We start from the raw sequence: 56,537 nt of genomic DNA on the forward strand, positions 1-56,537 counted from the left end.
GGAACGCCCACAAGCGTGGGTTTTTTCATGAATAAGATAGGCCCGGCTCGGTAGCTCAGTCGGTAGAGCAGAGGACTGAAAATCCTCGTGTCGGCGGTTCGATTCCGTCCCGAGCCACCATGCTTTATAAGCAATACGGAGGCTTAGCGAAGTGGCCAAACGCAGCAGACTGTAAATCTGTTCTCTGACGAGTTCGGTGGTTCGAATCCATCAGCCTCCACCAGTTTAAGATTATGAGCCATTAGCTCAGTTGGTAGAGCACCTGACTTTTAATCAGGGTGTCGTAGGTTCGAGTCCTACATGGCTCACGTTATATGCGGTTGTGGTGGAATGGCAGACACGCTATCTTGAGGGGGTAGTGGGCGTACGCTCGTGGAGGTTCGAGTCCTCTCAACCGCACCAAAATCAAATATGCGGTCGTGGCGGAATTGGCAGACGCGCTAGATTCAGGTTCTAGTGGTGTAACAGCCGTGGAGGTTCGAGTCCTCTCGACCGCATCTTTACGCGGAAGTGGCTCAGGGGTAGAGCATCGCCTTGCCAAGGCGAGGGTCGCGGGTTCGAATCCCGTCTTCCGCTCCATTTATTAAAAAGTTCATGTGCCCTTAGCTCAGCCGGATAGAGCGTTTGACTACGAATCAAAAGGTCGGGAGTTCGAATCTCTCAGGGCACGTACTTGTCGCTTAATGAAGCAAGCTAAAAAAACAAGAGCTGTTTTTGAAGAAAGTAGAAATACTTACTTCAAAACGGCTCTTTTTGTCGTTATGTTTAGCAAAAGATTCGGAGGGACAAGGCTTATAGAATCTTCTGCTTTTTTTCGTTTATGCATTACAAAAACTAAATATACAATACCTATTTTATTTGGTAAAATATAGGTCAATGTGGTTTGTAAATCATACCCATCTTTCTTATGAATTTCTATGCACCACGCACAAAATGGAAGCAAAGGAGGTTTGGAGTAAGGATCATATTCATTTCACCGTTTTTAGCAAACCGATGAATGGTCATCGACAGATAGGCCCCGGCCGCAACAATAAAAACAACAGGGGATAAGGAGAATCCGGATGGCCGTCTTATGATATGGCTAGAGCTTTAGCCAAAAGATCTCAAAAATACGTTCTATTACACGGAGTGGGGTGCTTCTTTCAATGAGTAAAATCCAGTTGTTTTGTCTGCCTTATGCCGGTGGATCGGCTACGATTTATTCCAAATGGAAAAGATTATTGAATACGGATATTGAATTGTATCCTGTGGAATTAGCAGGCAGAGGCCGGAGATTTAGCGAGTCTCCTTATGCTAATGTAGAGCAAGCGGTCGACGATATTTATCGTGAGATCGGCGGGAGGCTCCATGCCCCGTTTGCCTTGTTCGGGCATAGTATGGGAAGCTTACTGACGTATGAGCTGTGCTGCAAAATTAAGCAGTTAAAAGGCGTGGAGCCGGTGCACATCTTTGCCTCCGGGCGCCGGGCGCCGCAGTGTCCGCATGATAGGAAGGTGATGCACCTTCTCCCTGAAGCCGAATTTATGACGGAAGTTCACCAACTGGGAGGAACTCCGCGGGAACTATTCGAAAACCGGGAACTGGCGGAAATTTTTATGCCGCTTTTAAGAGCGGACTATAAGCTGGTCGAAACCTATGTCTATCAAGAAAAAAATGTGAAGTTCGATTGCAGTCTTACCGTATTGAATGGAAAAGAAGACGACATGGTTCCTGAGCATCTGAACGCTTGGAGTGACCATACCAACGGTTCCTTCGAGATTGTGGAGTATGATGGCGGACACTTCTTCATTCACGATCAGACGGAGCCAATCGTTAAGCTGATTAATGAAACATTAAGTATGGTAGCTTTATCATCGGGCAGATAGTACAGGCCCACAGAGGCGGGGATCGTCATCCATTCTGACGGCCCCTTTTCTGCCTCAGACGAAGAAAAACTATCGGTAAGCTCTCCGTATTCTATCCCCTAGCCACGCCTCTAGAGTTGAAAGAAAGGCTGTGAGAGGCAAATTTAGTATAACCCTCTGATGCGTGCATCTTCCTATAAGTTTTCACTCCTTACTTTTCCCAATGCTTACTTAAACATGCGTACTCCACATAAGACGTCGTCAGATACTTTTCTTATAATAGAAAGCTGTTAAAAGATAGGACTAGATAAAACGAAACGAAATATGATAGAATGGGTAGGCATATTGTTTAGATTTTATGAATAAACCTAAGAGGACCAAGTAGTCGCATACAGGTTGCGGCTTTTTTTATGCCCTACGAACTAGTTTGGAGCATTGAAAGCGCCATAAAAAATCTTTGATGAGGGTGACCTTAACATTTTCAGAAGGAGTAGCGATCTATGAATTCTACCCGAGTGGACAAATCTTCATCCCCGAATCAGTTGAAAAGAGGGCTGGCGGCCCGGCACATGACGATGATTTCGCTCGGCGGCTCCATCGGTACAGGCCTGTTTCTGGCCAGCGGCGGAGCCATTCATTCGGCCGGTCCGGGCGGAGCGTTCCTTGCGTATTTGATTATCGGCATCATGGTTTATTTTTTGGTAACGAGCTTAGGCGAAATGGCTACTTATATGCCAGTATCGGGGACGTTCAGCACGTACGCGACCCGCTTCGTGGACCCGTCGTTCGGGTTCGCGCTCGGCTGGAACTATTGGTACAACTGGGCGATTACGATAGCCGCCGAGCTGTCGGCAGCGACACTGATCATTAAATTTTGGCTTCCGGATAGTCCTTCTTTCCTTTGGAGCGCGTTGTTTCTTGCCTTGATGGTGGGGCTGAATCTGCTTTCGGTAAAAAGCTATGGGGAATCGGAGTACTGGTTTGCCTTAATAAAGGTCGTCACGATCATTGTGTTCATCGGTATCGGCATTCTGATGATCATCGGCATCTGGTCCAGCGAAGCCGTCGGCTTACGCAATCTTACAATAGGCGACGCACCTTTCCATGGAGGGTTCTTGGCTGCGCTCGGCGTATTTATGGCCGCAGGATTCTCCTTTCAGGGAACGGAGCTGGTAGGAGTAGCTGCCGGGGAGAGTGAAGATCCGCGCCGCAACGTACCTAAGGCGATCCGTTCGGTTTTCTGGCGCATTCTGCTGTTCTATTTGATTGCTATCGCTGTGATCGGTTTGCTTATTCCGTATACGAACGAAAATTTGGCCAGCGATAACGTAGCGATGAGCCCGTTCACGATGGTATTTGAAAAAGCCGGCCTCAGCATCGCCGCATCGGTGATGAATGCCGTCATTCTTACATCGGTACTATCAGCAGGGAACTCCGGCATGTACGCGTCGACCCGGATGCTGTGGGTGCTGGCGAAAGAAGGCAAAGCGCCGCGTTTTCTGGCCAAGCTGAGCAAGAGAGGCGTTCCGGTATATGCGCTGCTGGCCACGAGCGCTTTGGGCATGTTCGCTTTCTTGTCCTCCTCGTTCGGCGACGGTGTCGTCTACACTTGGCTGCTGAATGCATCCGGCATGTCGGGCTTTATCGCTTGGCTCGGCATAGCGATAAGTCACTACCGCTTCCGTAAAGCCTATGTCGCTCAAGGCCACGACATTAACGATCTGCCGTACCGGGCCAAATGGTTTCCGTTCGGGCCGATCCTGGCTGGGGTACTGTGCGCTATCGTTATCGTCGGTCAGTGTCTCGGCGGGATTAAGGACGGTACGGTCGATTGGGCCTATCTGTTTGCTTCTTATATCGGCATTCCGCTCTTTTTGGCGATTTGGCTGACGTATAAGTGGAAGCATAAAACGAAAATGCTGAAGCTGGAAGAATGTGTGTTCGACGAGATTGTTGAGGAAAAGTCGAAATAGGAAATAATGAAACAGCCGCCCCGGCAAGGGACGGCTGTTTTTGTACGTTAATTAGTAGTGAGTGCCTTGGAATCGCCGCTTACATAAACGCCTTCTTCCGTAGAAGGGGAGACCGCGATCGTCTGATTGTCGAATTGCTTCTCGCTCTTCGCAATGACGACGGTGGCGACGCTGTTGCCGATCAGGTTCGTGATGGCGCGTGCTTCGGACATGAAGCGGTCAACGCCAAGCAGAAGTGCCATGCCTTCCAGCGGGATCACGTTGCCGGGGATCGCCGCAAGCGTGGCAGCCAAGGTGACGAAGCCGGAGCCGGTAACGCCTGCCGCCCCTTTGGAGGTCAGCATCAGCACGCCCAGCAGCGTTGCAATTTGCAGCCATGTCAGCTCAATGCCATAGGCTTGCGCGATAAATAAGGCTGCCATCGATAAGTAAATCGACGTGCCGTCCAGGTTGAACGAGTAGCCGGTTGGGACGACCAGACCGACGACCGACTTGGAGCAGCCGTATTTTTCAAGACGTTCCATTAAGCGCGGCAGCGCCGATTCGGAGGAGGACGTGCCGAGTACCAGCAAAATTTCTTCTTTGATGAACTTCAGCAGATTGAAGATGCTGAAGCCGTAGAACCGGGCTACTGCGCCGAGAATAACGATGACGAACAAAATCATGGTGATGTAAACGGAGCCCATCATTTTGCCAAGGGAGAACAGGGAAGCAATCCCGAATTTCCCGATCGTATAAGCCATGGCGCCGCCGGCGGCAATAGGGGAGAAGCGCATGATCATGGCGACCAATTTAAAGAAGATGTCGTTCAATTTCTCGAAAAATTGCGTGACGGGTCTGGATTTCTCGCCCAGAGAGGCCATAGCGAGACCAAACATGACGGAAAACAAGAGCACCGGCAGCATGTCGCCTTTGGCAAGCGCGCCCACGACACTATCCGGAATGACGCTGAGCAGAAAATCCATGAAGCTGTGCGGAGCTTCCGCGGCTTGCTTCGCATATTTTGCCACGTCGGCCGCATTGGCCCCGACCTTGCTGACATCCATGCCGGAACCGGGGCGGACGAGATACATGACGGCAATCCCGATCGCCATCGCAAAGGTCGTGATGATTTCGAAGTACAGCAGCGCTTTGCCGCCGATTCGGCCGATTTTTTTCATATCTCCCATATTCGCGAAACCGATTACAATTGTAAAAAAGACGATGGGGGCGATGACCATTTTGATCAGCTTGACGAACATATCGCCGAGCACTTTGAGCTGCACCCCAAATGCCGGGAAAAATTGTCCGATCAAGATCCCGAGGACAATGGCAATCAAGACCTGAACCGTAAGGTTTTTAAAGTTGATTTTCATGGACACTACCTCATTTCTATATTGCGTTCGCTTTTCGTGTTTTTATGTTATCGCTTTCATAATGGCTTGTGAATCATTTGGACATATTGGTTGTTTTGGTCTTTTTGGTCTTGGAGAGCGCACAAAAAAGCGGACCGCGTTGTATGTTAACGCGATCCGCCGGGCGGTGAGGATAATCTGTATTTATTGACGGGGCGGCCGACCCCGTATTGGAGATCGAGACGGACTTGACCGCTCTTCTCCAAATAATCGAGATAGCGTCTGGCCGTCACCCTGGCGATGCCGACACCTTCGGCGACCTCCTCTGCTGAAAGCGCCTCCGATTGCAGGAGTAGAAATTGCACAATCTGCTTGAGAGTTACAGCCTGAAGCCCTTTGGGCAATTCCGCCGGCTCTTCCTTTTGGCCTTCTGGTGAAGACGCATCATGCGTTCTTCCGAAAAGCAGCCGGTCCAGCTCGGATTGGGAAGCGGGACGGCTGCTGTCGAGCGCTGCCTTCATCTGCCGGTAATGCTCAAGCGCCTGCTTCACCCGTTCAAATTTAAACGGTTTCATAATGTAATCGACGGCCCCGTTCTGAAGCATCCGCTCGATGGTTCGCATATCGTTGGCCGCGCTGATAATCATAACATCGACGGGGGTTTGATTTCGGCGCAGCTCCAGAAGCGTCTCTATGCCGTCCAGCACCGGCATGAAAATATCGAGGATGACCAGATCGGGCCGTAGCTCCTTCGCCATGCGCAAGCCTTCATCCCCGGTGGAGGCGATGCCGACGACACGAAAGCCTTCCACTCGCTCGACGAATTGACTGTTGACTTCCTGCACCATCGGATCGTCTTCGATCAACAGGACGCGGATAGTGTCCCGCTTGAATTCGTTCATACCGTCTGCCATATTGCTTATCATCTCCCTCGTTTTCACTGTTAATGAAAGAGTATCGGACTGCAAAAAAACTACTGCATCGGGAACGTAATGATGAACGTCGTTCCTTCTCCCGGAGCCGATTCGATCTGAATCGAGCCGCCGCCTTTCCGCACGATACCGTGGATCAGATGAAGGCCGATTCCACGTCCGCCGTCGCCTTTGGTCGTAAAGCCGTGCTCGAATATGCGGGTTTTGACGGATTCCTCCATGCCGCAGCCATTGTCCTCGACGAGGACGGATAGCACCTCGTCATCTTGTTCGAGGCTGATGAAGATTCGTTTGTTATCCTTGGTTTGATGATGCAATGCGTCAAAAGCGTTTTCCAGGAGGTTACCGAGCAGAATCACGAAATCGTGATGATCGAGCCGTTCGGGAAACCGTTCCAGCCGGCTTTGCCTGTCGATCGTCACCTCGATGCCAAGCTCCCGGCCGCGGCTGATCTTGCCGAGCAGCAGACCGGTCAAGCTTTCGTTATGAATGCGGCTGTCGAGGAACCGGGTCAGCTCTTCTTTCTGCTCGGTCATTTCGAACAAGTAATCAAGCGCTTTCTCGTTGCTGCCGAGCTGAATCAAGCCGCCGATCGTATGCAGCTTGTTCATGTATTCGTGGTTTTGCACGCGCAGCGCATCGACGAAGGTCCGGACGCCGGTCAGCTCTTCGGCCATCCGCGTCACTTCCGTCCGGTCTTGAAAAATGGCGACGGCGCCGACGGTTTGTCCGCCAACCGTAACTGGCACCCTGTTGCTCATGATCGGCGTTTCTTGAATGACCAGCTCTTGATTGAAGATCGGATGATTGAGCTCCAATATTTCCGGCAGCCGCGTATCGGGGAGCACCTCCCAAATCGACTTGCCGACGACGTCACCCGATACTTTGAGCATCTGTTTCGCCTTCTCGTTGAAAATCGTGATGCGTTCGAACTTATCGATGGCAATGACGCCTTCATGCATCGCGTTGAATGTTGCTGTACGTTCGAGCAGCAGTGCAGCGATTTCGTGCGGTTCCAGCTCGAACATCTGCCGCTTGATATGCTGGGCGAGCTTCCACGACCCCCACAGCCCGAAGAGCAGGGAGATGAGCAGCACGACGTAGGCTTGTTTCGACAGGTCCAGCAGCACCTGCCCTATGGTCGGCTGGATGCGGCCGACGAGCGCGACGCCGATCTGCGCATGCTCGGCGTTCATAATCGGCACGAAGGCGCGCAGCGCCGTGCCGAGCTCGCCCTCCGCCTTAGACACGTAAGTGTGCTCGGCAAAGGCGGGGCCTTCGTCGGCACCGGACGAAACGGTGCCGATTTTGCTTTCCACCGGATGCGACAGCCGCAGCCGGTGCATATCCATCACCACGACGTAGGTCACGTCGTTGATGATGCGAATGCGCTCGGCGGCAAGCTGGATGCCGTCGCGCATTCCGGGGTCCGCAATGCCGGAGACGATCTCCGGCATCTGCGCCACGGTGCGGGCGGTCACAAGCAGCCGCCGCCCGAGCTCTTCTTCTTTCAGCCGGACGATACTTCCAAGGAGAATCGTCCCTCCGATACAGAGCGAGAACAGGACGATGCCGAACGACAAAATCGCGATTTTCCAATTGATTTTCAAGCGCTGCGGCATCATCCATCCCGCCCCCTTTCTACGATATATTATCATACAACAGGATGCAGCGGATGGAAAACAGAACAGCCCTGTCTTCCGCAACCGGGATGGAGCGGGGACGGGCTGTCGATAGGCGAATACGTATGGAATCGGGAGAATTAACCGCCCGGCATCTTCTTTTTCTCTTCCTTCCCTTTGCCTTGCTGCTGCTCCGGGGTTTTATTTTTCTTCTCGGACGATTCTTTCTTCGTCCCGGCTTTGCCTTCCTGCTTGGACTGCTGCTTTTCCTTTTTGCCGCCAGCCCACGGGTTGCCCCCCATTCGAACTTTTTCTTGAAATTCGAGCTCCCGCTTCAGCATTTTTTGCCGGTCCTTTTGCAGCTTTTTAAGCTGCTTTTTTTCTTCCTTGCGGATCTTTTCCTGCTGCTCGTGCTCGCTTTTTTTTATATCCTGATACATCTTCAACTGCTGTTGAAGCATCGTATCGCTCGGCTTATTTTGCTGCTGTTTTTTACCCTGTTGCTGCTCTTGTTTTTTTCCGCCGCCGCAGCCCGTCAATACGATCGGCATCAGCAGAAGGCACCAAAGCAGACCCCGTACGAATCTTGCCGGCATCTCGTCTGAAACCTCCTTCGTTTGCGGGAAATCGTCCGCTTTTTTCTTTAGTTTATCCGTTTCTTCAAAATTCATGTTCGGCTTGTACAGTCCGGTCTTCGTTGAGTTAGGCGGCGACATATGTTATTGTACATCATGATCATGACACTCCGGAGGTGGAAGGGCGTGAGGCCTTTGCTCGGAACGCTGCTTGTTGTATTAATCGGGCTTGCCGCTGCCGTGGCGATCGGATTTTATCCGGGCTTTTCCACGACATCCGACGTGGTGGATGACGAACAAGAAGGCTTTGACCAGGCACTGGTCATTAAATTCAGCCATGTCGTGGCCGAAAATACGCCCAAAGGTTTGGCGGCTCAAAGGTTTGCCAGACTGGTGTCCGAAAAAACAAACCGACGCGTGAAGGTTGAAGTGTTTCCGAACGCGGTTTTATATAACGAGACTGACGAAATGGATGCGCTTATGCGCGGCAACGTGCAGATGATCGCCCCTTCGTTTGCCAATCTATCCGAGCATGTTCCGGCGTGGCTGACGTTTGACCTCCCGTATGCTTTCTTGAGCGATGAAGCGGTACAGGAGGCGTTTGACGGGGAGCTCGGGAAGCTGCTGTTCGATAAGCTGGCAAGCAAAAATCTGGTCGGCTTGTCTTTTTGGGGCAACGGCTTCAAGCAAATGACATCCAATCGGGGGCCATTGATTCATCCTTCGGATTTCAAAGAACAGCACTTTCGCATTTTGCCCAGCAAAGTGATCGAAGCGCAATTTCGACAGTTTGAGGCGAAAACGACCCCGATTCCGTTTAACGAAGTCTATCGCGGTCTGGAGTCGGGCGTCGTGGACGGCGAAGAGAATACCATCTCCAACATTCGCACGAAAAAGTTTTATCAGGTGCAAAAATATATGACCATCAGCAACCACGGATATCTAGGGTATACGGTGCTGATGAACAAATCGTTCTGGGACAAGCTGCCGGGGGATGTGAAGCAGCCCTTGATAGAAGCGCTGCAAGAAACGGCGCACTGGGCCAATGACAATGCGATCGAGATGAACCGGCGCCAGCTTGAAGAGCTGCGCCATCAGGGAGCGCTTCAAATTCATGTTCAAACGCCGGAGGAACGCCGCGAGTGGATGCAGCGATGGGAGCCGATTTACCAGGAATTCGAGTCTATGATCGGAAAAGATGTCATGAGCCTTATTCGCCGGTTGCGGGAAAAGTACGGTGGTTAACGAAGTGATGACGGCGGCATGCTGGAATTCGACATTTTTTTTGCAGGATAATCCCTCTTTTTTGCCGGATATACAAAAACATCCATAATCACAACTAAAAGGTGTAATATATGGATTGTTCACACGAACGCAAAATCATATAAGGAGTGATTGTCATGAAAAAGATTGCTTCTCTGGCCTTACTTTCGGCATTATCCCTAACGTCTATCGCTGGTGCTGCAAGTGCAGAACAATTGACGCCTAATGCAATTAATCCGACTGTAGCGGCTTCCGAACCGATAGGTCATCATGAACTGGCCGCCGCAGGACTTGTCATCAAGTTTGGTTCGGTATCTGGTGTACATCATTACACCGTATCGATTTTAAATACAGATGACAACTCGAAACAAACGTTTGACACAACAAGCAACTCGTATACATTTACTGGTGCAACAATAGACACGGAATACAAGTTATGGGTTGGCGCGTATGACAAAAGCGGCAAATTGCTTAAACAAACCGACTCTAATTCGAACTATGTAACCTATAAATTCGCAGGCCAAAGCGTATCGCTTGCTTGGAAATAGCAACAGCAAAGTAGACTCCTTGAATGTAATGTTCAAGGAATCTACTTTTTTTTTCGAGTCATCTTACGCCGTACCTTCCAGCACATATACCTTCACATTTTTCTTCACGCCGAAGTCGCGGGCCTGCTTCACGTTGTCCATGAACAAGTCGATTCGCGTACCGCGGATGGCCGATCCGATATCTTCGGCCTTGCGGACGCCAATACCGTCGATGAACACGGTCGAGCCCATCGGGATAACCGAAGGGTCGACGGCAATCGTACGTCCTTCCTCGGCTTTGCTGCCGCTGTAAGTGATGCCGTAGTCCGGATGGGACGGCTTCTTGCCGGTCGATTCGACTCCCGCGGTATAAGCCGTTAGCGTCGAAGTCAGCACCTGCCGGATGATGCTCGCTTGTCCCTTAGGCAGCTCAAGGCCGGCTTGTTCCGGCGGAATCTGCAGCTGCTGTCCTGCCTGGAGCGATCCGGGATCGTCTATTCCGTTGACGGCCAGCAGGGTCTGCACGGGGATTCCGAACGATCTGGAGATCCGATAAAGCGTATCGCCCGAGCGCACTTGATAGGAGACAGGGGAAGGCATAGTCTTCAAGACAGGGCTTTCCGTCTGCGCTTCAGCCTCTTTGTCTCTCTGCAGGATCGCGTCCCATTCCTGGGATGTCATGGTCGTTTCGGCCAGATCCGCCGATGTATGGTAGGCATAGGCTGACCGCTCGGCCGCCGTTTTTAGGGTGACGATGAGAATAAGGCAAATCGTAAGCCGAAAAATACTAGGATTCAACATTCCTTACTACTCCTCCTTTGTAAAAAACTAGAGTGATAGTACTAGATTTGCCCACTATCCCCGGATTTAAACCGGCAGGTAAAAATTCGTTTCTCCAAATCTATTGATTGAACGGCAATCTTCCAGTATAGTACGAACTATATGTCAGATATTGTGACGCATTGCAGGAATACGCGACCGGCAGAAGGTCCGCACAAGGGGGCATCGGGATGAGCAGACTTGCAGGAAAACGAATTGCGCTTACAGGACCGAGGAAAGCGGCGGAGCTCAGCGTCATTGTGGAAAAGCTGGACGGGGTGCCGATCTTGCGGCCGGCCCAAGGAACCGTTGCCGTTGAGCAGGAGCAAGTGGAGGCGGAAATTGCTCGTCTGATCGAGACGGGGATCGATTGGGTCATTCTTACGACAGGGATCGGCACGGAGCTCTTGGTGCAAGCGGCCGAAAGCATGGGCCAAAAGGAAGCGTTCGTTGAAGCGTTGGGCCAAGCCCGAATCGCGGCCAGAGGATATAAAACGATCAATTATTTGAAAACGTTGGGGCTAACCCCTACCGTTCGGGACGAGGACGGAACGACGGCCAGCCTGATCGCGGCGATGGCGCCTTACGAGCTTCAAGAGCAAAGGGTAGCTCTGCAACTGTACGGCGACAACGCTCCCCGGCTTGTCCAATGGCTCGCCGAGCGGCAGGCGTCGTACCGTGAAATTTTGCCGTATCGTCACGTTCCGCCCGCCTTGGAGGTGGTGGATACGCTGCTGAATGAAATTGTGAGCGGCGCTATCGATGCCGTGACATTCACCAGCACCCCGCAGGTTCGGTTTTTGATGACCTATGCCCGGGAGCAGGGGATGGCAGACCGGGTTAAGGAAGCTTTTGCGAGCGGCGTCGTCGCCGTGGCGGTAGGCAAAGTGACGGCTGAAGCGCTTCGCGAAGAGGGCATTGCCCGGGTCGTCGCACCCGAGCAGGAGCGGATGGGCAGCATGATCGTCAGCCTGGCGCAGTATTATGAGGAGGAATCTGGGGCGTAAAGCGTCGGATTATTCCGAAATTTGGTCCGAGATTTCAGGTATGGTATACTTTCCGTGTTAGGAAGGTATGCCCTATTTTTTACATATGGAGGCATTATGGAAGCGACTCCGGTAGTACAATTGCAGCAGGTAACCAAGCGAATCGGCTCCAAAACGATTGTGGACGGGCTGTCTTTCGCAGTAAAGCCCGGCGAAGTGTTCGGTTTTCTCGGACCGAACGGCGCGGGCAAGACGACAACGATCCGGATGATGGTCGGATTAATGGCCATCACGGACGGCGAAGTGCTGATTCAGGGACATAGTGTGAAAACAAGGTTTGAGCAAGCGATGCTTCATGTCGGCGCGATTGTGGAGAACCCCGAGTTTTACGGATTTATGACCGGGTATCAGAACCTGGTTCATTTTGCCCGGATGATGCCGAATGTCCCAAAGGAACGTATTGACGAAGTGGTTCGGCTGGTGAAGCTGGAGAACCGCATTATGGATAAGGTAAAAACGTATTCGCTCGGCATGCGGCAGCGTCTCGGCGTAGCCCAGGCGATTCTGCACCGACCGTCGGTGCTTGTGCTGGACGAGCCGACCAACGGTCTGGACCCAGAGGGGATCCGCGAGCTGCGCGATTATTTGCGCCGGTTGGCTGCGGAGGAAGGGCTGGCTGTCATCGTTTCGAGCCACTTGCTGTCGGAGATGGAATTGATGTGCGACCGGGTAGCCATCATTCAGAACGGACGGCTGCTCGATGTCCGGTCGTTCAAGGAGGCGCCTTCGGAGACGGAGGCGGTCGAGGTCCGGTTTGAAGTCGACCGCCCCGAGGCGGCTCTGGAGCTGCTTGGAGAAGCGGAACGCGCGCAAGCGGAAGGCTCGGAGCTCGTCGTATGGCTGCCGAACCGGCGCGAAGCGACCGCCGAGCTTAACGCCCGCTTCGTTGCGGCGGGAATCCGGGTTTACGGCATCCGGACGCTGACCAAAACGCTCGAGGAGCAGTTCCTCGAAGTGACGGGAGGGAACCGGATTGTCTAGCGTATTTCGCCTCATACAGAACGAACAGATGAAAATTTATACCCGTCTGCGGACGTGGATCATGCTCGCTTTTGTCGTCTTGGCGGTCGTTTCGATGGGCGCGATGATGAAGTATGTCCTCGAATCGGAGATGAACCACGTCCTTCAATTCATGAGCAACTCGGCGATTCTCGCCCCGCTCGTCACGATTTTTTCCGTCATTGTGGCGGGTGACAGCGTAGCTTCCGAATTTACGTGGGGCACGGTGAAGCTGCTGCTGATCCGTCCGGCCTCCCGCGGCAAAATTTTATTGGCCAAGTACGTATCCGTGCTGCTGTTCATTGTCGAGCTGCTGCTGCTTATGCTGATCATCTCCTACTTTACGGGGCTCGTGCTATTCGGCGTCAGCGGCTCGGTTGCACCCGACTGGACGATGCCGGCCATCCTTCAAGGGTATGGCATCAAAGCCGTAGAGATCGTGATGACGGCGACGCTGGCTTTTATGATTTCCACCGTGTTCCGGAGCAGCTCGCTGGCGATCGGACTTTCCATCTTCCTGATGTTTGTGTCCGGAACGCTCGTAACCATTTTGGTGCAGCTCAGATATGCCTGGGTCAAATATTTGTTGTTCGCAAATACGGATTTGACTCCGTATTTGCACGGGGGCAAGCCAGTAGTCCCCGGGATGACGCTAGGCTTCTCTCTGGCCGTGCTGGCCGCCTACTGGATAGTGTTCTATGCCGTTTCATGGCTGCTATTTACGAAAAGAGACGTCGCAGGCAGCTAGCAGGCGATCAAGAGGCGTCATTCAACCGACAAAATATTGCAAACGCGACAGCCGTCTTTGTTCTTGCGAATCAAGCGTGCGGTCGCGTTTTTGGCTTGTCTGTAAAGCGGAGGAGGGAGAAGCATGGTCGGATCGGTATGGCTCGTATTTGCGCTGACCTTGATCATTCACGGCGTGGAAACGCTATCTTATGCGGTAAGGCTGGCCGGCATCCGAACAGGAAAGCTGGCGGTCGCCTTGTCGCTCACGGGCATCATCGTTCTGATCTCCAGAACATCGAACATGCTTCAAGGCACGTTATTCGGCAATTTGATCGATAGAGCGAAGAATGACCCAGACATTGCGCTCGGGCTCCAATTTCATCTGATCTTGATCGGGGCATCCGTCGGAACGCTGGTGGCGCTTCTCGTTTTTCCGACGATGGTGTTCGTGGCCGCGCGGCTGATCGCCCGGCTTGAGGTTGTCGGGTCGCTGCCGGTCCTGATCCGGGAGTCCGTGACGATCGACAAGCTGAAATCGGTCAAGCGCGTATTTCGTCTGCCCCGTCTGGAGATGCTCAGCCGGCTGCGGGTCGGCGGGATTCCGAAGCGGCTTTTGCTCATGAACACCTTGGTCACGGGCATCTACACGGTCGGCGTATTATCCGCGCTGTATGCTTCTTATCTCGTTCCCGAGCATGGAACAAGCGCCGCACAATCGTCGGGTCTGATCAACGGGATTGCCACGATCCTGCTGACCATCTTCATCGATCCGCGAGTGGCGCTGCTGTCCGATAAAGCGATGTCCGGCAAGGTCAAGCAGGCGGAGCTTCATAAAATGTTCGGCATCCTTATGCTGTCGCGGCTGGCCGGCACCTTGCTCGCCCAGCTTTTGCTCCTGCCGGGAGCGAAGGTGATTGCATTCATTTGCGGGTTGTTATTTTAAAACCGCAGAGACTTCTATTCTTTGATAGTCCTAGGAGTCAAGTCCTGCCGGTAAGAAGTGTTAAGCTTTCATTAATCTGGTCATTTGAGGCGTATCGGAAGAGGAAAACCGCGATTCATGTCGAATTAAAAGCTGTCAGTTTAAATTAGTTAAAGGGGACTTTCATTAGACTATGATTGAATTCCAGAATGTGTCCAAGGTATATCCGAACGGAACCGTAGGTCTCAAAAATATTAATTTGACCATGGACAAAGGCGAATTTATTGTAATCGTCGGTCTCTCGGGAGCGGGAAAATCGACGCTGCTGCGCTCGATCAACAGACTGCATGAAATTACCGACGGCCAAATTCTCATCAACGGGCGCTCGATTACGGCGGCAAAGGGAGCCCAGCTGCGGAATCTGCGCCGCGATATCGGCATGATTTTTCAAAATTTCAACTTAGTCAAACGTTCCTCCGTTCTTCGCAACGTTCTCTCCGGCCGTGTAGGCTATCATTCGACGATGCGGACGCTGCTCGGGCTGTTTCCGAAACAAGACGTAGAGCTTGCGCTCCAAGCGCTTGAACGCGTAAATATTCGGGAGAAGGCGTATGCCCGTGCGGACGAATTGTCCGGCGGACAGCAGCAGCGCGTCTCGATCGCCAGAGCGCTTGCCCAGGAAGCGAAAATCATTTTGGCGGACGAGCCGGTCGCCTCGCTGGACCCGTTGACGACGCGCCAAGTCATGGACGACTTGAAACGGATTAATCAGGAGCTCGGCATCACGACCGTCGTTAACCTTCACTTTATCGACTTGGCGCGGGAATACGCGACCCGCATTATCGGCCTGCGCGCAGGGGAGGTCGTGTTCGACGGTCCCGTATCGGAAGCGACGGACGAGGCCTTCTCGGGTATTTACGGGCGCGCGATCAAGAAGGACGAGCTTCTGGGGGTGGAGGCGGAATGACCGGGCCCGAACGCCGCGACATCCTGAAAAAGCCGTCGAATACGAAGTCGTATATGACGACGTTAGTCCTGATCTTTCTGTTATGGTGGAGCGCCCATAATACAGACTCCAGTATTACCAAGCTGATCGAAGGTTTTCCGGAGATGGGCAAGCTGCTTGTTGAGATGGTTCCTCCCGACTGGAGCTATATCGATGTTGTCTGGAAGCCGATGATGGAAACGATACAAATGGCGGTGATCGGCACGACGCTCGGCGGGCTGGTCGCGATTCCGATCGCTTTGCTTGCGGCCGGCAACGTAACCCGCAGCCCGTGGATTTATCATCCGGCGCGCATTATTCTCAACCTGATCCGGACCATTCCCGAGCTGCTTTTTGCCGGATTGTTCGTTGCGATCTTCGGCATCGGGGCGATGCCCGGGGTGCTGGCGCTCGCCTTTTTCTCCTTCGGCTTGATCGCCAAGCTGACCTACGAATCGATCGAGGCGATCGATCCGGGCCCGCTGGAAGCGATGACGGCCGTCGGGGCCAACAAGCTGCAATGGATTCATTTTGGCGTCGTGCCGCAGGTGGCGGCTCAATATATCGCTTATTTTTTGTACACGTTCGAAGTCAATGTCCGGGCTGCCGCCGTGCTAGGCTTGGTCGGTGCGGGCGGGATCGGGTTAACGCTCGACCGGACGCTGCAGCAGTTCCGTTATGACCGTTCGGCCCTTATCATTATTTTGACGCTGGCGATCGTGCTGCTGATCGATTTTGTGAGCACGAAGATAAGGGAGAGGCTGTTATGAATCAGACGACGACTAAAAAACCGTTCCGCATCCGTTTCTGGCTCGTGGCCATCATTATATTGGCCATTTATCTCTGGTCTTTTCTCGGCATTAAATTCGAAGGCTTGACGGAAAACGCCGGCCGGGATTTCGCCGCCATTCTCCGCGGCTTGTTCAATCCCGATTGGGGCTTTGTCTACATGCCCGAAGGCGAGGATCTGATCCGGGGACTGCTCGATACGCTTGCCATTTCCATTATCGGTACGTTTATCTCGGCGTTTCTGTGCGTGCCGTTTGCCTTCTGGGCGGCAAATAATATGAGCCGTTTCCGTTGGGTATCCGGCAGCGGCAAATTCATGCTGAGCTTTATCCGGACATTCCCGGAAATCATCATGGCGATCATCTTCATTAAAGCGGTGGGCCCGGGCGCCTATGCCGGGGTGCTGGCGCTCGGCCTGCACTCGATCGGGATGCTCGGCAAGCTGTATTCGGAAGCGATCGAAAATCTCGATCTCGGGCCGACCGAGGCGCTGACCGCCTGCGGCGCCAACCGCTTGCAGGTACTGTGGTTCGCCGTCATTCCGCAGGTACTGCCGCACTTCTTCTCGTTTGCGCTGTACCGCTTCGAGATTAACATCCGTTCCGCTTCCATCCTCGGCCTAATCGGTGCGGGCGGGATCGGGGCGCCGCTCATTCTGGCGCTGGAAGCTCGTGCATGGAACCGCGTCGGCGTTATTTTGCTCGGGATCATCGTCATGGTCACCATTATCGATATTATTTCTTCCGCCATTCGTAAACGTCTGGTGTAGGTGTAGCCCACAAAGCCCGCTTTTCGGATCATTGTGCCGAAAGCGGGCTTCTTTGTGCGGAAAGTCCTGCTTCGCTTCTTATTGGCGTTTAAATCCGGATATCAGCTCGACAAACGCTGCGGCTTGTCCGGATAGCGGCTCGCCTTCGCGCCAATAGACGGCAATCGGGTTCTTCACCTCCGGATGCTTCACCTGTACCCGCACGACCTCGCGTCGCTCTACGAACTCTCGCACCTCGGCGGCCGAGGCGAAGAGCACGCCGTAGCCCGCGGCGACCGCCCGAACGGCTTCGTTCATCCCGCCCAGCTCGACGCCGATCTCGGGCGGGTCGAGGCTCGACATCCGGCATAGCGCGAGCAGCATTTCGCGAGTCGAGCTGCCTTCCTCCCGCATGATGAACGTTTCTTTCAATAGATCGGCGAGCCCGACCTCTTTGGCTGCACACGGATGATCTGGAGGGACGACGAACCACATCGGGTCCTCGAACAGCACGGTGCGCTTCAGCGGGGAGGACGCAGTGGCGCCGCCTCCGATGACCGCGATATCGGCTTCGTACCGTTCCAGCTGTTCAAGCGACTGCTGGGCGTTCCCGGTATATTGAGTCAGCCGCACCCCGGCAAAACTCCGCTTGTAGGCGGCGATCCAGCCGGGCAGCAAAAAGTTGGCAGGCAGATACGTCGCGGCGATCCGCAGTGTGCCGGACCGGCCTGCCCGGTAATCGTCGACGAGCGTTTCCAGTTCCTGTTCCAGAGCGAATAACCGCTCGGCATGGGCGGCAAGGAACGTTCCCGCTTCCGTTAGCCAAATACCCCTTCCTTTCGGAGCCAGCAAGACGAGGCCAAGCTCCTTCTCCAAATTTCGGATCTGCATTGTAACCGCGGGCTGGCTGATGCGCAGCGTCTCGGAAGCACGGGTAACACTTCGGCTTCGAGCGACGACATGAAATATTTTTAACGCGTGGAGGTTCATGGGGAGGGGGCTCCATTCATAAATTTATTTTATGTTTATCAGAAATAAATATATTATACTTATATGTTTTTCCGTTTTATTCTAAAGTCGAACGAAGCAAATCGCAATAGCGAAAAGGAGCGAGCGGGATGAAATTGAGCTGTACGGAGTGCGGACATGAACGGAGCATCACCGATCCGGTATGGCGCTGCGCATGCGGCGGGCTGCTTCAGCTCGAGCAGCGGCTTGGGGAGCTGGACGGCGAGAAGCTGCGGTGCGTCTTCGACGAGCGCCTGGCGCAGCGCAATACGCCTTATGCGAGCGGGGTGTGGCGCTATAAGGAGCTGATTCATCCGGAGCTTCCGGTGGAGCGGATCGTAACCAAATACGAAGGCAACACGGGGCTGTACGGCTCCGAGCCGGTCCGCCTGTTTACCGGAGTCCGGGATTTGCGGCTCAAGGCGCAGAGCGAGAATCCGAGCGGCTCCTTCAAGGATAACGGGATGACGGTCGCCGTGTCGCAAGGCGCGTGGCTCGGGTATGAGCGGTTTGCCTGCTCGTCGACGGGAAATACGTCTTCGTCGCTTGCAATGTATGTGGCGATATCCGGCAAAGCCTCGTACGTCTTTGTCCCGGAGGAAGGCGTCGCAGACGGGAAAGTGCTGCAAACGGCGGCTTATGGAGCGCGGATGATCCGGTTTCAAGGCACCTATGACGACGGGATACGCTTCTTGGAACGGCACGCGGCCGAGCTGGAGCTGTACGTATGCAATTCGATGAATCCGTTTCGGATCGAGGGGCAAAAAAGCATCGTCTATGAAATCGCGCAAGCGCTAAATTGGACGCTGCCGGATTGGATTGTGCTGCCCGGCGGGGCGCTTAGCCATGTGTCCGCGCTAGGCAAAGGGCTGCAGGACATGCTGGCAGTAGGACTCATTTCGCGTATGCCTCGGGTGGCGGTCGTGCAGGCGGAAGGCGCGAGTCCGTTCCACCGGATGATCGCACACGGTCTGAAAGAGCTGATACCGGAGCCCCGGCCGAAAACGCTGGCCAGCGCGCTTAATATCGGCAACCCGCCAAGCTGGAAAAAAGCTGCCGCCGTGCTGCAAGCGACCCGCGGCGTAACGGTTTCCGTGACGGATGAGGAGATCGTAGAGGCGAAAGCGGTGATCGACCGGGCGGGCATCGGCTGCGAGCCGGCATCTGCGGCGTCGGCGGCAGGGCTTCGCAAACTGGTTGCGCAGGGCATCGTGGATAAGGACGAGACGGCGGTGTGCCTTTTGACCGGACATTTGTTAAAGGACGCCGACGCTTTGCAGCGGTATGTGACAGGGGATACTGCCGATGCAGGAATCCCCGTATCTTCAGCGTTGGAGTTGGATCAAGTCAAGGAGCGCCTGTAAAGCAAAAAGGAGCGCCGCTGCGGAATGCAGGGGGCTCCTTTTGTTAAAGGCTTATATTACTTCTGACCGATGCTTTTGGAATATTCGCGAACGACGTCGAATTTCTTGTCGTCGGATTTCACGTAGCCGCGGTGGGAGTATACATCGAAAATGATGCTTCCGCCTTCCGGATCTTTGCCGATATCGATGAACGCTTGAGCGATTTTGTCTCTCCATTCTTGATCCATATCTTTGCGAACGGCGATCGTATCGTTCGGAATCGGAGCTGTAAAAGCGACCACTTTCGTTTTCTCGAAAATGTCCGGAATGTCTTTCTTCACCGTATTACGCGCGTCTTGGAACACAGCCGCTGCATCCACTTGTCCGTTCATCACGGCCAGAATGCCTTTGTCGTGACCTTTTACTTCGATGCCCGTTACGTCTTTCTCCGGATCGACGCCGGCTTTTTTCATTTCGTTGGCCGGCCATACGAAGCCTGCGGAGGACGTTACGCCCTGCCAAGCGATTTTTTTGCCTTTCAGGTCTTTCAATTCTTTGATCGGGGAATCCGCTTTAACGATAATCATAGCTTTGTAGAAGTCGACCAGATCTTTCGTATCGGCGCCCGTTTTTTCGTCTACGCCGTAACGTTGAGCTTGCAGCAGCAGGTCTGCGGCTTTTTTCTCGTCATGCGCCAGGACATAAGCGTTCGGAGGCAGGAAGCCGATATCGACTTGCTTGGAAGCCATCGCTTCGATAACGGTGTTATAGTTGGTCGAGACGGATACTTTGACCGGAATGCCGAGCTTGTCGCCAAGCAGCTTCTCCAGCGGCTTCGCCTTCGCTTCCAGCGTCTCCGCGCTTTGGGAAGGAACGAATTGCACTTTCAATTCTTTAGGCGTATAGCCTTTCGCCGCAGACGCTTCTTGCTTTTTGTCGGAAGGAGCAGGGGCTGCCGGTGTTTTGTTCTCTGTTTTGGTGCCGCAACCTGCTGCAATCCCGGCGGAAAGCACCAGGGATAAACTGACTGCTGCAAACTTTTTAAACATTGAATTGACCTCCTGTTAACTTGTTGGATCAAAATCCATTTCTTACTATACCACAGAATAGTACGACCCATAGTAAATTTTTTGTGAAAGAGCCCTAAAAATGTCGAAAATTATTTTTGAATCCCGATGCATGGTTCTCGGGCGCTAAATTTGATATAGTGGATTCAATTCATGGAAAAACGGAGTTGAATGCAAGGTGGTTCAAAAGCTGACATTAACGATCCTGGAAACAAGCGACCTTCACGGATCGCTGCTTCCGATTCAGTATGCCAACAACAGCGCAACGGAAACGGGATTGGCCAAAATCGCATCGATCATTCGCAAGGAGCGCCAAAAGGGCGGGCCGCTGCTGCTCATCGATAACGGGGATTTGATTCAAGGGACGCCGCTGGCGTATCATCACGCCAAACTGAACGTCGGGGAGCCGAATCCAATGATTCAGTGCTTGAATGAGCTCGGGTACGACGCGGCCGTCATCGGGAATCACGAATTCAACTATGGGATGGAGTTACTGCGCAAAGCGGTCGGGGAATCGAGCTTTCCTTGGCTCAGCGCCAATATCGTCGATGAGGCGACTGGCGAACCGTTTTTCGGCAAGCCCTATCTGGTGAAGACGCTCGAGCAGGGGCTCAAAATCGGCGTGCTGGGGCTGACGACGCCTTACATCCCGCATTGGGAGAAGCCCGAGCATATCGCGGGCCTGCGGTTTGAGGATGCCGTAGAGACGGCCAAGCGGTGGGTGAAGCATTTGCGCGAGCAAGAGGGAGCGGACGTCGTGATCGTCTCTTATCACGGAGGGTTCGAGAGGCATTTGGAATCCGGCGAGCCGACGGAGCCGTTGACGGGAGAAAATCAAGGCTATGCGCTCTGCCGCGAGGTGGAAGGCATCGACGTGCTGCTCACGGGTCACCAGCACCGTTCGATTAGTGGAACGAACATCAACGGGGTGACGGTCGTGCAGCCTGGCAGCGCAGGCGCCTGGCTCGGCAAAGTCACGCTGACGCTGGGCTTGGAAGCGGGAAGCTGGCGCGTTCTGGAAGCCGCGTCCGAGCTGGTGTCCCCGCAGGGTGAAGCGCCCGATTCTGCGGTGCTGGGGATCGTGGAGCCGCATGAACGCCTTGCACAGGTATGGCTCGATCAGCCGATCGGGCGTCTGCTTGGCGACATGCGCGTCACCGATCCGATGCAGGTCCGGTTGAAGGAGCATCCGCTCATCGAGTTTATCAATCGGGTGCAGATGGAATTGTCGGGGGCCCCGATCTCGAACACTGCGCTGTTCGACAACATCTCGCCGGGATTTCCGGAGCATATTACGATGCGGGACATTGTCTCCAATTATATTTATCCGAACACGCTGCAGGTCATCCGGGTGTCGGGGCAGGATATCCGCGCCGCCCTGGAGCGCTCGGCCTCGTATTTTGCCCAATATGACGGAAACGGCCCGGTGCAAGTGAGTGCGGAATTCAGCGATCCGAAGCCGCAGCATTACAATTACGATATGTGGGAAGGCATCGAATACCGGATCAACATTTCTCGTCCGGTAGGACAGCGGATCGTCGACCTGCGGTATAACGGCAAGCCGGTCGACCCGGATGCGGAATACGACGTCGTCATGAACAATTACCGGGCGGCGGGCGGCGGAAACTACCCGATGTTCCAAGGGAAACCGGTTGTGAAGGACATTCCGACCGATATGGCGGAGCTGCTGGCCGGCTATATTATGGAGCGGGGAACGATTGAAGCGTCGCTGAACCGGAATTGGGAAGTGGTTTGGGACTAAAATCATTAGCTATATGGATAAAAAGAAGACTGCGGTTCTGTGAACTATGCGTTCACAGGCCGCAGTCTTTTTATATGATGTCCGGAGGTTGTCTGATGTCAGTTCGCGGCGCTTTGAGGCTGTGAAGCATTGGCAACCGACGGTTTCCGCCGAAGGTTGAACACCAGATTCAGCACGATCGCGGTAAAGCTGCCTGCGACAATGCCGTTGCCGGTCAAAATTTGCACGGCTTGCGGCAGTTGGTTGAACAGCGTCGGAACGACCGTCACGCCAAGGCCCATGCCGACGGAGCAAGCGATGATCAGAAGGTTCTCATGGTTGTTCAGATCGACCTGTGAGCCGAGCATGCGGATTCCGGAAGAGACGACCATACCGAACATGGCTACGGTCGCGCCGCCGAGCACGGGAGTCGGGATCAGCGTAGTCAGCGCCGCAACTTTCGGGATCAGGCCAAGGACGATCAAGATGCCGCCCGCGGTCATGATCACGTCGCGCGTCCGGACGCCGCTCATTTGGATAAGCCCGACGTTCTGCGAGTAGGTTGTATACGGAAAGGCGTTGAACAAGCCGCCGAGAATGATCGCGAGACCTTCCGCGCGGTAGCCGCGGGTCAAATCCTCGGAGCGGATGTCGCGGTCGCATATTTTGCCGAGAGCCAGAAAGACCCCGGTCGACTCCACCAAGCTGACCGCAGCGACCAGAATCATCGTCAGCACAGAGGTGATTTCAAACGTCGGCATGCCGAAGTAAAGCGGGTGCACCATATGAAACCAGGAAGCTTCATGGAACGGAGCGAAGCTGACTTTACCGAGCAGCGCCGCGACAAGCGTCCCGACAATCAACCCTAGCAGAATCGAGATCGCCCGCCAAAAGCCGGTGAAAAAGCGGTTCATGGCGATAATCAACGTGAGCACACCGAACGAAAGCAGCAGGTTGACCGGTGCGCCGAAATTCGGGTTGCCGACCCCGCCGCCCATATCGTTCAGCGCTACGGGAATGAGCGTGAGCCCGATGATCGTGACGACCGAACCGGTCACGACCGGAGGGAAGAAACGGATCAGCTTGCCGAACAGCCCGGCAAAGATGACGACGAACAAGCCCGCGGCCAAGATGGCGCCGTAGACGGTCGAGATGCCGTGCTGGCTGCCGATGGCGATCATCGGGCCGACGGCCGTAAACGTACAGCCGAGCACGACCGGCAGGCCGATGCCGAAGAACCGGTTGCTCCAAACTTGAAGCAGGGTCGCGACACCGCAGGTTAACAGGTCGATCGAGACCAGGTAGGCGAGCTGCTCCGGCGACAGCTTTAGCGCGCTGCCGACAATCAGCGGCACGATAACGGCGCCGGCGTACATGGCGAGCACGTGCTGCAGGCCGAGCGAAAACCGTCTCATCGGCGGCTGGTTGGTTGATTTTGCATTCATAGACACAGGAAGGATCCCTCCGGGAATGGATTATTGGGCGTGGTTTTATACCGGATTCGTCTGCGGCTCAGGCTTGTCCGCGAACGTAACCCGTCCGTCCGCCAACGAAGCGACGGGCGCGAGCGACTCTACGCGATAGCCTGCGTCCAGAAGCTTCCGGCCCCCGGGCTGGAAAGCCTTCTCGATCACGATGCCGATCCCTGCTACCGTAGCGCCCGCTTTCTCGGCAATCCGGGCCAACCCGAACGCCGCTTCGCCGTTGGCGAGGAAATCGTCGATCAGCAGCACCCGGTCGCCGGGCGACAAAAACTTTTTGGAGACGGATACTTCGCTTTCTTCCTGCTTGGTGAAGGAATATACCTTCTCCGTAAGCAGATCGTCCCGAAGCGTCAGCGATTTGCGCTTGCGCGCGAAAATGAGCGGCACGCCGAGCTGCAGCGCCGTCATGACGGCGGGAGCGATCCCGGACGATTCGATGGTCAGCACCTTCGTAATGCGTTCGCCGGCGAAACGGGCGGCAAATTCTTTGCCGATCTCCATCATAAGGACAGGATCGACCTGATGGTTCAGAAACGAGTCGACCTTAAGTACCTGATCTCCGAGCACGATTCCTTCCTGCAGCACTTTGTTTTTAAGCAGTTCCATTACTTTTTCCTCCCGAACGTTAACAAGATCCTAAGCCCGATAAACACAAAAAGCCCGATTCGTCCGTTTCTGCATAAGAGAAACGGGCAATCGAGCGATACGCAAAAGCAAGAAAAGGCGCAAAACGGTCGGCCGGGCTGCAAGCAGCGGCGGTCTTCCTTTCTGCGTCCGTATGTGTACCGCCCGTAGTCCTGCCGTTGCGGAGGCAGGGTAGAGACTCGCAGGCCGATTCATCCTGCAATTATACGAGCTTTTTTATATTCGTTTCCGGTGCTTTACTGTATGCCATTATATACGATGCGGGCGGTTTGCGCCAGTTCAAAATACGGGAAACGGCGTTTTCCCGGCATAAGCTTCCGTGAGGCGCAGCAGCAGACAGGATAAGGATAAAATCGTTATAAAAGTTTTCCACCTTGCGGCACCGCAGCCGATTATGAGTTAATAGGAGATGTAGCCGGCCAGCTGACGCTTAAGGAAAGGAGTGATCAGAAACAATGATTACGGTATCCGAGGTGGTCTTCGCGTAAGCGGAGACGCCAGTCAAGGGGGGCCTTCGGGCCCCTTATATATTCGCGGATGGACAATACAAGAATCGATGGGTTATAATGTAAGAGTAATTCCGTGTCTTCAAAAAATTTCAGGTGAAAGGAGTGTCGTGCAATGGTAGACACAATGAACAAAGGAAAAGGGTTTGCTAACAAGTGAATAAGCATTTTTCTCCTTCACCGTCACCTGAACCGTCATTGAATGATACATGACATATAGAGGCATTCAGGCACGATATGGCGATCGTGTTTTTTTGTTGATAAGGAACTTATAAGTTAACGCAACTTATAGCTTCGCATCAACCTTGATAAACGCGCTTATCCTTAATGATGACAAGGACGGCGTAGACGTTTATCCTGAATTTCATGCCCCTAATGCTTGCGACGTCAGTTTTGCTCCGGCAAAACTCAGAGGAGGTGTAAAGATGAAAATGCTTATAACTTTCGAGGCTTTGGCCAACATGGCACGAAAGGAGGCTTTCATCGGTGGGGTACAAGAATGGGAAGGATATTTTGCCGCCTAGCCTGCTCAAGCAGCTGCAGGACTATATTCAAGGCGAAATCATTTATATACCGAAAAAAGAACAGACCCGCGCAGGCTGGGGTGAGAACAACGGCACCCGGCAGTCGATTATGCGTCGGAATTTCGAGATTTTCAGGCTGTATGAGAACGGACATACAGTCACCGAGCTGATCCGTCAGTTTCATCTGTCGGAGGACAGCATTCGTAAAATCATCGTGAAAACCCGCGGGCTAAATTCGCGGCAGCAGGAAACGGCGTCCACCAGGCACTAGCCGGAAGGATAGCGAACATAATCGCAAACGGAACAAGCCAGAAGTGGACGCTTTTGGCTTTTTTCTATTGTCTTGATTCTCCGCGCGACAGCGGCGTGAGCTTGTTGAGAAACCCGTTTAGCGTATAAAATTCTCAGCATACGCCGGTGGGGTATATCCCTCCAGCCGCTCTTGAAACCCGTGAACTTGATTAAAATTAGCGGTATTTTCACGGGTTTTAAAGGCGGACGTAAACTCTTACGGGATATACCCCACCTCTATTTGTCTAAGATTTTCTACTCTAGGGTTTCTCAACACTCTGACGCCGCTTCCTGCAGCGGCGTGTTTGTCTTCGGTCCCTTATTGTTCCGGCTGTCCGGAAGCTTTGCGCAGCTCGTTGGCCAACCGGTTAAACTCTTTACGCGCCTGATCCGAATCGGTGCAAAAATAAGCCGCCGACAAAAAGCGGATGATCTTGTTCGCATCTTCGGGACTAAGCATGGCGCATTCCCCCCTTCCCCCCGCAGACTTTGTCTTATGGACAATTTATGCCGGTCCGCTTTTTTCGGACACGGCATGCATTCAAAGATAGGGCAAATCACCCGATTCCCCAAGCTTGGCTTATGGTATGATAGAAGAAAATGGAATTTCCACCAGCCGGCAACCGTCATCAGGGAAACCATTCGCCGGTTGGCTTGAAGGAGGGAACCGATCTGATCCGGGTTTTCGTCTATGGAACGCTGTTGGTCGGCGAATCGAACCATCACGTGGTCGCGCCTTATGTGCTCTCGGTCCGACCCGGACGGGTGCACGGCGCATTGTTCGATGCGGGGGCTTATCCCGGACTCGTCCTGTCGGGCTGCGGCGGCGAGACGGGCATCGAAGGCGAATGGCTGGTCGTGACGCAGGTAGGTCTGAATCGGATGGATGAACTGGAGGAGTACTACGGACCCGGCGCGCGGAACGATTATGAACGCGTCTGGGTGCGCGACAGCCGGCGGGAAGAGTGCGAGGGGTGGATCTACGTGTGGAAGGAGCCGCGGGGATATCCGCGCATTGCAGGAGGATCCTGGCGCGAATATGCCCACAGGAAGCAAGAGCTTGGCAGCATGCCTTGAAGCTTGCCTCAATCAGGCGCGTCTGGCGTACGGTCTCCAATCCTCCCGTTCCGACTTCTTGACGATTTCCGTCATTCGCAGAACGACATGATGCGACTGTTCCTCGCCGATTGCACTGATCAACTGCTCATACGAAATATTGTCCTGAACCAGGCTTCGGGTGACCGAGCTGTCTTTGTACCACGCCTCGGTAATGGCAAACGAGCCTTCTTTTTTCAGCCAAACCTCATGATAGTAATGCTCTTGTTCGCTTTTGGGCTGGAGTGTCAAATAAAACGCTTGCATCGGCATGCGCGGGTCAGACAAGCGCTGGCTAACCAAGGACCCGGACGAAACGGGTTGGCCGAACGAAACGTACATGGATACTTTTTTGATCAGATGGTCCACGGGATTCATTTTGTCCTTCCTTTCAGCTAGGAAAAAGTGCTCGGAAAAAGTAAAGTTTTCATCAAAATTTTGTAGTATGTTTATCGTATCATAGTCCTTTTGGTTTATGAAATGGTGCTTTAGAACTATATACGATTGAAAAGTTCCCTGTAACCCTACGACAATCATCCGTGCTATAATGATTCCATAGAGCATGCACCATGAAGGAGCGTTCGACGGCTTATGACACCTTATAAAATTTTATTGGCCGATGACGAAGCGGCCTTGCGGTTCTTGTTAACGGAAACGTTGGCCGAGGAAGGATACGAGCTTACCGAAGCGGAGGACGGGGCGCAGGCGCTCGCCTATTTGCAGGAGCAGCCATTCGACTTAATTATTCTGGACTATATGATGCCCGAACGCACCGGAGTGGAAGTTTGCGAATGGCTGCGCGGCCATGCGAATCCGAATGCGGATACGCCGGTCATTCTTTTGACGGCCAAAGCGCTGGACAAAGACCGGGAACGTGCCAAGGCGGCGGGCGTTACGCAATATATCGTCAAACCGTTCAGTCCGCTGCAACTGCTGGATACCGTGGAAGAGCTGATCCGGCGCGATGCGCGTTAACCGATAAATTAATACCGGAGACGGGAAGTGAAGGCTTTGCATCAAACACCCTCTGACGACCGGATGAAACGAGAGGCCCGGCTGCTGAAGGAAGGCCGGAAAAAATATATTCGCGAGCTGAACAAGCAGCTGCAGCAGCTGCGGCATTGGACCGGGGATGCGGAGCCGGAGGATGCGTCCGAGACAGCCCTCCGGTTTTACCGTATCGTACACACGCTGAAAGGCAGCGCGCCGATGTTCGGTTTTATGCGCATCGGGGCGCTCGCCGAGAAATTGGTCGAGCACTGGGAATGGTCGCAGAACGAGGAAGCTGTGACGGAACCGTCGGTTCGGGCGCGGTTTCGGCGGTGTTCGCAGGCTTCCCTTGCGCTGGTGCTCGAATTGGAATTGGAGATCGATACAACTGCACGAGAGCTGGAGCTGGACGAGCAGCAGGAGCAACTGCAGCGCACCTTCACGCCTCCGCAGGGCGAACGGCTGCTTGTGATCGACGATGACGAAGTGCTGCGGGCTTATCTGGTCCGGCGTCTGAAGCTGGACGGCTACGAGGTGGATGAGGCTGCGGACGTCATATCGGCGCAGCGGCTGATCCGGGAGCGTTCGTACGACTTGATTTCGCTCGATCTCATGATGCATCCTGACAGCGGCTACGAGCTGTTCGAATTTTTGAAAGAAGACCCGAATTTGAAGCTCGTGCCCTTGATCGTGCTGTCCGGGCGCAGCGACGTGTATGACAAGGTCCGCTGCTTCTACTTGGGCGCGGATGACTATGTGGTCAAGCCGTTTCAATACGAAGAGCTGGCCGCCCGCATCTACAGCCTGCTCAAGCGGACCAAAACGTTCGAACAAATGGCATTCCGCGACCCGTTGACAGGAGTATACAACCGGCGGTATTTCGACCATCAAATTCAAGTGGAGCTGCAGCGCGTCGCACGGTACCCCGGGACGATCTCGATGGTATTCATCGATATCGACCGGTTCAAATCGATCAACGATACGTATGGGCATCCGGTCGGGGATTTGGTGCTGCAAGGCCTCGCCTATTTGCTGCAGACGAATCTGCGCGCCACGGATCTGATCGCCCGCTTCGGAGGCGAGGAATTCGTGGTAGTGCTGCCCGGTACGTCCGCCGCCGACGCCAAAAAGACGATCGAAGGCATCCTGAGGCTGACGCATCAAGGACCCGTCGCGCAAAACGAGGGCCAGTCGTTTCACATTACGTTCTCGGCCGGCGTGTCCGAGTGGCAGCCTGACCTTACGCTGAGCGAGTGGATCCGACGGGCGGACGATGCGATGTACGAGGCTAAACAAAGCGGCCGTAACCGGGTGATGCTGTATACCGGCGACGCTGCCGGCACGGAGACGGACGAGGCGGCACGCAAGACGGTGCTGATTGCCGACGACGACAATATTTTGCGCTCGATTCTCATGGCGAAGTTCAAGCACCTCCCGATCGATTTCAAGGAGGCGGCCGACGGGGAAGAGGCTTATTTGGAGCTGCTCGGCAGCACGATCGATCTGTGTATTCTCGACGGCGTGATGCCGCGTCTCGACGGGTACGGTGTGCTTGAGCGGATGAGGGAGCGCGGCACGCGGCCGACCCATACGAAAATGCTCGTTCTTTCGGGGCGCAGCCGGGAGGAGGATACGAGCCGGGGGATGCAGCTTGGAGCGAACGCTTATATGCATAAACCGTTTTCCATGGTTGAGTTGGAGCTCAAGGTGAAGGAACTGCTGGATTTAAGCTGAGGCCGTGACGACGACTTGTCACGGTTTTTTCATTTTTACCTATAAAAAATAGGACTTCCGACCGATATAATATGTGATAAAGAGTATAGCTTCGACCTTAGTGAATAGGATGTGAGCTTTTTGTTATCCACGAAGCCCGATGTGTTGGCGATTAAAAACCGGATGACCTTGCCGGTGACGTTCGGAACGTACTTGTTGGCCGTGTTTGCATGCGCTTTATTTCGATGGGTGCATGTCTTTAAATCGGAGCACGACCTGCTGGCTTACGAGGTGCTGCTTAATGTGTTTTTGGGGGCTCCGCTGATTCTGTTAGTCGTCGCTGCGCTGTTATTTTGGAAGGGGCATCATCGTTACGTTCCGCTGTTCAATGCGCTGTCCATGACATTCACGAGTATGGCGATGATCGTCGGATCGGGCGGGATGGTGGAATTTTATTTCTCGATCTTCATGGTTATCGCCTTGATGGCCTTCTATGAAGATACGAAGCTGATTTGGCTTATGACGGCTTTGTTCGCCCTGCAGTACATCGCCGCCTACTGGCTGTATTCGGAGCTTGTGTTCGGCAAGGACGGGTACGGATTCGAAATGCTGGCGATTCATGCCGTGTTCCTTCTGCTGACAGCAGGAACAACCGTATGGCAAATCACGAAGAAAAAGGAAACCGTGGCGATGCTCGAAGCGGACAAGCATGAGAAGCAGAAGCTGCTCGGCAACATTCTAAACAAACTGACGGACAGCTCGGAGCAGCTCGTCGATTATGTGGGACGGCTCAATGAGAACACCGAGCAAACGCTGCTGGCGAACCGCCGGATCATGACCTCCATGGAAAACATGGCGTCGGGAACGGAAGAGCAGGCGCAGACCAGCAAAGACAGCGCGCGTGCGATGGAAGAGATGTCGATCGGCATACAGCGCGTAGCCGAATCGTCGGCAACCGTCTCGGAGGCGTCGATGAGCATGGTGGAGGAAGCGGAGAAAGGCAACGATACGATCGGTCATGCGGTATCGCAGCTTGGCGCTTTGAAAAGCTCCTCGACGGAAGTGTCTGCGGCTCTACAGCGCCTAGAGAAGCAGTCCGTCGAAATCGGAGAGATCGCTACGCTTATTTCCGGGGTAGCTTCTCAAACAAACCTGCTTGCGCTGAATGCAGCGATTGAAGCGGCCCGGGCAGGAGAGCACGGAGCGGGCTTTGCCGTGGTAGCGCGCGAGGTCCGGAAGCTCGCGGAGCAAGCCGAAGCGTCGGCGGGTGAAATCACGCAGCTGATCGAAGAGATTCAGCAGGCGACGGTATCGGCCGTATCGGTGATGCGCGCAAGCGCCGGTCAGGTGGAAACGAGCCATACGGCGGTGAACGAGGCCGGGGATGTATTCCGGCTCATTGTCGACGAAGCGAAAAAAGTATGCGATCAAATCCAGGATATTTCGGCCGCTGCCCAGCAAATGTCGGCAGGGTCGGAGCAGGTGACGGCGGCCTTGAACGAGGTGGCGCGCATTTCCGACGACAGTGCGGCGGGAGCGAATCATGTGCTCTCCTCGTCGCAGGAGCAACTGTCGGCGATGGAGTCGATCACCGCTTCAACGGAAGGGCTAACGCAGCTCGCGAAGGAGCTGGAGACGATCTGCCACGAGCTGCAGACGGAACGGAAAAAGCATATGTCTTCTTTATAAAGCAAACGATTACACGAAAAAGCATCCCGCTTCGCAGCCGTGAAGGCAAAGGAAGCGGGATGCTTTTGTTAATCGTTAAGCGCGTTGGGAATCCGGCTTACAGGTCGTCCCAGTTCAGGTTGGACGATTTGCTGTAGTTGGTCACCTTTTGCTCGAAAAAGTCCGTCTTCATGCTGTTCATGTTGCTGAACGTCTCGACCCATTTCATCGGATGCTCGACAACTTCGGGGTACAAAATTTCCAGGCCCAGCTTGCGCAGGCGTTCGTTGGACAAATATTTGATGTACTGGTCGATGATATCGTTGCTCAGGCCGTGAATGTTGTTGTTCGTGATGTATTGGCCCCATTCGATCTCGTGCTGGACGGCCGTCTTCATCATTTGGCGCAGGTCTTCAATCAGCTCGTCGGTGAACAGCTCCGGATTTTCCTTGCGGATTTCGCGGAAGATGTTCTGGAACAGCGCCAGATGCGTCAGCTCGTCGCGCTGAATGTACTTGATCTCCGAGACGGTGCCGAGCATCTTGCCTTGGCGTCCAAGTGCATAGAAGAAGCTGAAGCCGCTGTAAAAATAAATGCCTTCGAGAATGTAGTTGGCCATGATGGTGCGCATCAGGTTTTCCGTGGAAGGCGTTTCGATGAACCTTTCGTACAGGTCGGTGATGAACCGGTTGCGGCGCAGCAGATGCTTGTCCTCGCGCCATTGGTTATAGATGTCGTCGCGCACTTCCGCCGAGCAGACGCTATCGAGGATGTACGAATAGCTCTGGCTGTGCACGGCTTCCTGAAACGTCTGCACCGTCAGGCAGAGATTAACTTCCGGAGCGGTGATGTACTCGTTGATGTTCGGCAGGTTGGCCGTTTGCAGCGAATCGAGAAAGATCAGGAAGCTGATGATTTTGTCGTAGCTTTGGCGTTCCACGGGCGACAGGAATTTGTAGTCCTTCGCGTCCTGCGCGAGCGGGATTTCTTCGGGAATCCAGAAGTTGTTCATCATCGTGCGGTACATCTTGGTTGCCCAGTCGTATTTGACGTTGTTCAGCTCGATCAGGTTCGTCGTGTTGCCGCCGATCATGCGGCGCTTGCCCCAATCCCGGTCGCCGTGCTCGTTAAACAGCTTTTTCTTTTGAAGCTCCATAAGTGATTTCTACCCCCTAAAATGAAAATGACCCTCCTAAATCCTCCCTAGTAGGGAGGACCCCATGGGGCGCCGGCCCCCTGGACCCCGGAAAGGGTCGGTTGAGTGAAGTTGTGCATATGAGAGACGGTTGACAGTGGATCGCTTTCGTACATAAGACTCTTTGCAAATGCAAAGAGTCTTATGTACACGCTTTACGTTTAGAGCGTTGGAGTTCATTGGGCGGCGCGCTTCGCTGCCGCCCGCGAACTCCGGGTTTTTTCGTTGGGGAGGGGCGCTCAAGCGCGCCCGGCCCTAACGGATTAGGATACAGAAAATCTTCATCTACGCGCTGCAGCTTACGCAATCCTCGACTTCGAGGCTTTTGTTGCGGCAGTAGTAGACGGTTTTCAGGCCATGCTTCCAAGCGGCCATGTACATTTCAAGAAACTCGCGGGCGGACAGCTCCGGCGTGATGTACAGGTTGAACGATTGCGATTGGTCGATATGGCGCTGACGGGCGCCCGCAGCGCGGATGCTCCAGTGCTGGTCGATCCGGTGCGCTTCCTTGTAGAACCACATCGTTTCCGGGTTCAGGTTCGGCGCGGTTTGCGGGATGACGGCGTTCTTCTTCTCTTCGACGAAAAACTTGTTGAAGATCGGATCGATCCCGGCCGTCGAGCCGGCGATGAGCGAGGTGGATGCCGTCGGCGCGATGGCGAACATCCAGCCGTTGCGGACGCCGTGTTTCGCGACCTGCTCCTTCAATTCGAGCCATTCCGGGCTGTTGTAGCCGCGGGCTTCGAAGTATTCGCCGGTCTGCCATTCGCTGCCCTCGAATACGGGGTAGGCGCCTTTTTCTTTGGCGATTTCCATCGACGCTTTGATGGCGTAATAGTTCATCCACTCGTATACTTCGTCGGCTTTCTGCACGTGCTCGTCGGATTCCCATTGAATTTTGAGCTGAGCCAGCATTTGATGGTACCCGCTGGAGCCGAGGCCGACGGCGCGGTACTTTTTATTCGTAATTTCCGCTTGCGGAATCGGATAGTAGTTCAGGTCGATGACGTTGTCCATCATCCGCATCTGTGTCGTGACGACGCGCTCGATGTCTTCTTTCGTATAGACGCGGCCGAGGTTGGTCGACGACAAGTTGCAGACGACGAAATCGCCGCTTTTCACCTTGGTCGTAATGATGCCGTCCTCGTGCTCCGTCTGGATCATCTCGGTGGCACTCATATTTTGGCAAATTTCGGTACACAGGTTCGAGCAGTAAATCATGCCTTTGTGCTTGTTCGGGTTGGCGCGGTTCACCGTATCGCGGAAGAACACGAACGGCGTGCCGGTTTCGAACGAGCTGGTCAGGATGCGCTTCATAATATCGATGGCCGGAATTTCGTCCTTCGAAATTTTGTCGTCGTTCACGCAATCCCAGTAGCGGCTTTCGAATTCCTCGCCCCACGAATCTTCGATGGAGTAGCCTTTGATCTTGCGCACTTCGTGCGGATCGAACAAGTACCACGTGCCGCGTTCCTCGACCGTTTTCATGAACAGATCGGGGATGCAGACGCCCGGGAAAATGTCGTGGGCTTTCATCCGGTCGTCGCCGTTGTTCGTCTTGAGGTTCAGGAAGTCCAAAATATCCTTATGCCACACGTCAAGGTAGACGGCGACGGCTCCGGAACGGACGCCCAATTGGTCGACGGCGATGGCCGTATTGTTGTAGTTTTTGATCCAAGGCACGACGCCGCCGGCGACACCTTTGAATCCGCGGATGTTGGAGCCGCGGCTGCGCACTTTGCCGACATAGATGCCCATGCCGCCGCCGTGCTTGGATACCTGCGCGAAGCTTTGGTCTACGTTGTAGATACCCCACAGATTGTCCGGGACCGTATCGATAAAACAGCTGGAGAGCTGATGCAGCGGCTTACGGGCGTTCGCCAGCGTCGGCGTCGCTACCGTCATCTCCAGATTGCTGAGCACGTCGTAGAACTGCTTCGCCCAACGCAGCTTATCCGTTTCCTTCATGGCCAGGTGCATCGCAACGCCCATGAACAGCTCCTGCGGCAGCTCCAGCACTTCTTTGTCCAGTCCCTTGATCAAATAGCGGTCGGCGAGCGTTTTGAGGCCGATGTAGTTCAGCAGGTAATCGCGCTCCGGCTTGATGTAAGTGCCGAGCTCCTGGATTTCTTCCCGGCTGTAATGCTCCAGAATGTATTTGCCGTACAAGCCCATATCGGTCAAATAGGTGATCAGCGAATACAGATCGCCGTAGCCGAAATGGCCGTACTTACGGTTTAAACGGGCTTCCTTATAAAGATCGTAGGAAAGCAGCTTGGCGGCGACGTACTGCCAGTTCGGCTGCTCGACGCTTGTTTTTTCCACGGCAACCTGAATGAGCAGGCGCTGGATTTCCTTGGTTGTAATCCCGTTGCGGAATAAGGGGAGCAGAGCGGTTTCCAGCTCCAGCGGATCGCATTCCGGATAAGTTTCGCACGCGAAGTCGATGACTTTTTTCATTTTTGCGAACACGAGTTCTTCCTTCGTGCCGTCCCGTTTTACGATGATCATGCATTCAGCTCCTTTGGAATGTTCAAAGAAAAAAGCATGCCGCCGCCTTGCAGGCAGACGCATGCCGCTAACGCTTCATACGAAGCGTCAAATGTTTGGTAACGGGCAGGGTTCCCGCTTCTGAAGCGTCTTCCTGTCGTTCTGCCGGTTCGCTGCCGATCAGGCCTGACGAACCGTGCGGGTGCGGCTTCATTATCATAGCGATACCCTAACGAGTTTCCACAATATGTCGTAGTTGTTGATTCTTACACCTACAATATGTAGTTGTTTTCGCGAAGCAATATCATGAATTTACCGCATCGCCGCTTCTCTGTCAATCTATTATTTCGGCCGAGAATCGCCAATTAATTAGGACAAAATCGCGAAAAAACGCCGAATTTGGTTTGTTATTGCGTTTTATGCTACATTTACTATGGGCTATGGGAAACCTGCCTTTTTTTGCGATAAAAATTGAGGTCATGGGATGATGACACCGGGTCTCCGGTGAACGATAGGAGGAGAATCAAATGGAATGGAGAGGGAATTGGGGAGAGACGTACAGGAGGCTTGTCTTATGGCTGCTGATCGTCGGGTTCGGCTTTATGTACCTGTTCGGGTCTGCGGCCCCGGCCGGAGCGCACGCCTCCCTCGTGCAGACGGTTCCGGCAAACGGTGCGGAGTTGGAGCAGCCGCCGGAGCAGGTGGTCTTGACGTTTAACGAGCGTCTGGAGGAAGGGCTGTACTATTTAAGGGTCTACGACGGCAGCAAGCGCAAGGTGACGGACAAAGCGGCCGTGATGAACGATACCCGCACGACCTTGACCCTAGACCTGCCGGGACTCACCAAAGGCATCTATGTGGTGACTTATCACGTCATCTCGGCGGACGGGCATCCCGTGGACGGCACTTATTTGTTTGCGGTCGGCCAAAGTCTGGACCAGCCGTCGGGCGTCAGCGGCAGCGCGCCTGCGATTGAGCATCTGCACCGCCACGACGGTCCGATGAGTACGTTTGGAGTGAAGGATGTACTGCAGTTCGGCTCGCGCATTTTGTTTTATTTGGCTTTGCTTGGTTTCACGGGCTGGCTGCTCTGGCTGCGCTGGTTTGCTCCCGGAGAAAAAACAGATCCGTCCCGCGTCCGGCTAAGGCAGTGGGCGGAACGGCTGCAGCAGCTCTATTTGATCGCATATATTTTGTTCATGTGGGCGCATATGGGCGATCTGATCGGCGACGGGGGAGCGGAAGGTCTGATCCGTTTGTTCACCCAAACGACGGTCGGCTACGCCTGGCTCGGAGGGCTGCTGCTGGCGCTGCTGTCCTTTGTCGTGCTGTACCGCAGCGTCTTTCTCGACTATATCTGGCTTGCGCTCGTCTGGTTCGCCAAAAGCCTGCTCGGGCATGCGGCCGCTTTCGAACCGAAAAGCGAAACGCTCGTGCTGGACTGGCTTCATCTGGCCGCCTCTTCGGTATGGGTCGGAGGTCTGCTGATGCTGCTCGTCTTGTGGCGTACGGATAAGGAACTGGGCAAACGGTTCCTTCCGCGCTTCTCTACGGCGGCGCTGGTTAGCATCTTGCTGCTGACCGTCTCCGGCGTGCTGACCGTGTTCATTTTTCTCCCGGACGTACGGTATATCGTGGAGACCGGGTGGGGCAAGCTGCTTCTGGCGAAGACCGGGCTTGTACTGTTGGTCGTCGTGACCGCGGCGCTGATCCGCTTCTTGTTCCGCAAAAGCAGCGAACGGAGTGCAGGCCGCCTGCTTGGAGTCGATGCCGTGCTGATGACGCTTGTTGTTGGCGTCGTCGGCGTATTTACTTATTTAACCCCGCTTCCGGCCAATGAACCGATGAACTGGCATGTGATGGGCGAGAAGATCCATATGACCGCGCAGGTCAGTCCGAACGTGCCGGGCGTCAACGATTTTGCCGTAAAAGTGTGGCTTCCCGAAAAGCTCGGCAAACCGAAGCAGGTGATCATGAAGCTGCAGGCGACGGACAATCCGGAAATTGCGCCGCTCGTGGTGCCTGTCGAATATACGGAGGATGTGAGCTTCGAGGAGTCGTTCGGGTTAAAAAGATATACGTATAAAACGCGCGGAGCTTATTTGCCTTATCCCGGCCATTGGAAGCTGGAAGTACGGGTTCTTGACAGCAATGACGACGAAACGGTATATGAACATACGTTCCGTGTGTATTGATCGTAATTTCGCCAAAGATTATGTTGGGTTTTATCGTTTTATGTCGATGAATATGGGTCTTTATGACTAAGTCCTCTTGTTCTTTTGGTTCTGGGGAATTAGAATAAAAGAAAACCCTTCATAAGAGGAAGCAGAGGATCGACATGGCAAAAAAACGGAGTCCTGTAGGTTCGGGTCTGCTGCGGGAATGGCGGCATAAACTGTACCGGCACGCTGCGCTTCTGCATCTGGGGTGCGTCATGGCCGGTGCGGAAATCGTACTGCTTTCGCTCAAACAGTTGCTTGGCGTACCTAATGACCCGTTGGACTTCATGACATCGGGCTTGACCGTGCTGTTGGTCCCACCGATCCTTAATGCGGCCGTTCGGAAAAACAGCACCAAGCCGATTCGGGCGCTGGCCCCGGCCGTCGTGATTATGGCGTTCGCAGAGATAGTGGAATTGGCGGTGCGCTATGCGTCATGGCAAACTGTCGACTTGATGAGAACAACGGCCGATCTGGCGGGTCTCGGTCTGCTCACGACACCGATCCTTTACTTCATGCTGACGGATATGCGCAACCGGGAGTTTACGGTACGCCAGCTTACGTACCTCGCCTATCACGATATGCTGACCGGGCTGCCGAACCGCCAGAAGTTCCAGCAAACCGTCGGTATGTCGATCCGGAAGGCCAAGCTGTCGGGGCGCAAGCTGTCCGTCATGTTCATCGATCTGGACCGGTTTAAGAACGTCAACGATACGTTTGGCCATGCGTTCGGCGATCTCCTGTTGACGGAAGCCGCGGAACGGCTCAAAAGCGGACTGCAGGCAGGCGATTGCGTGTCGCGGCAGGGCGGAGACGAATTCACTGTACTGATCAAGGATACGTCACAGCCGCAAGATGCCGAGAAGGTGGCGCAGAAAATCATTCATCTGCTCAGCCAGCCGTTTGCTATAGACGGCCACGAGCTTCGTGTGGGCTGTAGTATCGGAATCGCAATGTATCCACAGGACGGGGAAGATCCCATTACGCTCATGAAAAATGCCGATACGGCCATGTACCGGGCCAAGGAGCTCGGGAAAAACGGCTACCAGTTCTACAAGGCCGAGATGAACGATACGGTCATCCAGAAGCTGGTGATGGAAGAGTGGCTGAACAAAGCGCTGGAGCAGGAGGAGTTCGTCCTGTATTACCAGCCGCAGGTCGATATTTTCACGGCCCGCATGAACGGAATGGAAGCGCTGATCCGTTGGAATCATCCGAGGCTCGGTTTTATCTCGCCGGGTGAATTTATTCCGCTGGCCGAAGAGACGGGATTGATTATTCCGATCGGTCAATGGGTGCTGCGCACGGCCTGTAAGCAGAACAAGGCATGGCAGCTCGCCGGGTTTCCGCCGCTGAAGATGGCGGTGAACATCTCTCCGATTCAGTTTCACCAGCACGATTTTGTCCAGGTCGTTCTCGATGCGCTGCAGGAAAGCGGGCTGGAGCCGCGGTATTTGGAGCTGGAAATTACCGAAGGCATTGCGATGTACCACGTGGATCAAGTCATTCAAAAGCTGCAAACCTTGCGCGAGCTCGGCGTACATATCTCGATGGACGATTTCGGCACCGGTTATTCGTCCCTCAATTATCTCAAGAAGTTTCCAATCGACAAGCTCAAAATTGCGCAGCAGTTCGTCCGCGACATTACGATCGATCCCGACGACGCTGCCATCGTCCAGGCGATTATGGCCATGGCGCTCAGCTTGAAGCTGAACGTGATTGCCGAAGGGGTCGAGACGGAGGAGCAGCTCTCCTTCCTGCTCGATATCAAATGCAGGGAAATTCAAGGCTATATTTACAGCAAGCCTGTTCCGGCAAACGAATTTACCGATCTGATGCTGCGGCCTCCCGCTTGACGGAAACAAAGAAGCGTTCCAGCCTCGTCCAATGCGAGGGCCGGAACGCTTCTTTGTTGTTTGGCTGCAAGAGGGGTCTTGGCTTCCTTCCTGGAGGCATGGTAGCGACCGGCTCGGATGCTTAGGCGTTTGTTTCTTTCCAAGCCTGCGGGTGACCGTCACCGACATACTTCGCGGCAGCGGCGTTGGCGATGACCTGCTGGCGGCTTTTGCAGCCCGGGATCACCGCGCTGACCGCAGGATGCTTCAGGCACCAAGCCAGCGCCCAAGTTGCCATGTCCATGCCTTCCGGTACCTCGTGCTCGCGGATGCGCTTCACTTCCTCCAGCTTCAGCCGCGTTTGCTCCGGGTCATGCCGATGGCGGACGTCGTTCTCCGCGAACGAGGCGCCGGGATTGTATTTGCCGCTCAGATAGCCGCTGGCCAGCGGCACGCGCGCCAGCACGCCGAGTCCTTGGCGCTCGCAGGACGGGAAGACCCGCTCCTCCGGCTTGCGGTCGAGCCGGTTGTAAACGACTTGAATCACCTTCGAATTCACGCGTTCGGAGGCGTCCGTTTGATGGAGGTTATCGTTGCTGCCGATGGACGTGCCGAGATGCCGTATTTTTCCCGCCTGTACTTGTTTATCCAGCAAGGTCCACAGCTCGTCCTGATCGAAGGCTTCGTCTGTGCCCGAATGAAACTGATAAAGATCTATGTAGTCCGTCCGGAGCGCTTTGAGCGAGGCATCGAGCTGTGCCAGCACTGCTTGCGGCGACCATTCCTGACTCCGGTCCAGATGGGCATGAAATTGATGCCCGAACTTGGTGGCAATGACCCAATCATCACGCCGTCCCCGGGAAATGTAGCTGCCGATGAGCGATTCGGACGTATGGTCCCCGTAGCATTCCGCAGTGTCGATCAGGTTGATGCCGCACGCCTTGGCTTCGTCCAAAATTGCATCCGCTTCCTCCTGGGTAAACGGCTTGCCCCATTCTCCGCCGAACTGCCACGTGCCGACGCCGATGACGGATACCTTCATGTTTGTTTTGCCCAGCTTCCGGTATTTCATCGATAATCCCTCCTCGAGCAAATGATTTTGTGCGCTCCCTCCTGATTTTACCTAATTCGCTAGCTTGCTTCAAATGTACGGCGAAGGGCGGGCCGATTTCTAATTTTAAGGTTATTTTAATACTCTTTTCCTTCGTATCCGGTATAGTTAAGAGAAACGACGTTGAGAAGGCGAGGGAGAAGCTCTTGAACCGAATGATGCGATGGGCGAAGGAATGGGTAGCGCCGCTTGGCTTGGCTGTGATCATCAGCTTTTCGTTCAACACATACGTGGCGCAGGGGATGAAGGTGCCGACCGGTTCGATGCTGCCGACCATTCAGCTCGACGATAAAGTGTTTGTGGAAAAGATGGTCGCGCTGACCGATTTTAAGTTCGGCGATATCGTCGTCTTTTATCCGCCGCTCAAGGGAGAAGAAGACAAGCGCTACATCAAACGGCTGATCGGACTGCCGGGCGATACGATTGAAGTGAAGGACGGCGCGTTGTACCGCAATGGCGAGAAGGTTGACGAGCCTTATGTGAAGGAGCCGATGAAATACCAGTTCGGCCCGGTTCAAGTGCCGGAAGGGAAATATTTGTTCCTTGGCGATAACCGCAACGACAGTCTGGATTCGCATCTGTGGCCGACGCCGTTTGTGGACAAAAGCAAGCTCGTCGGCAAGGCGCTGTTCCGTTATTATCCGTTCGATCAGATCGGGGAGATTAAGTAGCGGGCCACCTCTGGACAAAACGATAGGGAACGCTTATAATAAATAAGCGCAACCCCTTTTCGCGCGGGTGTAGTTCAATGGTAGAACTCCAGCTTCCCAAGCTGGTGGCGTGGGTTCGATTCCCATCACCCGCTTACATTGGTTATAGGATAGACCGCAGCCTTTATCGAGGCCGGTCTATTTTTTTTGCTTAATTTCCAGAAAACAATTGCTTCCTCAAGCCGACGCATTTATAATAAACTCTACACATTTAACATACATATGAGTATAAAAAGTATATTTATTATGCGGGGGATTGCGCTTGAACCGATCATTATACGCTTTATTGGTCAGCCAAACGGCAACCAATCTCGCATTTGCGCTTTATACGATGGTTGTGGTCATGCATCTTTATGCGCAGACCAGTTCGACGGCGTTGTCCGCTGCCGTGACGCTAATCAGCGCAATTTCGCGAATTGTCAGCGGCGTTGTTTTACCGTCGTTTTCTGACCGTTTTCGGCTTCCCGTGCTGCTGATCTTTTCGCAAACGACGCAGCTGGTCGTTCTCCTGTGTCTTGCGCTGATGCTGACTCAGGACGTTTCGGCTTCGAGCTTGATTGTCATGATGGTGCTGCTCGCGATCATTTCTTTTTTTAACGGCTGGTTCTCGCCTGTGAAAAGCTCGTTGCTTCGGGCCGTCGTACCCGAGGAGGAGCGGGTGAGAGCGATCGGCTTGCTATCGACAGTGGATCAAACGTTCCAATTTGCCGGGTGGACTCTGGGTGGCGTACTGCTGACGGTTTTGGGCCAAGGGGCTGCGCTTGGGATTACTTTTGCTCTGCTCGTCATATCGATCGGATGCATGTTCCTGTTGAAGCGGCACGGCAAGCAGCATAAACCGGCAGGGCTTCGAACGGGACAAGGATTCGTGGCCGGACTGACGGCAGGCTGGAAAATTCTTTACAGGCATGAAGGACTGCGCGTGCTCGTCATGATGGATCTGATCGAATCTTGGGTTGGCACGATCTGGATCGGAGCCGTCACGTTAACTTTTGTCAAAGAGGCTTTGCACGAAGGTGAAGCCTGGTGGGGATATATTAACGGCGGCTACTATTTAGGTACTATCGTCGGGGGCTTGATCGTCCTTCGGCTTTCCCGCCGGATGCAAGGAAAGCTGACCGTGAGTATGCTGCTGGGAGCGTCTCTGTTCGGTGTACTGACGCTGCTGTACGGGTTCGTATCGAACAGCATGCTGGCGCTGCTGCTCGTCCTGTTGATGGGGCCGGCTTATCAAATCCGCGATCTGGCGCAAGAGTCGATGATTCAAAATAGCTCGGACGAGCATACCTTGCTTAAAGTGGCGGCAGCCCGGTCTACCTTGGTCCAGCTCATCTCGATGTTATCCATTGCCGTGATCGGAATCGTAACAGACGTTGTAGGCGTTCGTCTGGTTTACATCGTCTCCGGCTGCGTGCTGCTCGTGTCATCCGCGTACGGTTTCGTGCAGCTGCAGCTTCAGAAAAAAGGGGCTTTGCTGGAGCGCGAACACCTGTAGCACCCCGTCTCAATCGTTGGCCTGCTCCTCGTATTGCGGGAACAGCAGCTTGAGCATCCCCAGAATACGCTGCCGGTCTTGATCGGTGAGCAGGTGGCCGTTGTAGTGAAGGCCGCTCACATATTGGAGTGACTTGCCGATATCGTACAGATGCTCGAGCGTCTGGGTATCGGTTTTTTCGGTGCCCGCTCCTGTCGTTCGGAATTGCTCCGCCATGTTTTCCAATTGGCCGATGAGCTTGTAAATCTCAACCTTCGGCGGATCTTGCTGAAGCAAAGCTTGCAGCGTGTCCGGCGTAATCTTAAAATCGTCGCCGAAAAACGGGCGATATTCCTGTTCCAATCGTTTGATGGCCGCCCGGGGAATGACGGGAAGGGCTTGAACGATCCCGTCGAGGTCGATACCGAGAATATGGAGCAGGTCTTGGAACGCCTGCCGGTACTTGTGGGTATCGGCAAGCTTCCGATAGCCAGCCGCCGCCATCAGATCGGCATACTCGACGCCCAGCGGTTCGACCAACTTCTCCAGCAGTTCGGGCGAGGGCATGTTTTTTTTCTTGCCCGTTTCGATCTGAGACAAATAAGGGTTGGAGTAACCGATCCGATCGCCCAATTGGGTAAGTGTCAGTCCTTTGGCTTCTCTTAGGCTTTTTAAATAGGCTCCGAACTGCTGAACGTTCATCCGCGCACATCCTTTCTTGTTCTTCTATTATACACATTTACTTGTTATTAGTAAATATCATCGGAAATATTGTTGCTAATAGCAAGAATATGTGATAATGTTACTAACACAAAACAAGAAAAGATGAACAGCAGCCCGCGGTTGCTTGTCCACTGCAAGAATAACCATTCGGGTGAATCGAAAGGTGGTCGCTATGATCGATACGCTCACGCTTGCGCAAAAAAAAGCCGTCCGCGCAGCCATGGAAGAACGGCTGGCTCTATATCGGAGCTACAAATACAGCAGCTTCGAACGCCGCGAAGCCCGGGTTACGGCCAGCTATGACCCGCGGTACCATGGGGCGACGAATGCGGTAAGCGATCCTACCGCGCAGATCGCGGTGTACAACGTAAATGAGCAAATGCACCGCAGTTACGTATGCGATTCCGTGGAAATCGCACTGAGCCTGCTGCCGGACAAGCAGCGGTCGATCATCGAAACGCGGTATATGCGGCAAAATACGCCGACGGATACGCAGGTATGCGACAGGCTGAGCATGTCCAAGGATGCGTACGACCGAAACCGGCTTGCGGCGATGTACGAAATGGCTTTATTTTTGGAAGTGGATTGCGGGTTCGAGCTGACATAGCAGAATAAGCAGGCAGCAATTAGACCGTTCTCTCTCGTGGGAGGCGGTCTATTTTTCTATGCGGATCTGTTGGGGAGTACACTGAAAAAACCGGTGTTTCCTACGCTAAGGAGCACCGGCTCTGAGTTTTACTTACGCTGGTCAGATGGTAAAATACGTATCTTCGCCTTTCCAGATACTGTGTTGCCGCTTCGGAAGACTCTTTAAATGCGCCACTTCCTGCGGCACGCCGCTGGCTGCCGCCGCTTCGTAGATCGTCATGCCGCCCAGAATGAGCTCGTCGGGCATCAGCAGCTCCACGGCGAACTGGTTGGCTTCGCTCTCGATCCGGTCGATCGAAACGAGCGTGTTCCTGCGAAGGAAGGGCGTATTCACCTTGGGGTGAAGGAGCACGTGCCCGAGCTCGTGCGCGCACGTAAAGCGCTGGCCGGATTTATCCAGGCCTTGGTTGATATGGATGAAGCGGATTCGTTTGTACGTGCTGAAGTAGCCGAGAACGTTGCCGAGCGGCTCAAAGAGAACATGGATGTTTTTCTGAGATGCGATTTTGAAAGGGTTGTTCGTTCCGTACTTTTTAATCAGTTGCAAGGCTGCTTGTTTCGAATTTCGCATCTGCTTATCTACCCCCGTATCGATTTTATTTTCGATATTTGTTCGGGGTAAACTTCTGTTTCGCTAACTGCTTGGCAAGCCGCATGGAATTCTCTAGCGATATTCGCAGCAATTCTTTACTCTCCTCATCCAAGGTTTCGCCATGAAAGGCAAGTGCTTCATCAGACTCGAGATCGCTGAGCATTCTTTCGAGATCCCGGGCGATGTCCTTCTCTTCTTTGGGTGTCAACGGAGACGCGTCCCGCTTCTCCTCCATGATCGATACGTTCGGCGAAGGCTCGTCGGACAAGCCCAGAAGATAATCCGTCGTCACTTGAAAATGGGCGGCGAGCTTGCCGGCCATATCGGCGCTCAGCCGTTTTTTTCCCCTTTCGATCTCGTAATAATATTGAGGCGTAATGTTCAACAGTTCGGCGACAACGGTCCCCGCCATATTCCTTGCTTTTCGAATGTCCCGCACCCGATTCCCCATAAGACATTTCACCTTTTCTGAACTGGCTTTTTAATAGAAGAACATTTGTTTCCATTATATCAGCTTTTAGCTTAATTATCAAGCTTTGGAAAACTGAAAATGAAGAAATTGGGAGAAAAATTAAGCAAATAGTTTGTTTTTTAGATGTTTTTATGCGATAATTAATCTATATGATTAAATAGAATGGTTGTCATTTTGAAGCTAATAGCTTATTCTTAGTTTCGTAAAGCGAACGCTATGTTAACGAATGGAGGCGCCTCGAATATGACGAATTACGTCCAAAACCTTGAATCTGCAAACGCGGTTCAACCGGCTAACCTTGCAAGGGAACGGCGGCAAGCTGCCGCAAAAACGGCGAAGAGCAGCAAGGCGGAACAGGTTTACAGTGGGCAAGCAGGTCCTTGGGAACCGCGTCAACCGGTGACTTTGGAGATGATGCGGACGAAGTTTGCCGGGCTCGTTCAAGCCGGACGTCAATGTGAAATTCGGGCGCTCCTCCGGAACTACGGCGCCGAACGGCTGCCGGACGTTCCGACGGAATATTTTGACGAGCTGCTCCACGCGGCGGAAAAGCTCGGGTGAATGCTGTTGCAAGTTTAAGCTGTAAGTTCGATCGGACATACTTCCAGAGAATGACGAGAGGGGAACAAACCGGAATGATGATGCTTAATCTCGAACAAAACTACGAAAAAGTGGCTATAGATCAGCTTCGCGGATATAAACGGCTTGTCGGACGAATCAAGATGCTTGAGAAGTACCCTGTCAGCGGCGGTCTGCGGCTCGGCACGATAGTCCAGGACGGTCAGCTGCAAGACCTGCACCGGCAATGGCGGAAGCTGGTGGCATCCAGCGCAGACCAAGAAGCGCTGCGAAGCACAGAGGCGAAAATCAAGGCGCTATTGGTAGGGCAGTTGGGTACATCGGACGGCTATCAGGGGATACTGGGGCGGGTAAGCGAGTTGGAGGAGCTGGGACGGCAAAAAGAGCAGATGGAGCAAGCCATGGACGCTCTAGACGATTTTAAGCACGAATACGCGCAAGTGCTCAAGTTATTGTATGTGGATGGAAACGAGCCGAATGACATCGCTTGCGATCTGGGCATCTCCCTATCCACCTTCTATGGATGGAGGCGCAAAGCGTTGAAGGAATACGGAATATTGATTAGCTAGAGTCGCAGCGGGCTGCGGCTCTTTTTTGCGTTATGGGTCTGCTTGACCAGCGCGGCAAGATTTGCCTGTGCTATAATAGAGCTAATTTTCAAGAATGAGGAAATGGGGAGGAACCGATGCTTCAGCAGGATTTGGCATTCATTAAAACCGTTAAAATGGAAGACATTCCGTGGCAGCGCCTGATCTCCTCCTACGGACGGGCAGCGGCGTTCCCGCAATGGTTTCATGCGATAGCTCATGGAGATGGGGAAGCAATGGGCAAAGCCGCCGAGCGATTGGCCGAGGAACTGGAGCACCAAAGCACGCTGTGGCACGCTACGCCGTTCGGCGTCATTTTTGCGATGCGGATGCTTGGCGAAGCTGCGAGCGATTCTATGAAGCAGGAATTAAGCGAGCCGAAGCGGGAGCAATTGAATGCGCTAATCGTGGCGATCCTGAACATGTGCCAGCCCATTGCGGTTGCGTGCGCAGATACGCTAGGCCATGTCGTCGATATGGAACCGCTTCCGTCCATCACCGATCTGCTTCGCGAAAGCGAGCTTTGGCCGGAAGACGAAGAAGAGGATGAGGAACGTTGGGAGGACGATCCCGTCTCCGATCAGGCATTTTACAGCTTCGTCTATTATACGGCGCAAATTTTGCTTCTATATAAGGAAGATATTCGCAAGCTTTGCGATTCGGTGTGTGAGGAAGTGCGGGATGCCGCGAAGGAGCTGTATGCGGAGGTAGGTCGTATTGAGGTTGGGGGCTGAGGTTGATTCGGGGGAAGCCGGTGGAATTTCGTCGGAATTTCGCTGTAAAAGCGTTGGATTAACCATGGACAACCTTTGTAACGAAGTGCGGTTTTCCCGTGCTATGATGTTAATGTAAGATAATTGTGCTAAGGGGAACACGAACGAAAGAGTCGCAGCGATGCGGCTCTTTTTGCATTCGCTCCGCCGTACAAGATTAGGCTTCAGGGGGAGGGAGGATATGGAGCGGTTGCGCAAACTGGATGGTACAGTTCGAGCAGGCGATTTCCGGAGCACCCTTTGAGGTGTAAGCCGCTGTCAGGCGGAAACGCAAGCTGCGGCAATTCATGAAGCTTTTATCCGGCTTCTATCGGGGTGGTGAACGTGGAAGAAATTAAGCAGGGGATCGCGAAACGGCTCAAGGAATTGTTTCCGGCCGCGAGCGTCTATACGGAACAAGTCGAGCAGGGCTTTACGAAGCCTGCTTTTTTTGTTCGGCAAACGGAAGGTGCGCAGAAGCACGTAATGAACCGCCGGTATATCCGGACGGGGACGTTCGACATCGCCTACTTTCCGGTTCCGGGTAGTCCGCAGTTGATTCGCGATTGCGAGACGGTCCGGGATACGTTGTACGAGCGGCTTGAGCTGATCTCGTGGGAAGGTCATACGTATCGCAGCTCAGGTATGCGTTACACGTTGGCGGACAACGTGCTTCATTTTTATGTAAGCTTCGAGGTTCATGTGATGCGGCCGAAAGAGGCCGTGCCTACGATGCGAAATCTAGTACAGGAGGAACATATCCGACATGATTAAAAAAGGGACGTCGAAAGCGGCAGCCATGAAGGAAGAAACGGCTGCGGCTCAGGAGAGCTTGCCGGCCTTTACGAAGCAGCAGTTTTTGGAGTCGAAGCTGTTTACGGCGCAGCAAAAAGATTTGCTGAACGCTCTGCTGCAAGATGAGGAAACGTATACGACCGATCAGGTCAAACAACAAATCGAACAATATTTGAAAAAGGCGGTGGAATAGATGGCAGGCGGAACATGGACAACTCAAAACAAAGTACGCCCAGGGGTGTACATCAATTTCGAAGGTGAAGGTAAACCGGCCGGTGCAGCCGGCGAACGCGGGATTATGACGATGGCGCTGCCGCTTGGCTGGGGCGAAGCGAAAAAGGTGCTGACCGTGGCTGCAGGAGACGATGTGAAAACGCTGCTCGGCTACGATATCGCAGCGCCTCAGCTGCTGCTGGTTCGGGAGGCTTTGAAACGTGCCAAAACGGTGCTTCTGTATCGTTTGAATGCAGGTACGAAGGCGGCTGCAACGGTTGGCGCGCTGAAAGTGACAGCTAAGCACGGCGGCGTGCGCGGCAACGATTTGTCCGTCGTCGTTCAAGCGAATATCGACGATAATACGAAATTCGACGTGAAGACGCTGCTGGCCGGTCAATCCGTCGATTCCCAAATCGTGGCCAATATCGCCGGGCTGAAAGCGAACGATTGGGTCGTATTTAGCGGCACGGGCGATTTGACGGCAACGGCGGGCGCTTCGCTCACCGGCGGTGCTGACGGTACCGTGACGAACCAGGACCATACCGATTACCTCGGGGCGATCGAAGTGTTCGACTTCCAAACGATGGCGCTCGCATCCGGCGACGCTACGTTGAAATCCGTCTACACGGCATTCGTGAAGCGGCTTAGAGACACCGAAGGCAAGAAGGTTCAGGCCGTGCTGGAAAACTATCCGGCAGCCGACTTCGAAGGTATCATCAGCGTCAAAAACGGCGTCGTGCTGAAGGACGGGACCGTTCTGGATGCGGTGAAAGCGACGGTATGGGTAGCTGCGGCTACAGCCGGGGCGCAGGTAAACCAATCGCTGACGTACCAAGCGTACGACGATGCGGTCGACGTGGACATCCGTTACACGAACTCCCAAATCGAATCCGCACTGCGCGGCGGTGAGGTTGTTTTTGTGCAAAACAAAGGCCGTGCCATTATCGAGCAGGACCTGAACACGTTCAAAAGCTTCCTGCCGACCAAGGGCAAAGCATTCTCCAAAAACCGCGTGATCCGCGTGCTCGACGGCATCGCCAACGATATTAAGCGGATTTTCGAGACATTCTACATTGGCAAAGTGAACAACGACCACGACGGCCGCAATTTGCTGTGGAACGAGGTCGTTACTTACTTGAGAACGCTGCAGGCGAACGCGGCCATCCAAAGCTTCAATTCGGAAACCGACGTGAATGTCATTCAAGGCCAGGACGCTGACAGCGTATTTGTAGAGCTGCACATCCAGCCGGTGGATTCGATTGAAAAAATCTACATGAAAGTGACGGTGAAGTAACATGGCAGAACAAAAAGTGTTACATGCTCGCGATACGATTAGCGGTCAGGAAGGCCGTGCTTATGCAACGATTAATGGAAATGCGGAAGAAATGTTCTACGTTAAAAAGCTGGAAGCCAAAGTCGAGAAGGAAAAGGCCGAAATCAAGGCGCTTGGCCGCCGGGGAACGCAAAGCAAAGCGAAAGGCTGGAAGGGCACCGGCAGCATGACGATTTACTACATCACTACGCTTTTCCGTGATCTGATGAATGAATATATGGTCAGCGGCAAGGATACTTATTTCGATATTACGGTAACGAACGAGGATCCTTCCTCTTCCGTTGGAATGCAAACCGTTATTATTAAAAATGTCAACCTGGACAGCGTCATTATGGCGTCTCTCGATACCGGAAGTGACACATTGGAGGAGGAAATCTCCTTCACCTTCGACGGTATCGAAATTAAAGATCGTTTCAAAGCCCCTTCCATGAACTAATCACATTAACAGGAGGACATGATTCATGAGCGATTTAAGCGTATTTTTTGCCCAAAATGCAGAAGCCAGCACGATTGAGGAAGTCGTTATTTCCGAACGATTCAAGGACCGGGAGGGCGTTCCGGTACCTTGGCGCCTCCGCAGCATGACGGAGGAGGAAAACGAGGCGGTACGCAAAGCCGTCACGAAGCGCGTCAAAGGCAAAGGCGGCAGCTACACCACCGAAGTCGACCAGAATGAATATATCGCCAAGCTGGCCGTGAACAGCGTCGTTTTCCCGAACCTGAAGGACGCGGAATTGCAGCAATCGTACGGCGTGCTTGGCGCCGAGTCGCTGCTGCGCAAAATGCTGCTCCCCGGGGAGTACGCAAACCTGCTCCAAAAGGTGCAGGAGCTCAACGGCTTCGACAAGGATATGAACGAGCTGGTTGACGAAGTAAAAAACTGATCAACGAGGGCGCAGGCGAGGCGAATTACGCCTACTATGCCCTCCACGAGCTTCACATTTTACCGCAGGATCTTATGGCGATGTCGCGGCGCGAAAGGGCCGCGATCTACGCCATGATCGACGTGCGGGTGGAAAAGGAAAAGCGCGCCCGCGCTAAAAAAGGGCTATGAGGAGCGTCTCTTAGGAGGCGCTTCTTTTTAGGTTGTTGAAAGGAGGTAGGGTGAGTAATGGCGTCAGTTTCAGCACTTTTGAAAATTTTTAACCAAATCTCCAAAGGGCTGCAGCTAAAAACGTTGAAAGCAGGCAAGGCCAGCCAAAGTACCGGCAAAGTTTTGGGACAAAAGGAGTCGGTCGGTAAACGGTTTTCCCAAGTCTTGGGAAGAATTGACCACAGAGTGGCGTTAGAACCTGCAAAACAAGGCAGTCCCGATGCTCAAAAGGAGACGTTCGTCAAGAGATTTTCCGGTGCGTTTACAAATCTTAAAAACAAGATGACGCAATGGGGGCCTTTCAAGAAGGGAAACTCTGGCAAGTCACAAACGGATGCAGTAGGTCAAGATTCAAACCAAGCCAATTCGTCAAAGGGCTCGTTTTTACAAAACGCTGTGCATGTATCGACTCTCTTACTAAACGCTTTGCGTATGTATAGGGTTATTCAAGCAATAAAGAATGGTTCGGGGCAAAAAAATCCTTTTAGCGATGCGGCCAAAAAGAACGAAGAACTTGCCCAATCCCAAGACAAAGTCAATGATAAGTTGAAAAAAGGAAAAAAAGAAAGTGCAGGGATGCTGGAAAATTTTCAAAAGCAAGCATCTGCAATTGTAAATCTTGAAAATGCTCAAAAGCTTTTCCAAGCTACCGTTGGAGGAGCAATGGAGCAGCAGGATCAGAAGGAAATGTTCATTAAGCGCACGGGCAGCAAGCAGGTCGGTACGGATATGTTTGAGATGTTCAAAGATGAAGCGATGAAGTCGGGGACGAATGTGAAAGAGTACTTGGCGAATTCTTTGAATTTCATGTCGGTAACCGAAAACTCGGACCAAATTACCAAGCTTAATAAAATAGCCCAACGCCTTGCTTTTTTCGATCCGGAGAAAAAAGGACTTGAAGAGAATGGCTCAGCGATAAAAGAGGCTCTTGGCGGAGACGGTAAAGCGATGGATTCCTTGCTGGAGCGTTTTGCGATAAGTCCGGATAAAGCAAAGTCCTTGAACTTTGAAGAACTTACGCAAAAAGGGGATGCAGACGGGTTCATTTCCGCTCTAGAGAAGCTCTTGGAACTGAATAATATGGGGCAGGGCGTATATGACAAAATCTCCGATGTCCCAACCGAGCAAATTGCTACTCTGGGCGATCACATCAAAAACGCTTTTGCTAATTCGGGACAAGCCGCTTTGACAGCGCTGATGCCAATCGTAACGATGATCAATGAGGCGTTTGAATCCGGGAAGTTCCAGCCGTTCTTCGACGGTCTTTCAGCTGCGCTGTATGGTATCGCCAGCGTAACGGCAACTGTTGTGCAGTTTCTCTTGGATAACTGGACTACGGTTCAAAACGTTCTGCTTATTCTTGGCGGGGTGCTTCTGGTTCTTGCTGCCATTTGGCTGATCCAGTGGCTTGCTGGAATATGGCCGATACTGTTGATCATCGGAATCATCATGTTGCTGATAGATATTTTAAATCAGGTCGGCGTGTCAACAAGCGAGATTGTCGCTATAGTGATAGGGGTATTTTTCGGTTTATATACATTTCTGCGGAACGTGTTTGCCCTGCTTTGGGATATCATTGTTACTTTCGTAGAATCTGCGGCAAATGCTTTTTATGATCCTGTAAACGCCGTTAAAACTTTGATTTACGAAGTGGCAAAAGATGTGCTCGACTTTATCAATACAATTATCGGAGATATAGATTCGATTATTGTAAAAATCAATAAAGCATTTGGCAAAAATATTTCGGTCATTGGACAAATAGACGGCAAATGGGTAGAGGACTTAAAGCCGGAACAAGGAAAAGCAAAATTTGATCTGTCTAAATATAGGCTGGAGCAGCAAAGTGTTTTGGATGGCTATAACCAAGGAAAGAGTTTTGCCGAAAACGCCATGAAATTTGTTGCAGATAAGGGAGCTAATATGAAACAGCAATTTAGCGGCTGGAACAATATGCTCAATAAGGATTCGCCACCAGCTAAGCAGCCCGGCTCCGAGCTTCCTAATCTCAACCACGTGAACTCGATCGGCCAAATCGATAATACGGTCGATATCTCCAGCGAAGACTTAAAGGTTATGCGGGATTTGGCTGAAATTCAAAGCATCCAAAACTTTGTGACGCTGACGCCGACCGTGCAAGTGACCACCGGGGATATTCACCAGCCAACCGATGCGAACGAAATGATCCGGCGCATCGAAGAAGTGATGTCGCGCGAAATCGCAAATTCCGCTCAAGGGGTGTACGCGTGATGGAAGACCATTATTTTATTTATTTGAGCTTTAATAACCAGGCCGAGGGTTGGAGGCTGCCGGTTAACCCGGAATCGATCGAAATTTCGGAAGAAGGTCAAGGGAAGACGTACAACATTGTCGGCAAAGGCGGGGGGACAGAGGAGACGCGTGCGGGCGAAATTAATGTCATTCAGAGCCCGAGGCTGAAAACGGTCAGCTTCAGCAGCTTTTTTCCCTCAAAATCGCACAACTATCCGTTTATTGTACAGGGAATTCCGGAGCTGACTCCGAATCCGAAGTATCTGTATCTTAGAGATGGGATTCATGACCCGATGAAATACGTTAAAGATATCCGCAAATGGATGGAAACCAAGCATCCCATTCGTTTTATGTATATCGTTCGACGCGGTCGCGAAGATGGGAAACTAGATAACGCCAGCGATCGGGACCTTAACTTTCCGGCGTCGATCGAAAAGTTCGAATGGAAGGAAGTGGCCGGTTCCCCAGGTGATATCGAATATTCGCTGTCTCTCAAGGAATATGTCTTTTACTCCGCCAGAAATGTTCAGCCCGTTGTGAATGCCAAAGGGGAAACCGTTCTCGTTCAACAGCAGCCTGCCCGCCCGGACGAAGGGGTCATGCCGGAGACGCATACCTTCCAAGATGGAGAAAGTCTTACAAAAATATCCACAAAGTACTATGGCGACAGTGCGCGTGCCCGTGAAATCCAAGAGTTTAATGGGATTTCGGATTCGGAAGTGGAAGGTATCAAAGACGGCACGGTACTGAAACTGCCGCCAAAGTAAAGGGGGACCGTCATGCTCCAGATCGAAATCGATAACAAGGACGGCTTCCTATGGGACCTTTCGGGGATCGTCTCCGAAGCGACATTTAAAACCGCCCGGGTCGGGCAGGCTTCAAGCTTTGAAATGACCTTGATCAAGGGCGGATTCTACGAAGCGAAAGAATTCAAGTACAACCTCGGCGACATTGTCCGGGTCAGACAAGACGGCCGCAATGTGTTTTACGGCTATATTTTCTCCATCGATAGTGGGAGAGAGGAAACCGTAAAGATTACGGCCTATGATCAAATGCGTTATTTGCTTGCGAATGATTCTTACGTGCTCTCGAATGTAACGGCGACGCAAGTGGTGGAACGCATCGGCAAAGACTTTGGGCTGAAGCTTGGAAAGCTGGACGATACAAAGCACGTCATTCCGGGGCTTAGCGAAAACAACACGAAATTGCTTGATATCATTTACAAAGCGCTCGACAAGACGTTAATCGCCACGAAAAAAATTCACGTCCTGTTCGACGATTTCGGGGAGTTGACGCTTCGTGATGTTGAAACCATGGCATTGAATTTTTCACTTGGAGACACAAGCCTTGTCTACGATTACAAGCAAAAACGCTCACTCGACAACGCCAGCAACAAGATCAAGATCGTCCGGGACAATAAAGAATCCGGAAAGCGAGAGCTCTACATTATTCAAGACAGCCGGACCATTGCCAAATGGGGGCTGCTTCAGCATTACCAGACCGTCGACGAAAAGGTGAGCGTCGAAAAAGTCAAAGAAATGCTGGACAATCTGATCCAGCTGAAAAACCGCGAGCAAAGGTCGTTTTCGATCGACGCTCTTGGGGATATCCGCGTGCGGGCCGGCTGCTACGTTTCCATTAACATGGAAGAGCTTGGATTGAACCAACGCTTTTTGGTCAACGAATGCACGCATAAATTTGACGGCAGTGTCGAGCATACGATGAGTTTGGAATTAATCGACATTCGCATTGGGGAGAGGTAGGAATGGGACTCTTAAATCTTATCAAGCAAGCCGGTCTCGATGCTGTCGAGGCGGGCAATCCGGTATCCGTATTGTACGGAACGGTAGCAAGCGAAAGTCCTCTGAGTGTAACCATTGACCAACGGTTTACGCTGACAGAGGATTTTTTAATTGTTCCAGAGCAGCTGACCGATTACCGAGTGACGGTTGGTGGGCAGGAAATCGTCATCCGGGAAGGCTTGAAAACGGGTAACCGCGTCATTTTGCTTCGCATGCAGGGCGGGGAGCAGTACGTCATTGTAGATCGGGTGGTGACGGCATGATTCCGCAAGGCGGTGTGCTGGGAAACAACCGGAACGTGGAAATTGCGCAGCTTCCCAGCCGGACTTACCGGTTGGATAATACGACGAACCGGATCGTCGGTATGACCGACGGGCTGGACGCGGTCAAGCAGGCTGCGCAGCTCATTTTGGAGACAGAGCGTTTTGAGCATTTGATCTATAGCGGCAACTATGGCCGCGAGTTCTCCGGATTGCTTGGACGAGAGCCCGCTTTCGTGCAGGCGGAGCTTTATCGGCGCATCCGGGTGGCGCTTATGCAGGACGACCGGATTCGGGATGTGCAGGACATGCGGATCACGATTATGGGGGACGAAGCTAAGGCTTCGTTCACCGTCGTATCGCAATACGGCAGTTTTGAGATGACGAAAGGAGTGGGAGCGGGTGTATGAACATCAGACGTTTCAAACGATTTTGAACCGGATGCTTTCCCGTGTGCCGACGGACGTGGACAAGCGGGAGGGCAGCATCATCTATGACGCCCTTGCGCCGGCCGCTTTGGAGCTGACGGAGATTTATTTTCAGCTGGATACGAATTTGAACCTTTCGCTTGCGGACACGTCGAGTGGCGAATTTTTGGAACGGCGGACGGCCGAGTTCGGTGTGGAGCGCGAAAAGGCCAGCAAAGCGCGCCGCAAGGGGCTATTTTACGGGAATGCCGACGCACCGGCGGATGTGCCTGTCGGCAGCCGGTTCGGGGCCGGGGACCTCCGGTATGCGGTTGTTCGCCGCATTGCGGCTGGCGTGTTCGAGCTGGAATGCGAAACGGCCGGCGTCACCGGGAACCATTATTTCGGCGCGCTGCTGCCGATCGATTATATCGCCGGACTTGTCCGCGCTGAATTGGCTGACGTACTTGTCCCGGGAGAGGATGAGGAGACGGACGAGGCGTTGCGGAAGCGGTTTTTCCAAGGGCAGAAGGAGAAGCCGTTCGGGGGCAACGTAGCGGATTACAAACAAAAGATCGGCAATATTCCCGGCGTTGGCGGCGTCAAAATCTTCCCGGCGTGGCAGGGAGGCGGGACGGTCAAATGTACCTTGTTGGGCAGCGATTTTGATCCGCCGTCCGCCGCTTTGATCGAAGAAGTCCAAACGGCCATCGATCCTACGGTAAACCAAGGCAAAGGCTGGGGGCTGGCCCCGATGGGACATACCGTCACGATTGACGGCGTTCAAAACGTGAAGATCGACGTGGAGACGACGATTACGCTCGGTGCTGGCGTGACAGTAGGACAGGTGCAGGGGGAGATTGAGGCCGCGATTTCGGCTTATTTGCTCGGCTTGCGGCAAACCTGGGCGGAGGAATCGCAGCTGATCGTCCGGATCAGCCAGATTGATGCGCGGATTTTGACCGTATCCGGGGTGAACGATGTGAAGGGTACCCGCCTGAATGGTCAGACGGCGAACATTTCTTTGTCCACGGAGAAAATCCCGCAGATGGGGACGGTGACGCTGCATGCCTAAGCTGATGGCTTATTTGCCGGAGTATTTTCACGAGATCAAAGAAATAAAAGAGCTGACCCGGACCGAGGACGAGGAAATCGAGGCGATAGCCCAAGCGGTCCGGCAGTTTTTGGATAACCAGTTCGTCACGACAGCGCGGGAATGGGTGATCAAACGGCGGGAGGACATGGTTGGCATTCGCGCGGACTCGGCGGTGGAGACGTTGGAGTTCCGGCGCAACCGGCTGATTAACCGTTATTCCACGCGTCCGCCGTTCACCGTCCGTTACCTGCAAAGCCGTTTGGATTCCCTCATCGGGCAAGGCGTGGCGAAGGTGGAAGTGGATGGGCAAAATTTCATTTTGAAAATTACGATGGGTGTGCCCGATGCGGCGTACTTCAAGGAGATCGAGTATACGGTCCAAACCGTCAAACCGGCGAACCTTGTATATAACCAGGCGACATCTCTGGCGGACCGTGTCGGACTGGAGGAGCACATTTGGAGAACGCCGCTTCCCCGGATGACCCGGCTCTCAACATCATGGAAGCTGGGCAGTACCCTATTCACCAATCGTGGCAAGGAGGTACAGGTGAAATGATTCCAACAACGTTTTTGAATGAACTGGCTCAGTATACGAATACGCAAATTGCAAAAGTGGTGCTGAATGGCAGCTACGAAATCAATACCTTTCGGATTAAAAAAGTGGAAGCAGATACCGTGGAGTTGGAGTATTTCCTCCC

The 56,537-nt window shown here is 53.3% G+C and carries 58 protein-coding genes, 8 tRNA genes and 1 riboswitch (1 of these 67 running past the window's edge); of the genes, 48 read left to right on the top strand and 18 right to left on the bottom strand.

What is annotated here, in order from left to right; translation table 11 throughout:
* The first annotated feature begins 44 nt into the window (after positions 1-44).
* From NI000_RS27915 to NI000_RS27960, 10 genes are all read left to right on the top strand, one after another.
* Positions 45-120, top strand: a tRNA-Phe gene (locus NI000_RS27915).
* A gap of 17 nt (positions 121-137) precedes the next feature.
* Positions 138-223, top strand: a tRNA-Tyr gene (locus tag NI000_RS27920).
* A gap of 12 nt (positions 224-235) precedes the next feature.
* Positions 236-308 (top strand) — tRNA-Lys (locus NI000_RS27925).
* An 8-nt stretch (positions 309-316) separates the two neighbouring features.
* Positions 317-402, top strand: a tRNA-Leu gene (locus NI000_RS27930).
* Between the two features lie 11 nt (positions 403-413).
* A tRNA-Leu gene (locus tag NI000_RS27935) sits at positions 414-497 on the top strand.
* 7 nt (positions 498-504) lie between these two features.
* Positions 505-579 (top strand) — tRNA-Gly (locus NI000_RS27940).
* Positions 580-596: 17 nt separating this feature from the next.
* Positions 597-670: transfer RNA gene (locus NI000_RS27945), tRNA-Arg, on the top strand.
* A 13-nt stretch (positions 671-683) separates the two neighbouring features.
* Entirely contained in the window at positions 684-872 is a 189-nt protein-coding gene (locus tag NI000_RS27950; RefSeq protein WP_253414641.1) for a hypothetical protein, read from the top strand.
* Positions 873-1,145: 273 nt separating this feature from the next.
* Complete coding sequence (locus tag NI000_RS27955; protein WP_253414642.1) at positions 1,146-1,865, top strand: thioesterase II family protein; 720 nt, start codon at positions 1,146-1,148, stop codon at positions 1,863-1,865.
* 479 nt (positions 1,866-2,344) lie between these two features.
* Entirely contained in the window at positions 2,345-3,817 is a 1,473-nt protein-coding gene (locus tag NI000_RS27960) for an amino acid permease (protein WP_253414643.1), read from the top strand.
* Positions 3,818-3,864: 47 nt separating this feature from the next.
* On the opposite strand, the gene NI000_RS27965 is transcribed toward NI000_RS27960, so the two are convergent.
* From NI000_RS27965 to NI000_RS27980, 4 genes are all read right to left on the bottom strand, one after another.
* On the bottom strand, positions 3,865-5,172 hold the full coding sequence (locus NI000_RS27965) for a dicarboxylate/amino acid:cation symporter (RefSeq protein WP_253414644.1): 1,308 nt from the start codon (positions 5,170-5,172) through the stop codon (positions 3,865-3,867).
* Between the two features lie 146 nt (positions 5,173-5,318).
* Positions 5,319-6,065 (bottom strand): response regulator, encoded by a 747-nt coding sequence (locus NI000_RS27970; RefSeq protein ID WP_253414645.1) that lies wholly within the window; start codon positions 6,063-6,065, stop codon positions 5,319-5,321.
* 59 nt (positions 6,066-6,124) lie between these two features.
* Positions 6,125-7,705, bottom strand: coding sequence for an ATP-binding protein (locus NI000_RS27975; RefSeq protein ID WP_301292733.1), 1,581 nt, complete (start codon positions 7,703-7,705; stop codon positions 6,125-6,127).
* A gap of 140 nt (positions 7,706-7,845) precedes the next feature.
* Positions 7,846-8,376, bottom strand: a complete 531-nt coding sequence (locus NI000_RS27980) for a hypothetical protein (protein ID WP_253414647.1) — start codon at positions 8,374-8,376, stop codon at positions 7,846-7,848.
* 90 nt (positions 8,377-8,466) lie between these two features.
* Between NI000_RS27980 and NI000_RS27985 the strand changes: the two genes are divergently transcribed.
* Together NI000_RS27985 and NI000_RS27990 are read left to right on the top strand one after the other, a co-directional pair.
* Positions 8,467-9,525, top strand: coding sequence for a TRAP transporter substrate-binding protein (locus NI000_RS27985; protein ID WP_253414648.1), 1,059 nt, complete (start codon positions 8,467-8,469; stop codon positions 9,523-9,525).
* A gap of 155 nt (positions 9,526-9,680) precedes the next feature.
* Positions 9,681-10,091 carry a hypothetical protein gene (locus NI000_RS27990; protein WP_253414649.1) on the top strand — a complete coding sequence of 137 codons (411 nt, stop codon included), beginning with the start codon at positions 9,681-9,683 and terminating at the stop codon, positions 10,089-10,091.
* 63 nt (positions 10,092-10,154) lie between these two features.
* On the opposite strand, the gene NI000_RS27995 is transcribed toward NI000_RS27990, so the two are convergent.
* Positions 10,155-10,871, bottom strand: coding sequence for a 3D domain-containing protein (locus tag NI000_RS27995; protein ID WP_253414650.1), 717 nt, complete (start codon positions 10,869-10,871; stop codon positions 10,155-10,157).
* A gap of 209 nt (positions 10,872-11,080) precedes the next feature.
* Here NI000_RS27995 and NI000_RS28000 point away from each other — a divergent pair, with 209 nt between their 5' ends.
* From NI000_RS28000 to phnE (NI000_RS28030), 7 genes are all read left to right on the top strand, one after another.
* Complete coding sequence (locus NI000_RS28000; protein WP_253414651.1) at positions 11,081-11,896, top strand: uroporphyrinogen-III synthase; 816 nt, start codon at positions 11,081-11,083, stop codon at positions 11,894-11,896.
* Positions 11,897-11,992: 96 nt separating this feature from the next.
* The gene (locus NI000_RS28005) at positions 11,993-12,916 is read left to right on the top strand and encodes an ABC transporter ATP-binding protein (protein ID WP_253414652.1); all 924 of its coding nucleotides are present in this window, start codon (positions 11,993-11,995) and stop codon (positions 12,914-12,916) included.
* On the top strand, positions 12,909-13,682 hold the full coding sequence (locus NI000_RS28010) for an ABC transporter permease (RefSeq protein ID WP_253414653.1): 774 nt from the start codon (positions 12,909-12,911) through the stop codon (positions 13,680-13,682). The genes NI000_RS28005 and NI000_RS28010 overlap by 8 nt, the downstream gene beginning before the upstream one ends.
* Before the next feature lie 123 nt (positions 13,683-13,805).
* Positions 13,806-14,606: a lipid II flippase Amj family protein gene (locus NI000_RS28015; protein WP_253414654.1), complete on the top strand. Its 801-nt coding sequence runs from the start codon at positions 13,806-13,808 to the stop codon at positions 14,604-14,606.
* A gap of 172 nt (positions 14,607-14,778) precedes the next feature.
* Positions 14,779-15,552, top strand: coding sequence for a phosphonate ABC transporter ATP-binding protein (gene phnC, locus NI000_RS28020; RefSeq protein WP_253414655.1), 774 nt, complete (start codon positions 14,779-14,781; stop codon positions 15,550-15,552).
* On the top strand, positions 15,549-16,340 hold the full coding sequence (phnE, locus tag NI000_RS28025) for a phosphonate ABC transporter, permease protein PhnE (RefSeq protein ID WP_253414656.1): 792 nt from the start codon (positions 15,549-15,551) through the stop codon (positions 16,338-16,340). The genes phnC and phnE (NI000_RS28025) overlap by 4 nt, the downstream gene beginning before the upstream one ends.
* On the top strand, positions 16,337-17,128 hold the full coding sequence (gene phnE, locus NI000_RS28030; protein ID WP_253414657.1) for a phosphonate ABC transporter, permease protein PhnE: 792 nt from the start codon (positions 16,337-16,339) through the stop codon (positions 17,126-17,128). Before phnE (NI000_RS28025) ends, phnE (NI000_RS28030) begins: the two co-directional genes overlap by 4 nt.
* Positions 17,129-17,206: 78 nt before the next feature.
* Here phnE (NI000_RS28030) and NI000_RS28035 read toward each other — a convergent pair whose 3' ends face one another.
* Positions 17,207-18,097 carry a LysR family transcriptional regulator gene (locus NI000_RS28035; protein ID WP_253414658.1) on the bottom strand — a complete coding sequence of 297 codons (891 nt, stop codon included), beginning with the start codon at positions 18,095-18,097 and terminating at the stop codon, positions 17,207-17,209.
* A 128-nt stretch (positions 18,098-18,225) separates the two neighbouring features.
* Here NI000_RS28035 and thrC point away from each other — a divergent pair, with 128 nt between their 5' ends.
* Entirely contained in the window at positions 18,226-19,479 is a 1,254-nt protein-coding gene (gene thrC / locus NI000_RS28040) for a threonine synthase (RefSeq protein WP_253414660.1), read from the top strand.
* A gap of 56 nt (positions 19,480-19,535) precedes the next feature.
* On the opposite strand, the gene NI000_RS28045 is transcribed toward thrC, so the two are convergent.
* Complete coding sequence (locus NI000_RS28045) at positions 19,536-20,507, bottom strand: phosphate/phosphite/phosphonate ABC transporter substrate-binding protein (protein WP_253414661.1); 972 nt, start codon at positions 20,505-20,507, stop codon at positions 19,536-19,538.
* Positions 20,508-20,703: 196 nt separating this feature from the next.
* On the opposite strand from NI000_RS28045, the gene NI000_RS28050 reads away from it, so the two are divergent.
* Positions 20,704-22,287 (top strand): bifunctional metallophosphatase/5'-nucleotidase, encoded by a 1,584-nt coding sequence (locus tag NI000_RS28050; RefSeq protein WP_253414662.1) that lies wholly within the window; start codon positions 20,704-20,706, stop codon positions 22,285-22,287.
* 98 nt (positions 22,288-22,385) lie between these two features.
* On the opposite strand, the gene NI000_RS28055 is transcribed toward NI000_RS28050, so the two are convergent.
* Positions 22,386-23,711 carry a nucleobase:cation symporter-2 family protein gene (locus NI000_RS28055; RefSeq protein ID WP_301292736.1) on the bottom strand — a complete coding sequence of 442 codons (1,326 nt, stop codon included), beginning with the start codon at positions 23,709-23,711 and terminating at the stop codon, positions 22,386-22,388.
* Positions 23,712-23,756: 45 nt separating this feature from the next.
* Entirely contained in the window at positions 23,757-24,356 is a 600-nt protein-coding gene (locus NI000_RS28060; protein ID WP_253414663.1) for a xanthine phosphoribosyltransferase, read from the bottom strand.
* A 166-nt stretch (positions 24,357-24,522) separates the two neighbouring features.
* Positions 24,523-24,625: riboswitch (purine riboswitch) on the bottom strand.
* A gap of 762 nt (positions 24,626-25,387) precedes the next feature.
* Between NI000_RS28060 and NI000_RS28065 the strand changes: the two genes are divergently transcribed.
* Positions 25,388-25,696, top strand: a complete 309-nt coding sequence (locus NI000_RS28065) for a CD3324 family protein (RefSeq protein WP_253414664.1) — start codon at positions 25,388-25,390, stop codon at positions 25,694-25,696.
* Between the two features lie 339 nt (positions 25,697-26,035).
* On the opposite strand, the gene NI000_RS28070 is transcribed toward NI000_RS28065, so the two are convergent.
* Positions 26,036-26,176: a hypothetical protein gene (locus NI000_RS28070; protein ID WP_036687748.1), complete on the bottom strand. Its 141-nt coding sequence runs from the start codon at positions 26,174-26,176 to the stop codon at positions 26,036-26,038.
* A gap of 194 nt (positions 26,177-26,370) precedes the next feature.
* Here NI000_RS28070 and NI000_RS28075 point away from each other — a divergent pair, with 194 nt between their 5' ends.
* On the top strand, positions 26,371-26,793 hold the full coding sequence (locus tag NI000_RS28075) for a gamma-glutamylcyclotransferase family protein (protein WP_375541012.1): 423 nt from the start codon (positions 26,371-26,373) through the stop codon (positions 26,791-26,793).
* Positions 26,794-26,805: 12 nt separating this feature from the next.
* Here the strand turns inward: NI000_RS28075 and NI000_RS28080 are convergent, their stop codons facing one another.
* The gene (locus tag NI000_RS28080; RefSeq protein ID WP_253414665.1) at positions 26,806-27,189 is read right to left on the bottom strand and encodes a hypothetical protein; all 384 of its coding nucleotides are present in this window, start codon (positions 27,187-27,189) and stop codon (positions 26,806-26,808) included.
* 213 nt (positions 27,190-27,402) lie between these two features.
* On the opposite strand from NI000_RS28080, the gene NI000_RS28085 reads away from it, so the two are divergent.
* From NI000_RS28085 to NI000_RS28095, 3 genes are all read left to right on the top strand, one after another.
* Positions 27,403-27,786, top strand: a complete 384-nt coding sequence (locus tag NI000_RS28085) for a response regulator (protein WP_253414666.1) — start codon at positions 27,403-27,405, stop codon at positions 27,784-27,786.
* Positions 27,787-27,849: 63 nt separating this feature from the next.
* Positions 27,850-29,535, top strand: a complete 1,686-nt coding sequence (locus NI000_RS28090; RefSeq protein WP_253414667.1) for a GGDEF domain-containing response regulator — start codon at positions 27,850-27,852, stop codon at positions 29,533-29,535.
* 111 nt (positions 29,536-29,646) lie between these two features.
* On the top strand, positions 29,647-31,203 hold the full coding sequence (locus tag NI000_RS28095) for a methyl-accepting chemotaxis protein (RefSeq protein ID WP_253414668.1): 1,557 nt from the start codon (positions 29,647-29,649) through the stop codon (positions 31,201-31,203).
* Between the two features lie 97 nt (positions 31,204-31,300).
* Here NI000_RS28095 and NI000_RS28100 read toward each other — a convergent pair whose 3' ends face one another.
* From NI000_RS28100 to NI000_RS36830, 3 genes are all read right to left on the bottom strand, one after another.
* Positions 31,301-32,338 (bottom strand): ribonucleotide-diphosphate reductase subunit beta, encoded by a 1,038-nt coding sequence (locus NI000_RS28100; RefSeq protein WP_010499619.1) that lies wholly within the window; start codon positions 32,336-32,338, stop codon positions 31,301-31,303.
* 324 nt (positions 32,339-32,662) lie between these two features.
* Positions 32,663-34,888 carry a ribonucleoside-diphosphate reductase subunit alpha gene (locus NI000_RS28105; protein WP_253414669.1) on the bottom strand — a complete coding sequence of 742 codons (2,226 nt, stop codon included), beginning with the start codon at positions 34,886-34,888 and terminating at the stop codon, positions 32,663-32,665.
* 67 nt (positions 34,889-34,955) lie between these two features.
* On the bottom strand, positions 34,956-35,087 hold the full coding sequence (locus NI000_RS36830; RefSeq protein WP_301292730.1) for a hypothetical protein: 132 nt from the start codon (positions 35,085-35,087) through the stop codon (positions 34,956-34,958).
* 307 nt (positions 35,088-35,394) lie between these two features.
* Here NI000_RS36830 and NI000_RS28110 point away from each other — a divergent pair, with 307 nt between their 5' ends.
* Both NI000_RS28110 and NI000_RS28115 read left to right on the top strand, forming a co-directional pair.
* A complete protein-coding gene (locus tag NI000_RS28110; protein ID WP_253414670.1) occupies positions 35,395-37,062 on the top strand; it encodes a copper resistance CopC/CopD family protein in 1,668 nt (555 codons plus the stop codon).
* A gap of 143 nt (positions 37,063-37,205) precedes the next feature.
* The gene (locus NI000_RS28115; protein ID WP_253414671.1) at positions 37,206-38,942 is read left to right on the top strand and encodes a putative bifunctional diguanylate cyclase/phosphodiesterase; all 1,737 of its coding nucleotides are present in this window, start codon (positions 37,206-37,208) and stop codon (positions 38,940-38,942) included.
* Positions 38,943-39,063: 121 nt separating this feature from the next.
* On the opposite strand, the gene NI000_RS28120 is transcribed toward NI000_RS28115, so the two are convergent.
* Positions 39,064-39,993 (bottom strand): aldo/keto reductase, encoded by a 930-nt coding sequence (locus tag NI000_RS28120; RefSeq protein ID WP_253414672.1) that lies wholly within the window; start codon positions 39,991-39,993, stop codon positions 39,064-39,066.
* A 194-nt stretch (positions 39,994-40,187) separates the two neighbouring features.
* Between NI000_RS28120 and lepB the strand changes: the two genes are divergently transcribed.
* The 3 genes from lepB to NI000_RS28135 all read left to right on the top strand — a co-directional run bounded on the left by lepB (position 40,188) and on the right by NI000_RS28135 (position 42,237).
* Positions 40,188-40,703, top strand: a complete 516-nt coding sequence (gene lepB, locus NI000_RS28125; RefSeq protein ID WP_253414751.1) for a signal peptidase I — start codon at positions 40,188-40,190, stop codon at positions 40,701-40,703.
* Positions 40,704-40,766: 63 nt separating this feature from the next.
* A tRNA-Gly gene (locus NI000_RS28130) sits at positions 40,767-40,837 on the top strand.
* Positions 40,838-41,004: 167 nt separating this feature from the next.
* A complete protein-coding gene (locus NI000_RS28135; RefSeq protein ID WP_253414673.1) occupies positions 41,005-42,237 on the top strand; it encodes an MFS transporter in 1,233 nt (410 codons plus the stop codon).
* 9 nt (positions 42,238-42,246) lie between these two features.
* Here the strand turns inward: NI000_RS28135 and NI000_RS28140 are convergent, their stop codons facing one another.
* Complete coding sequence (locus tag NI000_RS28140; RefSeq protein ID WP_253414674.1) at positions 42,247-42,918, bottom strand: helix-turn-helix domain-containing protein; 672 nt, start codon at positions 42,916-42,918, stop codon at positions 42,247-42,249.
* Positions 42,919-43,111: 193 nt separating this feature from the next.
* Here NI000_RS28140 and NI000_RS28145 point away from each other — a divergent pair, with 193 nt between their 5' ends.
* Positions 43,112-43,546, top strand: coding sequence for an ArpU family phage packaging/lysis transcriptional regulator (locus tag NI000_RS28145; RefSeq protein WP_253414675.1), 435 nt, complete (start codon positions 43,112-43,114; stop codon positions 43,544-43,546).
* Positions 43,547-43,687: 141 nt separating this feature from the next.
* Here NI000_RS28145 and NI000_RS28150 read toward each other — a convergent pair whose 3' ends face one another.
* Together NI000_RS28150 and NI000_RS28155 are read right to left on the bottom strand one after the other, a co-directional pair.
* Complete coding sequence (locus NI000_RS28150) at positions 43,688-44,158, bottom strand: ImmA/IrrE family metallo-endopeptidase (protein ID WP_253414676.1); 471 nt, start codon at positions 44,156-44,158, stop codon at positions 43,688-43,690.
* Positions 44,159-44,183: 25 nt separating this feature from the next.
* The gene (locus NI000_RS28155) at positions 44,184-44,630 is read right to left on the bottom strand and encodes a helix-turn-helix domain-containing protein (RefSeq protein ID WP_301292731.1); all 447 of its coding nucleotides are present in this window, start codon (positions 44,628-44,630) and stop codon (positions 44,184-44,186) included.
* A 264-nt stretch (positions 44,631-44,894) separates the two neighbouring features.
* On the opposite strand from NI000_RS28155, the gene NI000_RS28160 reads away from it, so the two are divergent.
* From NI000_RS28160 to NI000_RS28235, 16 genes are all read left to right on the top strand, one after another.
* On the top strand, positions 44,895-45,212 hold the full coding sequence (locus NI000_RS28160; protein WP_253414679.1) for a hypothetical protein: 318 nt from the start codon (positions 44,895-44,897) through the stop codon (positions 45,210-45,212).
* Positions 45,213-45,286: 74 nt separating this feature from the next.
* Positions 45,287-45,799, top strand: a complete 513-nt coding sequence (locus tag NI000_RS28165; RefSeq protein WP_253414680.1) for a DUF1492 domain-containing protein — start codon at positions 45,287-45,289, stop codon at positions 45,797-45,799.
* A gap of 131 nt (positions 45,800-45,930) precedes the next feature.
* The gene (locus NI000_RS28170) at positions 45,931-46,551 is read left to right on the top strand and encodes a hypothetical protein (RefSeq protein WP_253414681.1); all 621 of its coding nucleotides are present in this window, start codon (positions 45,931-45,933) and stop codon (positions 46,549-46,551) included.
* 363 nt (positions 46,552-46,914) lie between these two features.
* Positions 46,915-47,343, top strand: coding sequence for a phage tail terminator family protein (locus NI000_RS28175; protein WP_253414682.1), 429 nt, complete (start codon positions 46,915-46,917; stop codon positions 47,341-47,343).
* The gene (locus tag NI000_RS28180; protein ID WP_253414684.1) at positions 47,336-47,557 is read left to right on the top strand and encodes a hypothetical protein; all 222 of its coding nucleotides are present in this window, start codon (positions 47,336-47,338) and stop codon (positions 47,555-47,557) included. Before NI000_RS28175 ends, NI000_RS28180 begins: the two co-directional genes overlap by 8 nt.
* Positions 47,558-48,874 carry a phage tail sheath family protein gene (locus tag NI000_RS28185; protein WP_253414686.1) on the top strand — a complete coding sequence of 439 codons (1,317 nt, stop codon included), beginning with the start codon at positions 47,558-47,560 and terminating at the stop codon, positions 48,872-48,874.
* A 1-nt stretch (position 48,875) separates the two neighbouring features.
* The gene (locus tag NI000_RS28190; RefSeq protein ID WP_253414688.1) at positions 48,876-49,349 is read left to right on the top strand and encodes a phage tail tube protein; all 474 of its coding nucleotides are present in this window, start codon (positions 48,876-48,878) and stop codon (positions 49,347-49,349) included.
* 25 nt (positions 49,350-49,374) lie between these two features.
* Positions 49,375-49,797: a phage tail assembly chaperone gene (locus tag NI000_RS28195; protein ID WP_253414689.1), complete on the top strand. Its 423-nt coding sequence runs from the start codon at positions 49,375-49,377 to the stop codon at positions 49,795-49,797.
* A gap of 227 nt (positions 49,798-50,024) precedes the next feature.
* Positions 50,025-52,253, top strand: a complete 2,229-nt coding sequence (locus tag NI000_RS28200; protein WP_253414690.1) for a hypothetical protein — start codon at positions 50,025-50,027, stop codon at positions 52,251-52,253.
* The gene (locus NI000_RS28205) at positions 52,253-53,041 is read left to right on the top strand and encodes a LysM peptidoglycan-binding domain-containing protein (RefSeq protein ID WP_253414691.1); all 789 of its coding nucleotides are present in this window, start codon (positions 52,253-52,255) and stop codon (positions 53,039-53,041) included. Before NI000_RS28200 ends, NI000_RS28205 begins: the two co-directional genes overlap by 1 nt.
* A 12-nt stretch (positions 53,042-53,053) precedes the next feature.
* A complete protein-coding gene (locus NI000_RS28210) occupies positions 53,054-54,037 on the top strand; it encodes an XkdQ/YqbQ family protein (RefSeq protein WP_253414692.1) in 984 nt (327 codons plus the stop codon).
* A 2-nt stretch (positions 54,038-54,039) separates the two neighbouring features.
* Positions 54,040-54,339 (top strand): DUF2577 domain-containing protein, encoded by a 300-nt coding sequence (locus tag NI000_RS28215; protein WP_253414693.1) that lies wholly within the window; start codon positions 54,040-54,042, stop codon positions 54,337-54,339.
* Complete coding sequence (locus NI000_RS28220; RefSeq protein WP_253414694.1) at positions 54,336-54,746, top strand: DUF2634 domain-containing protein; 411 nt, start codon at positions 54,336-54,338, stop codon at positions 54,744-54,746. The genes NI000_RS28215 and NI000_RS28220 overlap by 4 nt, the downstream gene beginning before the upstream one ends.
* The gene (locus tag NI000_RS28225; RefSeq protein ID WP_253414695.1) at positions 54,739-55,818 is read left to right on the top strand and encodes a baseplate J/gp47 family protein; all 1,080 of its coding nucleotides are present in this window, start codon (positions 54,739-54,741) and stop codon (positions 55,816-55,818) included. Before NI000_RS28220 ends, NI000_RS28225 begins: the two co-directional genes overlap by 8 nt.
* Entirely contained in the window at positions 55,811-56,395 is a 585-nt protein-coding gene (locus NI000_RS28230) for a putative phage tail protein (RefSeq protein WP_253414696.1), read from the top strand. Before NI000_RS28225 ends, NI000_RS28230 begins: the two co-directional genes overlap by 8 nt.
* Positions 56,392-56,537, top strand: partial view of a ketopantoate hydroxymethyltransferase gene (locus NI000_RS28235; RefSeq protein WP_253414697.1) — the 5' portion only. The gene runs 136 nt beyond the window's last position; only the first 146 of its 282 coding nucleotides appear in the window; its start codon is at positions 56,392-56,394; its stop codon lies beyond the right edge, outside the window. The genes NI000_RS28230 and NI000_RS28235 overlap by 4 nt, the downstream gene beginning before the upstream one ends.

This window comes from Paenibacillus tyrphae (assembly GCF_024158745.1).
GTDB lineage: Bacteria > Bacillota > Bacilli > Paenibacillales > NBRC-103111 > Paenibacillus_G > Paenibacillus_G tyrfis_A.

Coding starts and splice junctions, on each gene's coding strand:
- NI000_RS27950 (WP_253414641.1), top strand. CDS start 684: ATGAAGCAAGCTAAAAAAACAAGAGCTGTTTTTGAAGAAAGTAGAAAT.
- NI000_RS27955 (WP_253414642.1), top strand. CDS start 1,146: ATGAGTAAAATCCAGTTGTTTTGTCTGCCTTATGCCGGTGGATCGGCT.
- NI000_RS27960 (WP_253414643.1), top strand. CDS start 2,345: ATGAATTCTACCCGAGTGGACAAATCTTCATCCCCGAATCAGTTGAAA.
- NI000_RS27965 (WP_253414644.1), bottom strand. CDS start 5,172: ATGAAAATCAACTTTAAAAACCTTACGGTTCAGGTCTTGATTGCCATT.
- NI000_RS27970 (WP_253414645.1), bottom strand. CDS start 6,065: ATGGCAGACGGTATGAACGAATTCAAGCGGGACACTATCCGCGTCCTG.
- NI000_RS27975 (WP_301292733.1), bottom strand. CDS start 7,705: ATGCCGCAGCGCTTGAAAATCAATTGGAAAATCGCGATTTTGTCGTTC.
- NI000_RS27980 (WP_253414647.1), bottom strand. CDS start 8,376: ATGAATTTTGAAGAAACGGATAAACTAAAGAAAAAAGCGGACGATTTC.
- NI000_RS27990 (WP_253414649.1), top strand. CDS start 9,681: ATGAAAAAGATTGCTTCTCTGGCCTTACTTTCGGCATTATCCCTAACG.
- NI000_RS27995 (WP_253414650.1), bottom strand. CDS start 10,871: ATGTTGAATCCTAGTATTTTTCGGCTTACGATTTGCCTTATTCTCATC.
- NI000_RS28000 (WP_253414651.1), top strand. CDS start 11,081: ATGAGCAGACTTGCAGGAAAACGAATTGCGCTTACAGGACCGAGGAAA.
- NI000_RS28005 (WP_253414652.1), top strand. CDS start 11,993: ATGGAAGCGACTCCGGTAGTACAATTGCAGCAGGTAACCAAGCGAATC.
- NI000_RS28015 (WP_253414654.1), top strand. CDS start 13,806: ATGGTCGGATCGGTATGGCTCGTATTTGCGCTGACCTTGATCATTCAC.
- phnC (WP_253414655.1), top strand. CDS start 14,779: ATGATTGAATTCCAGAATGTGTCCAAGGTATATCCGAACGGAACCGTA.
- phnE (WP_253414656.1), top strand. CDS start 15,549: ATGACCGGGCCCGAACGCCGCGACATCCTGAAAAAGCCGTCGAATACG.
- phnE (WP_253414657.1), top strand. CDS start 16,337: ATGAATCAGACGACGACTAAAAAACCGTTCCGCATCCGTTTCTGGCTC.
- NI000_RS28035 (WP_253414658.1), bottom strand. CDS start 18,097: ATGAACCTCCACGCGTTAAAAATATTTCATGTCGTCGCTCGAAGCCGA.
- thrC (WP_253414660.1), top strand. CDS start 18,226: ATGAAATTGAGCTGTACGGAGTGCGGACATGAACGGAGCATCACCGAT.
- NI000_RS28045 (WP_253414661.1), bottom strand. CDS start 20,507: ATGTTTAAAAAGTTTGCAGCAGTCAGTTTATCCCTGGTGCTTTCCGCC.
- NI000_RS28055 (WP_301292736.1), bottom strand. CDS start 23,711: ATGAATGCAAAATCAACCAACCAGCCGCCGATGAGACGGTTTTCGCTC.
- NI000_RS28060 (WP_253414663.1), bottom strand. CDS start 24,356: ATGGAACTGCTTAAAAACAAAGTGCTGCAGGAAGGAATCGTGCTCGGA.
- NI000_RS28070 (WP_036687748.1), bottom strand. CDS start 26,176: ATGCTTAGTCCCGAAGATGCGAACAAGATCATCCGCTTTTTGTCGGCG.
- NI000_RS28080 (WP_253414665.1), bottom strand. CDS start 27,189: ATGAATCCCGTGGACCATCTGATCAAAAAAGTATCCATGTACGTTTCG.
- NI000_RS28085 (WP_253414666.1), top strand. CDS start 27,403: ATGACACCTTATAAAATTTTATTGGCCGATGACGAAGCGGCCTTGCGG.
- NI000_RS28090 (WP_253414667.1), top strand. CDS start 27,850: ATGAAACGAGAGGCCCGGCTGCTGAAGGAAGGCCGGAAAAAATATATT.
- NI000_RS28100 (WP_010499619.1), bottom strand. CDS start 32,338: ATGGAGCTTCAAAAGAAAAAGCTGTTTAACGAGCACGGCGACCGGGAT.
- NI000_RS28105 (WP_253414669.1), bottom strand. CDS start 34,888: ATGATCATCGTAAAACGGGACGGCACGAAGGAAGAACTCGTGTTCGCA.
- NI000_RS36830 (WP_301292730.1), bottom strand. CDS start 35,087: ATGATAATGAAGCCGCACCCGCACGGTTCGTCAGGCCTGATCGGCAGC.
- NI000_RS28110 (WP_253414670.1), top strand. CDS start 35,395: ATGGAATGGAGAGGGAATTGGGGAGAGACGTACAGGAGGCTTGTCTTA.
- NI000_RS28115 (WP_253414671.1), top strand. CDS start 37,206: ATGGCAAAAAAACGGAGTCCTGTAGGTTCGGGTCTGCTGCGGGAATGG.
- NI000_RS28120 (WP_253414672.1), bottom strand. CDS start 39,993: ATGAAATACCGGAAGCTGGGCAAAACAAACATGAAGGTATCCGTCATC.
- lepB (WP_253414751.1), top strand. CDS start 40,188: ATGATGCGATGGGCGAAGGAATGGGTAGCGCCGCTTGGCTTGGCTGTG.
- NI000_RS28140 (WP_253414674.1), bottom strand. CDS start 42,918: ATGAACGTTCAGCAGTTCGGAGCCTATTTAAAAAGCCTAAGAGAAGCC.
- NI000_RS28145 (WP_253414675.1), top strand. CDS start 43,112: ATGATCGATACGCTCACGCTTGCGCAAAAAAAAGCCGTCCGCGCAGCC.
- NI000_RS28150 (WP_253414676.1), bottom strand. CDS start 44,158: ATGCGAAATTCGAAACAAGCAGCCTTGCAACTGATTAAAAAGTACGGA.
- NI000_RS28155 (WP_301292731.1), bottom strand. CDS start 44,630: ATGGGGAATCGGGTGCGGGACATTCGAAAAGCAAGGAATATGGCGGGG.
- NI000_RS28160 (WP_253414679.1), top strand. CDS start 44,895: ATGACGAATTACGTCCAAAACCTTGAATCTGCAAACGCGGTTCAACCG.
- NI000_RS28165 (WP_253414680.1), top strand. CDS start 45,287: ATGATGATGCTTAATCTCGAACAAAACTACGAAAAAGTGGCTATAGAT.
- NI000_RS28180 (WP_253414684.1), top strand. CDS start 47,336: ATGATTAAAAAAGGGACGTCGAAAGCGGCAGCCATGAAGGAAGAAACG.
- NI000_RS28185 (WP_253414686.1), top strand. CDS start 47,558: ATGGCAGGCGGAACATGGACAACTCAAAACAAAGTACGCCCAGGGGTG.
- NI000_RS28190 (WP_253414688.1), top strand. CDS start 48,876: ATGGCAGAACAAAAAGTGTTACATGCTCGCGATACGATTAGCGGTCAG.
- NI000_RS28195 (WP_253414689.1), top strand. CDS start 49,375: ATGAGCGATTTAAGCGTATTTTTTGCCCAAAATGCAGAAGCCAGCACG.
- NI000_RS28200 (WP_253414690.1), top strand. CDS start 50,025: ATGGCGTCAGTTTCAGCACTTTTGAAAATTTTTAACCAAATCTCCAAA.
- NI000_RS28205 (WP_253414691.1), top strand. CDS start 52,253: ATGGAAGACCATTATTTTATTTATTTGAGCTTTAATAACCAGGCCGAG.
- NI000_RS28210 (WP_253414692.1), top strand. CDS start 53,054: ATGCTCCAGATCGAAATCGATAACAAGGACGGCTTCCTATGGGACCTT.
- NI000_RS28215 (WP_253414693.1), top strand. CDS start 54,040: ATGGGACTCTTAAATCTTATCAAGCAAGCCGGTCTCGATGCTGTCGAG.
- NI000_RS28220 (WP_253414694.1), top strand. CDS start 54,336: ATGATTCCGCAAGGCGGTGTGCTGGGAAACAACCGGAACGTGGAAATT.
- NI000_RS28230 (WP_253414696.1), top strand. CDS start 55,811: ATGCCTAAGCTGATGGCTTATTTGCCGGAGTATTTTCACGAGATCAAA.